Origin of the sequence: Salipaludibacillus keqinensis, assembly GCF_003226325.1 — a bacterium.
Classification (GTDB): domain Bacteria; phylum Bacillota; class Bacilli; order Bacillales; family Salisediminibacteriaceae; genus Salipaludibacillus; species Salipaludibacillus keqinensis.
In genome coordinates this window covers 865072-922742 of the sequence record NZ_PDOD01000001.1, presented here as the reverse complement: position 1 = coordinate 922742, position 57671 = coordinate 865072, and the positions used below count along the sequence as shown (strand labels likewise).

Annotated in this window: 53 protein-coding genes (1 of these 53 running past the window's edge); 21 read left to right on the top strand and 32 right to left on the bottom strand. The window is 42.6% G+C overall.

Annotated elements, in window-relative coordinates; translation table 11 throughout:
• Positions 1 to 6 precede the first annotated feature (6 nt).
• Positions 7 to 1530 carry a 5-carboxymethyl-2-hydroxymuconate semialdehyde dehydrogenase gene (gene hpaE, locus CR194_RS04740; protein ID WP_110608468.1) on the bottom strand — a complete coding sequence of 508 codons (1524 nt, stop codon included), beginning with the start codon at positions 1528 to 1530 and terminating at the stop codon, positions 7 to 9.
• Positions 1531 to 1737: 207 nt separating this feature from the next.
• Between hpaE and CR194_RS04735 the strand changes: the two genes are divergently transcribed.
• The 5 genes from CR194_RS04735 to CR194_RS04715 all read left to right on the top strand — a co-directional run bounded on the left by CR194_RS04735 (position 1738) and on the right by CR194_RS04715 (position 5686).
• Positions 1738 to 2640 carry a LysR family transcriptional regulator gene (locus CR194_RS04735; protein WP_199228119.1) on the top strand — a complete coding sequence of 301 codons (903 nt, stop codon included), beginning with the start codon at positions 1738 to 1740 and terminating at the stop codon, positions 2638 to 2640.
• Between the two features lie 55 nt (positions 2641 to 2695).
• Entirely contained in the window at positions 2696 to 3328 is a 633-nt protein-coding gene (locus CR194_RS04730) for a GntR family transcriptional regulator (protein WP_233254225.1), read from the top strand.
• A 388-nt stretch (positions 3329 to 3716) separates the two neighbouring features.
• Positions 3717 to 4526, top strand: coding sequence for a fumarylacetoacetate hydrolase family protein (locus CR194_RS04725; protein WP_110608465.1), 810 nt, complete (start codon positions 3717 to 3719; stop codon positions 4524 to 4526).
• Positions 4523 to 5296 (top strand): fumarylacetoacetate hydrolase family protein, encoded by a 774-nt coding sequence (locus tag CR194_RS04720; protein WP_110608464.1) that lies wholly within the window; start codon positions 4523 to 4525, stop codon positions 5294 to 5296. Before CR194_RS04725 ends, CR194_RS04720 begins: the two co-directional genes overlap by 4 nt.
• On the top strand, positions 5297 to 5686 hold the full coding sequence (locus CR194_RS04715) for a 5-carboxymethyl-2-hydroxymuconate Delta-isomerase (RefSeq protein WP_110608463.1): 390 nt from the start codon (positions 5297 to 5299) through the stop codon (positions 5684 to 5686).
• A gap of 84 nt (positions 5687 to 5770) precedes the next feature.
• Here CR194_RS04715 and CR194_RS04710 read toward each other — a convergent pair whose 3' ends face one another.
• From CR194_RS04710 to CR194_RS04685, 6 genes are all read right to left on the bottom strand, one after another.
• A complete protein-coding gene (locus CR194_RS04710; protein WP_199228118.1) occupies positions 5771 to 6838 on the bottom strand; it encodes an RCC1 domain-containing protein in 1068 nt (355 codons plus the stop codon).
• Positions 6839 to 7062: 224 nt separating this feature from the next.
• The gene (locus CR194_RS04705) at positions 7063 to 8127 is read right to left on the bottom strand and encodes an RCC1 domain-containing protein (protein ID WP_158282168.1); all 1065 of its coding nucleotides are present in this window, start codon (positions 8125 to 8127) and stop codon (positions 7063 to 7065) included.
• A 259-nt stretch (positions 8128 to 8386) separates the two neighbouring features.
• A complete protein-coding gene (locus CR194_RS04700) occupies positions 8387 to 9661 on the bottom strand; it encodes an MFS transporter (protein WP_110608461.1) in 1275 nt (424 codons plus the stop codon).
• A 256-nt stretch (positions 9662 to 9917) separates the two neighbouring features.
• On the bottom strand, positions 9918 to 11225 hold the full coding sequence (locus tag CR194_RS04695) for a TRAP transporter large permease (protein ID WP_110608460.1): 1308 nt from the start codon (positions 11223 to 11225) through the stop codon (positions 9918 to 9920).
• Positions 11215 to 11703: a TRAP transporter small permease gene (locus CR194_RS04690; RefSeq protein WP_110608459.1), complete on the bottom strand. Its 489-nt coding sequence runs from the start codon at positions 11701 to 11703 to the stop codon at positions 11215 to 11217. Before CR194_RS04690 ends, CR194_RS04695 begins: the two co-directional genes overlap by 11 nt.
• Before the next feature lie 23 nt (positions 11704 to 11726).
• Entirely contained in the window at positions 11727 to 12830 is a 1104-nt protein-coding gene (locus CR194_RS04685) for a TRAP transporter substrate-binding protein (protein ID WP_110608458.1), read from the bottom strand.
• A gap of 447 nt (positions 12831 to 13277) precedes the next feature.
• Here CR194_RS04685 and CR194_RS04680 point away from each other — a divergent pair, with 447 nt between their 5' ends.
• Together CR194_RS04680 and CR194_RS04675 are read left to right on the top strand one after the other, a co-directional pair.
• Complete coding sequence (locus CR194_RS04680) at positions 13278 to 13994, top strand: NAD(P)-binding oxidoreductase (protein ID WP_110608457.1); 717 nt, start codon at positions 13278 to 13280, stop codon at positions 13992 to 13994.
• A 258-nt stretch (positions 13995 to 14252) separates the two neighbouring features.
• Positions 14253 to 14843: an LPXTG cell wall anchor domain-containing protein gene (locus CR194_RS04675; RefSeq protein ID WP_110608979.1), complete on the top strand. Its 591-nt coding sequence runs from the start codon at positions 14253 to 14255 to the stop codon at positions 14841 to 14843.
• A gap of 103 nt (positions 14844 to 14946) precedes the next feature.
• Here CR194_RS04675 and CR194_RS04670 read toward each other — a convergent pair whose 3' ends face one another.
• Positions 14947 to 15618 (bottom strand): class D sortase, encoded by a 672-nt coding sequence (locus CR194_RS04670; protein ID WP_110608456.1) that lies wholly within the window; start codon positions 15616 to 15618, stop codon positions 14947 to 14949.
• Between the two features lie 545 nt (positions 15619 to 16163).
• On the opposite strand from CR194_RS04670, the gene CR194_RS04665 reads away from it, so the two are divergent.
• Positions 16164 to 17552 (top strand): MFS transporter, encoded by a 1389-nt coding sequence (locus CR194_RS04665; protein WP_110608455.1) that lies wholly within the window; start codon positions 16164 to 16166, stop codon positions 17550 to 17552.
• A gap of 74 nt (positions 17553 to 17626) precedes the next feature.
• Here CR194_RS04665 and CR194_RS04660 read toward each other — a convergent pair whose 3' ends face one another.
• On the bottom strand, positions 17627 to 18064 hold the full coding sequence (locus tag CR194_RS04660) for a VOC family protein (protein WP_110608454.1): 438 nt from the start codon (positions 18062 to 18064) through the stop codon (positions 17627 to 17629).
• A gap of 185 nt (positions 18065 to 18249) precedes the next feature.
• Positions 18250 to 18630, bottom strand: coding sequence for a VOC family protein (locus CR194_RS04655; RefSeq protein WP_110608453.1), 381 nt, complete (start codon positions 18628 to 18630; stop codon positions 18250 to 18252).
• A 209-nt stretch (positions 18631 to 18839) separates the two neighbouring features.
• Here CR194_RS04655 and CR194_RS04650 point away from each other — a divergent pair, with 209 nt between their 5' ends.
• Positions 18840 to 19838, top strand: a complete 999-nt coding sequence (locus CR194_RS04650; RefSeq protein ID WP_233254224.1) for a L,D-transpeptidase family protein — start codon at positions 18840 to 18842, stop codon at positions 19836 to 19838.
• 249 nt (positions 19839 to 20087) lie between these two features.
• On the opposite strand, the gene CR194_RS04645 is transcribed toward CR194_RS04650, so the two are convergent.
• Together CR194_RS04645 and CR194_RS04640 are read right to left on the bottom strand one after the other, a co-directional pair.
• Complete coding sequence (locus CR194_RS04645; protein WP_110608452.1) at positions 20088 to 21056, bottom strand: phosphotransferase family protein; 969 nt, start codon at positions 21054 to 21056, stop codon at positions 20088 to 20090.
• Positions 21057 to 21153: 97 nt separating this feature from the next.
• The gene (locus CR194_RS04640) at positions 21154 to 21864 is read right to left on the bottom strand and encodes a hypothetical protein (protein ID WP_110608451.1); all 711 of its coding nucleotides are present in this window, start codon (positions 21862 to 21864) and stop codon (positions 21154 to 21156) included.
• Between the two features lie 248 nt (positions 21865 to 22112).
• Between CR194_RS04640 and CR194_RS04635 the strand changes: the two genes are divergently transcribed.
• Positions 22113 to 22895, top strand: coding sequence for a formate/nitrite transporter family protein (locus tag CR194_RS04635; RefSeq protein WP_110608450.1), 783 nt, complete (start codon positions 22113 to 22115; stop codon positions 22893 to 22895).
• Positions 22896 to 23079: 184 nt separating this feature from the next.
• Here the strand turns inward: CR194_RS04635 and CR194_RS04630 are convergent, their stop codons facing one another.
• Positions 23080 to 23859: a toxin regulator gene (locus CR194_RS04630; protein ID WP_110608449.1), complete on the bottom strand. Its 780-nt coding sequence runs from the start codon at positions 23857 to 23859 to the stop codon at positions 23080 to 23082.
• Between the two features lie 579 nt (positions 23860 to 24438).
• On the opposite strand from CR194_RS04630, the gene CR194_RS04625 reads away from it, so the two are divergent.
• Positions 24439 to 25926 carry a S8 family serine peptidase gene (locus tag CR194_RS04625; protein ID WP_158282167.1) on the top strand — a complete coding sequence of 496 codons (1488 nt, stop codon included), beginning with the start codon at positions 24439 to 24441 and terminating at the stop codon, positions 25924 to 25926.
• Between the two features lie 159 nt (positions 25927 to 26085).
• On the opposite strand, the gene CR194_RS04620 is transcribed toward CR194_RS04625, so the two are convergent.
• The 17 genes from CR194_RS04620 to CR194_RS04545 form a co-directional block, all read right to left on the bottom strand.
• On the bottom strand, positions 26086 to 26562 hold the full coding sequence (locus CR194_RS04620; RefSeq protein ID WP_110608447.1) for a hydrogenase maturation protease: 477 nt from the start codon (positions 26560 to 26562) through the stop codon (positions 26086 to 26088).
• Positions 26562 to 27974, bottom strand: coding sequence for a nickel-dependent hydrogenase large subunit (locus tag CR194_RS04615; RefSeq protein WP_110608446.1), 1413 nt, complete (start codon positions 27972 to 27974; stop codon positions 26562 to 26564). The genes CR194_RS04620 and CR194_RS04615 overlap by 1 nt, the downstream gene beginning before the upstream one ends.
• Positions 27967 to 28872, bottom strand: a complete 906-nt coding sequence (locus CR194_RS04610; RefSeq protein WP_110608445.1) for a hydrogenase small subunit — start codon at positions 28870 to 28872, stop codon at positions 27967 to 27969. Before CR194_RS04610 ends, CR194_RS04615 begins: the two co-directional genes overlap by 8 nt.
• Entirely contained in the window at positions 28872 to 29402 is a 531-nt protein-coding gene (locus CR194_RS04605) for a cytochrome b5 domain-containing protein (RefSeq protein ID WP_110608444.1), read from the bottom strand. Before CR194_RS04605 ends, CR194_RS04610 begins: the two co-directional genes overlap by 1 nt.
• Before the next feature lie 37 nt (positions 29403 to 29439).
• Positions 29440 to 30444: a hydrogenase expression/formation protein HypE gene (hypE, locus tag CR194_RS04600; protein ID WP_110608977.1), complete on the bottom strand. Its 1005-nt coding sequence runs from the start codon at positions 30442 to 30444 to the stop codon at positions 29440 to 29442.
• Between the two features lie 2 nt (positions 30445 to 30446).
• Positions 30447 to 31556, bottom strand: coding sequence for a hydrogenase formation protein HypD (gene hypD / locus CR194_RS04595; RefSeq protein WP_110608443.1), 1110 nt, complete (start codon positions 31554 to 31556; stop codon positions 30447 to 30449).
• Positions 31531 to 31764 (bottom strand): HypC/HybG/HupF family hydrogenase formation chaperone, encoded by a 234-nt coding sequence (locus CR194_RS04590; protein WP_110608442.1) that lies wholly within the window; start codon positions 31762 to 31764, stop codon positions 31531 to 31533. Before CR194_RS04590 ends, hypD begins: the two co-directional genes overlap by 26 nt.
• A 119-nt stretch (positions 31765 to 31883) precedes the next feature.
• Positions 31884 to 34247: a carbamoyltransferase HypF gene (gene hypF, locus CR194_RS04585; RefSeq protein WP_332888656.1), complete on the bottom strand. Its 2364-nt coding sequence runs from the start codon at positions 34245 to 34247 to the stop codon at positions 31884 to 31886.
• Positions 34199 to 34858, bottom strand: coding sequence for a hydrogenase nickel incorporation protein HypB (gene hypB, locus CR194_RS04580; RefSeq protein ID WP_110608440.1), 660 nt, complete (start codon positions 34856 to 34858; stop codon positions 34199 to 34201). The genes hypF and hypB overlap by 49 nt, the downstream gene beginning before the upstream one ends.
• A complete protein-coding gene (locus tag CR194_RS04575; RefSeq protein ID WP_110608439.1) occupies positions 34855 to 35214 on the bottom strand; it encodes a hydrogenase maturation nickel metallochaperone HypA/HybF in 360 nt (119 codons plus the stop codon). Before CR194_RS04575 ends, hypB begins: the two co-directional genes overlap by 4 nt.
• Before the next feature lie 245 nt (positions 35215 to 35459).
• Positions 35460 to 36185: a helix-turn-helix domain-containing protein gene (locus CR194_RS04570; RefSeq protein ID WP_110608438.1), complete on the bottom strand. Its 726-nt coding sequence runs from the start codon at positions 36183 to 36185 to the stop codon at positions 35460 to 35462.
• Positions 36178 to 39963 carry a DEAD/DEAH box helicase gene (locus CR194_RS04565; protein WP_110608437.1) on the bottom strand — a complete coding sequence of 1262 codons (3786 nt, stop codon included), beginning with the start codon at positions 39961 to 39963 and terminating at the stop codon, positions 36178 to 36180. Before CR194_RS04565 ends, CR194_RS04570 begins: the two co-directional genes overlap by 8 nt.
• 115 nt (positions 39964 to 40078) lie before the next feature.
• Positions 40079 to 40228 (bottom strand): hypothetical protein, encoded by a 150-nt coding sequence (locus CR194_RS20180; RefSeq protein WP_158282166.1) that lies wholly within the window; start codon positions 40226 to 40228, stop codon positions 40079 to 40081.
• Positions 40225 to 40683: a hypothetical protein gene (locus CR194_RS04560; RefSeq protein WP_110608436.1), complete on the bottom strand. Its 459-nt coding sequence runs from the start codon at positions 40681 to 40683 to the stop codon at positions 40225 to 40227. The genes CR194_RS20180 and CR194_RS04560 overlap by 4 nt, the downstream gene beginning before the upstream one ends.
• An 18-nt stretch (positions 40684 to 40701) precedes the next feature.
• On the bottom strand, positions 40702 to 42888 hold the full coding sequence (locus tag CR194_RS04555) for an MMPL family transporter (protein WP_110608435.1): 2187 nt from the start codon (positions 42886 to 42888) through the stop codon (positions 40702 to 40704).
• Positions 42889 to 42961: 73 nt separating this feature from the next.
• The gene (locus tag CR194_RS04550; protein WP_110608434.1) at positions 42962 to 44359 is read right to left on the bottom strand and encodes a sensor histidine kinase; all 1398 of its coding nucleotides are present in this window, start codon (positions 44357 to 44359) and stop codon (positions 42962 to 42964) included.
• Positions 44346 to 45050, bottom strand: a complete 705-nt coding sequence (locus CR194_RS04545) for a response regulator transcription factor (protein ID WP_110608433.1) — start codon at positions 45048 to 45050, stop codon at positions 44346 to 44348. The genes CR194_RS04550 and CR194_RS04545 overlap by 14 nt, the downstream gene beginning before the upstream one ends.
• Positions 45051 to 45307: 257 nt before the next feature.
• Between CR194_RS04545 and CR194_RS04540 the strand changes: the two genes are divergently transcribed.
• The 5 genes from CR194_RS04540 to CR194_RS04520 all read left to right on the top strand — a co-directional run bounded on the left by CR194_RS04540 (position 45308) and on the right by CR194_RS04520 (position 48326).
• Positions 45308 to 45607: a hypothetical protein gene (locus CR194_RS04540; protein ID WP_110608432.1), complete on the top strand. Its 300-nt coding sequence runs from the start codon at positions 45308 to 45310 to the stop codon at positions 45605 to 45607.
• A gap of 98 nt (positions 45608 to 45705) precedes the next feature.
• Positions 45706 to 46626, top strand: a complete 921-nt coding sequence (locus tag CR194_RS04535; RefSeq protein ID WP_110608431.1) for an ABC transporter ATP-binding protein — start codon at positions 45706 to 45708, stop codon at positions 46624 to 46626.
• A complete protein-coding gene (locus CR194_RS04530) occupies positions 46623 to 47333 on the top strand; it encodes an ABC transporter permease (RefSeq protein WP_110608430.1) in 711 nt (236 codons plus the stop codon). Before CR194_RS04535 ends, CR194_RS04530 begins: the two co-directional genes overlap by 4 nt.
• The gene (locus CR194_RS04525; RefSeq protein ID WP_233254223.1) at positions 47330 to 48073 is read left to right on the top strand and encodes an ABC transporter permease; all 744 of its coding nucleotides are present in this window, start codon (positions 47330 to 47332) and stop codon (positions 48071 to 48073) included. Before CR194_RS04530 ends, CR194_RS04525 begins: the two co-directional genes overlap by 4 nt.
• Before the next feature lie 25 nt (positions 48074 to 48098).
• On the top strand, positions 48099 to 48326 hold the full coding sequence (locus tag CR194_RS04520) for a helix-turn-helix transcriptional regulator (protein WP_110608429.1): 228 nt from the start codon (positions 48099 to 48101) through the stop codon (positions 48324 to 48326).
• Between the two features lie 430 nt (positions 48327 to 48756).
• On the opposite strand, the gene CR194_RS04515 is transcribed toward CR194_RS04520, so the two are convergent.
• Entirely contained in the window at positions 48757 to 49026 is a 270-nt protein-coding gene (locus CR194_RS04515; protein ID WP_110608428.1) for a hypothetical protein, read from the bottom strand.
• Positions 49027 to 49862: 836 nt separating this feature from the next.
• Complete coding sequence (locus CR194_RS04505) at positions 49863 to 50498, bottom strand: TetR/AcrR family transcriptional regulator (RefSeq protein WP_110608426.1); 636 nt, start codon at positions 50496 to 50498, stop codon at positions 49863 to 49865.
• Between the two features lie 303 nt (positions 50499 to 50801).
• Between CR194_RS04505 and CR194_RS04500 the strand changes: the two genes are divergently transcribed.
• The 5 genes from CR194_RS04500 to cobA all read left to right on the top strand — a co-directional run.
• Complete coding sequence (locus tag CR194_RS04500) at positions 50802 to 52328, top strand: NarK family nitrate/nitrite MFS transporter (protein WP_110608425.1); 1527 nt, start codon at positions 50802 to 50804, stop codon at positions 52326 to 52328.
• Between the two features lie 57 nt (positions 52329 to 52385).
• On the top strand, positions 52386 to 54815 hold the full coding sequence (gene nirB / locus CR194_RS04495; RefSeq protein WP_110608424.1) for a nitrite reductase large subunit NirB: 2430 nt from the start codon (positions 52386 to 52388) through the stop codon (positions 54813 to 54815).
• 18 nt (positions 54816 to 54833) lie between these two features.
• Complete coding sequence (nirD, locus tag CR194_RS04490; protein WP_110608975.1) at positions 54834 to 55157, top strand: nitrite reductase small subunit NirD; 324 nt, start codon at positions 54834 to 54836, stop codon at positions 55155 to 55157.
• Between the two features lie 58 nt (positions 55158 to 55215).
• Entirely contained in the window at positions 55216 to 57387 is a 2172-nt protein-coding gene (gene nasC, locus CR194_RS04485; protein ID WP_110608423.1) for an assimilatory nitrate reductase catalytic subunit NasC, read from the top strand.
• A gap of 201 nt (positions 57388 to 57588) precedes the next feature.
• A protein-coding gene (cobA, locus tag CR194_RS04480; protein ID WP_110608422.1) for a uroporphyrinogen-III C-methyltransferase crosses the window boundary here: on the top strand, positions 57589 to 57671 show its beginning. Its footprint extends 706 nt past the window's final position; 83 of the gene's 789 nt are visible here — the first part of the coding sequence; its start codon is at positions 57589 to 57591; its stop codon lies beyond the right edge, outside the window.

Here is a 57671-nt window from a genome sequence, read left to right as displayed (position 1 = left end):
TGTCAGTTATTTTTTACCAAACTGTGGAATGTGATGGTCTCCCATCGCTACGTGGATGATTTTCGTTTCAGTGTAAAAATCAAACGCATAGTGCCCACCTTCTCTTCCGATGCCACTGTGTTTCGACCCGCCAAAAGGGGTACGTAAATCGCGAACGTTTTGTGAATTGACCCAAAGCATTCCAGAGTCAATGGCGTGTGCAACCCGATGTCCTCGCTGCAAGTCTTTCGTCCATACGTAACCAGCAAGTCCATAGCGAACGTCGTTAGCAAGGTCAACCACTTCTTCTTCATTTTTAAATGTCATCACTGCGATAACGGGACCGAAGATTTCTTCTTGAACAATACGCATGTTATTGTTGGCATTTAGTAAGATCGTAGGGGCAACATAGTTTCCAAGACTTAATTCTTCCGGTACATGTCCTCTTATCACTTCACAACCTTCTTCTTTTGCTAAGTCTAGATAACCTACGACATTGTTGTAGTGATCAGTGTGAATCAGTGGTCCTACTTGTGTATCCGCTTTCATCGGATCGCCTACTTTAATGTTCTCAACGCGATCTCTTAGCTTTTCAATGAAAGATTCAGCAATGTTTTCATGAAGATATAACCGGGAATTCGCAGTACAACGTTCTCCATTGAAAGAAAAAATTCCCCATGTACAAGCATCTAATGCACGGTCTAGGTCTGCATCATCAAACACAATAATGGGTGACTTGCCTCCAAGTTCCATTGAAAAGCGCTTTAACGAATCGGCACCATTTTTCATTATTTCTGACCCTGTCGTTGTTTCTCCCGTAAAGGAAATTAATTCAACATCAGGATGAGCGACAAGAGAAGCACCTGCTCGTTCGCCATATCCGTGTACAACATTGAATACTCCGTCTGGAAGTCCTGCTTTATCAATGATCTCAGCAAGTCGGTTAGCTGTAAGTGGTGACCACTCTGCAGGTTTAAGTACTACCGTATTACCTGTAGCTAAAGCCGGAGCGATCTTCCAAGTTTCCAGCATAAAGGGGGCATTCCACGGTGTAATCAAACCGGCAATTCCTACGGGTTTCTGAACCGTGTAGTTTAAAAAATCGTCGTCCACTTGATAAACTTCACCGACTAGTCGAGCTGACACCATTTCTGCATAAAAGCGAAAGTTGTTCGCTGCTCGTGCAACCATCTTTTTCGTTTGACTAATGGGGAGCCCCGTGTCAAAGGACTCTAAAGGGGCAATTTCATCAATGTGTTCATCAATCAAGTCAGCGATTTTGTAAATATAAGTAAGTCGATCTTTCATTTTCATGTTTCCCCATTCGCCTTTGTATGCTTTTCTCGCAGCCTTTACAGCCTTTGCAATATCTGCCTTATCGCCGGAAGCGACAGCATTGATCTTTTCATTCGTAAACGGACTGATATTATCGAATGTTTCTTTATTCTCTGCCTCCACAAAAGATCCATCAATGTAAAGGTTAATATCCGAAATCGAATGAATAGCCTTCTTACCTGCTTCACTCACATCTTTAAATCGGTCTAAACTCATCCTTCATACCTCCTTTTTCATGCAAACTTTTTGCGTTTTTGTCGAAAAAAACAGAAAGTTTATTGAATAATCTGAATAATATCAAAGCAACTATATCATGCTAGATTATAGTTTAAAAGTATTAAAAAGATTGTTTAAGCATATATTTTTCATATACAATTAACGTAATTACCTTAAATAACTCGTTAATAAGGAGAGAATATCATAATGGATATCAAACAACTGCATTATTTTTGCACAGTGGCTGAGGAAGGCCAAGTGACAAAAGCGGCAAATAAACTTCATATGGCTCAACCCCCTCTCAGTCAACAAATGAAAAAAATTCAAGAAGAACTGGACAGTAATCTATTTGAAAAAAGGGGTCGTTCCCTTGAATTAACACCGGCTGGGAAAATACTATATAAAAAAGCAAAAAAAATCCTTCATGATCTTGAAGAAACGAAGATCGAAGTGCGAGAAACGAAAGAAGAAATACGCGGAGTGTTATCTTTAGGTTCCAATAACTCGTGCTTTTCCTACTTACCTGAACAGCTCAAACAACTCCGTCTCACTTACCCTAAAATCTCGTTCCACCTTAGAGAAGGAGATACTTCTTTTCTCGCAGACAGTATCATTAACCGTGAAATTGAACTGGCTCTCGTCCGACTACCGATTGATCTTGACGATTTCTCCATCTTGCGTCTTCCATCTGAATCTTACGTTCTTGTATTACCTGATAAGTGGGTGAATTTCGGATCTGACGTTCAAAGCATACCGATGACTGAACTTAAAAATTTCCCTTTGATGTTGCTTCATCGGCTTCATGGAACGGGACAGTTCGAGGTCATTGTGAATGAATGCAGAAACCATGGTATCGAACCTAATATCATTTGTGAGTCTCCAGATGCTTCAATGCTTCTATCTTTAGCTGAAAATGGGGTTGGCGCAACGATTCTTCCAAAATCTCTTTTATCTAGTCATCCTTATCAAAATATCCGTGTTCTTGAACTTGAAGATACAGAAGTTAAAGCAGGTCTGGGCATCATCTGGAAAAGAGATCACTATTTAACAAAAAGTGCTCAGCATCTATTAAATTTATTTAAAAACGCTTACCCAAATACGCCTTCATGAGAAAGTTGAAATAATATATGTAATCATATATAATTTCTCTATGAAACCAAAAATAATGAATAAAAGTAAATATGCATACGATTTGTTACGTTCACGAATTCTTGATGGTACATACTCCCCCGGACAACGTATTATTTTAGACCAATTTGCTAAGGAGGTAGGATCTAGTCATATCCCTGTGAGGGAAGCCATGCGTAGACTTGAATCGGATCAATTAATTGAATACAAATCAAATGTAGGGGCTGTCGTGCTTTCTATTGATGAGAAAGTCTACAAAGAAACTCTTCAACTACTAGCTGTCCTCGAAGGATATGCAACAGCGTCAAGCGCTTCACACATGAAAGAGAAAGATATTCATAAACTTATTGAAATCAATGATGAAATGAATGAATGCTTACTTAAATATGACTTTAATACTTTTAGCGATTTAAACAAAAAGTTTCATTTTGCGATTTATTCTCATTGTCCTAATACACTACTCATTAGTAATATTGAGCAACTATGGGAGAGGTTAGATACAGTGAGAAATACAAACTTTTCATTCTTCCCGATGCGCGCTCCTCACTCAATAAAAGAGCACATTGAAATCATTGAATTGTTAAAGCATCAAGCGTCAATAATCGATTTGGAAACGACTGCACGTCAACATAAATTAAACACGCTCTCAGCATTTGAAAACCGCAACTAACTAGGTGTGACTGAATCAAGTGCATCAAGGAACCCCCCCCTGGTGCACAAACTAGGGGTTTTTCCCTTTCCGCAGACTCCTACGCGGAAAGGGAAGCCAATGGAAGCACCGTCCCATCCTTATTAAAATTCATCATCGTTTGCTTCCAAACATCTCAGCTGTTCAGCAGTCCTTACTATCTATGCTCTTAAATCCTCTCTTACTAAACTGCCATCTCCCAATCAATCGCTTTACCTTGGATAAAGATCGTCCTTTGGGGTCTTCATCCATTGCCTCTATGAGCTCCTATTCAACTATTTGAATTTATTGAAATTTCTGGATAAACCATATACAATAACATATATGATTTACTTCATATCTTATTCTTCCAAAGGAGTTGCATGAGATTATGGTCAAAGCAATATGTCAATTTAATGGCTTGCTTCAATCTTCTACAGTAGATATTAGACCCTCCACTAATGAATTCACTTTCAAAAACCAAATTTTCCAAGCAAACGATGGTCAATTACAGATCCCCGTATCCGGAACCATTTACGGAACAGCACTAAATTATAAAGGAGAGCTGGCGGCAATGGGTGACAATTTAAAAGAGGCCCCCTATAATGCCCCTCCAATTGCACCTGTGTTATACATTAAACCAATAAATACCCTATCTCCTCACTTGGCTCCTATACCTTTACCCAATGACGAAAAGGAATTACAAGTTGGGGCAGCATTAGGGATTGTTTTTAAAAAAACGGCGACTCAAGTTAAATTAGAGTCAGCGCTTGATTACGTGGCAGGCTTCACCATTGTAAATGATATGAGCCTTCCACATGAAAGTATCCATCGTCCGGCGATAAAACAAAAGGCGAGAGATGGATTCTGTCCAATCGGCCCTTGGATCGTCCATGCAGACGAAATATCTGAACCTGACAATCTAGACATTACAGTCTATGTGAATAATGAATTAGTTCAAAAAAACTCAACGAGAAATTTGATAAGAAATACCAAGCAGCTTATTGAAGATGTAACAGAGTTTATGACTCTATCTGAAGGAGATGTCCTTTTAGTCGGTACCCCAGAAAACCCTCCTCTTGTGAAAGAAGGAGACGAAATAAGAATCAACATTGAAGGCATGGGTGCACTGGTGAATACAGTCGTTTCAGAAAAAGAGGCATCTCTTCTTTCCGGAAAAACAAAGGAGGAAATGCAATGAAACGAGCACGTGTAGCAGTCGGCGGAGCAGTCCACAACGCATATGAGTATAATGGGAAAGTAAAATTAGTAGATGGACGCATATTTGCAGAAGATGAAGTGGAGTGGCTCCCTCCCGTTAAACCTCAGACTATTTTTGCATTGGGTTTAAATTATGCCGACCATGCAAAGGAATTGTCTTTTGACGCCCCAAAAGAACCGTTAACCTTTCTAAAAGGACCCAATACAATCATCGGACACAATGCTTCTACAAAACGACCTGAGGCAGTAACTTTTATGCATTACGAGTGCGAGTTAGCTGTTATCATTGGAAAGACTTCAAAACATGTTAAAAAAGAAGATGCCTATGACGTCGTAAAAGGTTATACTGTTGCAAATGATTATGCGATTCGTGACTATTTGGAAAATTATTACCGTCCTAATCTCCGTGTGAAAAACCGGGACACATGTACGCCAGTTGGCCCTTGGTTTGTCGATCGGGACGATATTGACGACCCTATGAATCTATCCTTGAGAACAATAGTAAATGGCCAGGTGACTCAAGAAGGCACAACGAAAGACATGATTTTTACCATTCCAGACCTAATCGAATATCTCAGTAGCTTTATGACCCTAAACGAGAACGACATCATTTTAACTGGGACTCCTAAAGGAACAACGGGGGTCAATGTCGGAGATGAAGTTATTACCGAGATTGAAGGCATGGGCTCCTTGAGAAACTATATAATCAGTGATCAAGATTTCCAGAAACCTTTCGAAGGAGGAGCTTAAATGCCTCATTTTATCCTAGAATACACTGATAATTTAAAAGCTGAAGGAGAAATCCGCTCCCTATTAAAAAAAGTAAATGACGTCATCATTGCACAAAATGGGACTTTTCCAACTGCTGGCATCCGTTCCCGGGCCATTGAGGTAACTGACTATGTTGTGGCAGATGGAACTGAAGATGATGCCTTTGTTCACGCACTATTGAAAATTGGCGGCGGTCGCAGCGATAAGGAAAAGAAAAAAGTTAGCGATGAGATTTTCGCCGCGATGACTGAACACTTTTCGAATTTTTTTGAAAAACGATATCTAGCCTTATCTTTTGAACTCCAAGAGTTTCAAAGCCAAACTCACAAAAAAAATAACATTCATAAACGTTATCACGCTAAGTCCTAATCTGATAAATTTATTTGATACAAAGGAAAACATGGGACAGAGGGACAGATTCACTGTGAACTGTCCCATTGTCTTTCAGCTACTTCATTTCATTTTTAGTGCCAGACTATGAAAACCTCCGGCAGCAACGGCAAATCCATCCGTTAATCCACTGACTGGCACTGGGGTATTTCTATCTATGTTAGTCCCATCTCCCAGCTGGCCAGTAAAGTTAGAACCCCAGGCTTTGATGGTTCTGTTTGAAAGAAGAGCCAGGCTATGAATTAATCCACCGCTAATGGCAGTGACATCTGCTAATCCATTGACAGGTACCGGAGTATTTCTACTCGTGGTGGTTCCATCTCCCAATTGGCCAAACGCGTTTTGACCCCAAGCTCGAATTGTTCCATTGGCTAGAATAGCCAAATTGTGAAATCCCCCACCAGCGATTGATATTACTTTCGTTAATTCTATGACCTGTACGGGTATATTTCTCTCGATGTTCGTCCCGTCTCCAAGCTGTCCAGAACCGTTACTTCCCCAGGCACGGACGGTTCCGTCGGTTAGAAGGGCCAAGCTGTGAATTTCACCACTAGCAACAGCTGCAACATTTGTTAATCCACTGACAGATACTGGTGTATTTCTGCTAATGTTGGTCCCGTCTCCCAATTGGCCAAAAACGTTATTACCCCAGGCATGGACGGTGCCATCAGATAAGAGGGCCAAGCTGTGAGAATCTCCTGCAGCAATAGCGATCACATCTGTTAATCCATTGACAGGTACTGGGGTATTTCTTCTGATGTTGGTCCCGTCTCCCAATTGGCCAGAGAGGTTATCTCCCCAGGCACGGACGGTTCCATCGGCCAGTAGCGCAAGGCTGTGATAACCCCCTGCAGCAATGGCAATGACATTCGTAATTCCACTAATAGAAACAGGTGTATTTCTATTGATGTTAGTTCCGTCTCCCAATTGACCGAAATTGTTATACCCCCATGAACGGACAGTTCCATCGATTAGAAGTGCCAGGCTGTGAAGCAATCCACTCGCAATTGCTGCTGTATTCTTTAATTCCATAACACGGACTGGTGTATTACTATCGGTGTTAGTCCCATTACCCAGTTGGCCATAAAAGTTACTCCCCCAGGCAAAAGCTTTAACTCTACGAATTCCCAATTTAAACACCTCCTTTCTGCAAAAATTGAAACACCCTTCTGGTACTAAGGAGAGTGCAGCATTATGACGTGGGATATTAATATGAAGAAAATGGTTTAATGGAGTAGACTAATATTTTAAATACAAAATGGAAGATTGGAGATATTTAAAAATGGAATTGGCTGATGAAAAATAAAATGTGTAAGTTTTCTGCCAGGCGAAATCTAGAGAAGTGATTAAAGACGTTATTTCAGTTCCAGTGCCAAACTATGAGCACCTCCCCCTGAAATGACATTAACATCTGTTAATCTACTGACCCGTACTGGTATGTTTCTGTTTGTGTTGGTTCCGTCTCCCAGTTGGCCAGAACTATTTAACCCCCACGCTCGAACGGTGCCATCGTATAAAATGGCCAAGCTATGAGCATCTCCACCTGCAATGGCTGTAATATCTGTTAATCTACTGACTGATACAGGTGTATTTCTGTTGATATTGGATTCGTCTCCCAGTTGGCCAAAAACGTTATTCCCCCAAGCCTGGACAGTGCCATCGGAAAGAAGGGCAAGGCTGTGAGCCCCTCCACCAGCAAGGGCTCTAACATTCGTTAATCCACTGACTGATACAGATGTATTTCTGCTGATGTTAGTCCCGTCACCCAGCTGTCCGGAACTATTATCCCCCCAAGCTCGGGCGGTATCATCGGACAGGAGGGCAAGGCTGTGAAATTCTCCACCAGCGATAGCTGTTACTTCCGTTAACCCACTAACTGATAGAGGTACATTGCTGTCAGTGTTGCTGCCATCTCCCAGTTGCCCGGAATTGTTTAATCCCCATGCCCGTACTGTTCCATTAGACAGAAGGGCGAGGCTGTGGTCCCGTCCAGCAGCAATAGCAATTACATTCGTTAATCCACTGACACTTACTGGTGTGTTTCTGTCGGTGTTGGTCTCGTCTCCCAATTGTCCGAAAAAGTTACTCCCCCAAGCTTGGACCGTGCCATCAGATAAGAGGGCTAGGCTATGAAATCCTCCTGCAGCAATGGCAATCACGTTCGATATTCCTCTGACACGCACAGGTGTATTGCTATCTGCGTTGCCCCCGTTTCCCAGTTGTCCTTCTAAGTTTCGTCCCCAAGCCCGGACTGTTCCATCAGAAAGTAGAGCCAGGGTATGACTGGCTCCTGCAGCAAGGGCTGTTACAGTCGTTACTATGACATGTACTGGTGTATTGCTATCGCTGTTGGTCCCGTCTCCCAGTTGTCCAAAAACGTTTTCTCCCCAGGCAAAAGCTTTAAATTTTCGTATTCCCAAATTCCCCAACTCCTTCCACCTTGATTTAAACCCATTTGTACTTAAAAATGTGTTAGCTCACTGGCTTATAATATTAATATGAAGAAAATATACTTCTGGATTGGACTAAAGGGACACAGGGACAGATCCACTGTCCCGTGGCACAAAAAAACGACAAGCACAAAGTGCCTATCGCAGATACTAAATTCTACTATATTAAACGTTCACTTCCTCAACAGTAAGCCCTGTCAATTCAGCAATGAATTAGTGATGAGTCCTTTTACTTTGCTGGGATTCCTTTCTCTGTTACTACATTATTTTTTAGTCTCATGTGTCGCCGATGAGCGTATATACAAACTAGACTTCCGGTATAACAAACAGCTGCCGATACATAGATTGCTACAGTATAACTATTAAATAAGTCAATTAAATAGCCTGTGACCATCGGAGAAACCCATTGCCCTATCCCAAAAAATAATGTAATAAATCCAATGGCAATGGAGGTTGTTTTCACTTCGGTATAGACAGTGATTGTCGCTATTATAACCGTTGGTACCCCCCAAAGAGTTAATGCATACAATACGGTCTCACCGTATAAAAGTGCGTGACTCGTCGTAAACGTAAAGGCTAGTAGTAGGCTTGCTTGAATAAAGCAAATAAAGAAAAGAGCTTTCATTCTACCCATTCGATCTGAGATACTTCCCCAAATAAAACCACTAAAAATACTGGCAACTCCTGCCGTTGCAAAGAATTGCCCAGCTATTTTTTTATCAATCAAAATCTCATTAATCAAATAGTCAACAAAAAACGTTGTGAAAATTAAATAACTAAAACCCCAAGCCAAATATATTCCACCTATAATCCAGATCATTTTATCAGTATAAATATTCTTAATCATATAACCACTAGATTCGTCCTTTTGTTTTTCGATGTTTACTTGAAGTGCCCCTTGTGAACCAATAGACTCTAATCCAATTTTTTCTGGCGATTCTACTAAGAAAAAGAAATTAATAAGAATGATAACTATTACAGCCACAGCGAGAAGCCCCCAGCTAATGCGCCATCCTTCTGTAGGATGAATAATCATTAAATACGGTACTAAAAAACCACTAATAACCATTCCAAATCCTATACCTGAATTAGCAATGCCCAATGCTTTACCTCTATATTTAGTTGAAAACCAACGACCTACTAAACTTAATGATGTTACATTCGCAGAACCTGACCCGAAACCAATGAGTAAACAAGCAAGGTAAGCAGACAAAAAATTATATACAACACTACTATAGAGCATTCCTCCAGCAAGCATTGTAAGTCCTGTAAGAATAACCGTTTTTACAGAGATCCATTTAAGTACGTATCCAACTGTTAAAGCACCTACTAAATAACCTAAAAACACTCCAGACGTCATCATACCCACTTCACTATACGTTAATTGTAAACCCTCTTTCATAAAGGGTATGATTGCTCCGAGAGAAAACCGACCAAAACCTAAACAAGCAAGTAGATTTAAAATCGATATCATTAAAATAAACCACCCTCTATGTATCTTCATAATGAAAATCTCCTTTTCCGCTCTATAAGAGACTTAACATAAGCAGTTTACGATTTTTACTAATCTTAACTTTAACAAGTTAACAGTATCGATCACTCTGTCCCAGACATTTGATTACTAGGGAAAAGGTTTAGTTCAGTATGTAGATCACTGTTTTTTTAGAAGGACCCAAAAAAATTAGATTTAAAAAAATAAACTCAAACAAAATGCCGTTATCAGGTTTAGGCGCTTTGTTTGAGTTGTTTAATTGACATCATTAGTTCCTCATTAAATCTGGCAAAAATGTGACTAGTTGAGGAAATATAATCAGAATGACTGTACAAACAATCATGGCTAATACCATTGGCGTTACGCCCCGAAAAATTGTTTGTAATGGAACATCTCTTGCCACACCTTTTATGATAAATATACTTACACCAAGAGGCGGTGTTAATAACCCTATATTTACGGCCATCACCATTATTACACCAAACCAAATCCCATCAAATCCTAATGATGTAACGATTGGATAAAGGATTGACAAGGTTAGAACAAAAATGGATAACCCATCAATAAATAATCCTAAAACAAATAAAACTAACAAAATAAAAAATAAAATGATGTACCTGTTTACGTCCAAACCACTGACAAAATTTGTGACTTCAACTGGAATTCGGCTAATTGATAAAAACTGACTGAACATATTTGCGCCCATTAAAATGAAGAAGATCATCGCAGATAGCCGTACCGTATCATCAAGGGAACTTCTAATGTTTTTAACATTCAATCGTTTTGTTATTAACGCAAACATAAACGCTCCAAATGCACCAATTCCCGCTGCTTCTGTTGGTGTAAATATTCCTGCGTAAATACCGCCAACACTTATGATAAATAAACCTAAAATTGGCCACACACCTTTTAATGTGCTAATTTTTTCAGCAAGAGGTGCTTTCACCTCTCTTACAGGGGCTAAGCTAGGATCACGCCGGATTAGAATTTGAATTGTAATCACGAATAAAATAACTTGTAAGATACCAGGTATAATTCCAGCTATAAGAAGGGCTCCAATATTTTCACCAGTTAATATTCCGTACAAAATTAAAATAACACTAGGAGGAATTAAAATCCCTAACGTCCCCCCTGCTGCTACACAAGCCGTTGATAAACTTGGTTTGTAATGATATTTCTTCATTTCTGGCAATGTTATCTTTGCTACTGTAGCGGTAGTCGCATTAACTGAACCTGAAATCGCAGAAAATATAGCCGCTGTACCAATCGTTGCCAAAGCTAATCCTCCACGCATATGACCGACCCAACTATCTACGGCACGGAAAAGGTCTTTTCCTAAACCACAATAAGATAAGACCATCCCCATCAATATAAATAAAGGTATAACACTTAAAGAATAAGAGAATGCCGTTTCAAATGGGGTTCTTCCAAGTTGTAGCAAAGCAATGTCCCATCCTCTTATCATCCCAGTGCCAGCCAATCCAACTATTATTAAGGCACCTGCTACTGGAACCTTCAAGATAAATAGAATTAGTAGCAGGACTACCCCTAATATTCCAATCATCTCAGGACTCATTTTTACTTACCACCTTTTGGGCATAGACTATTGCATTCATTACGGCTGTCAAAGCAAAAACAGTAGTACCAATAGTTGCCATAATAGCAAATATATATATAGGCAAGTTTAAATCTCCTGTTACTGTATTTGAATGGAATAAACGCTGAGAATTCCCCCACAATTGAAATGCTAATAAACCAATGATCCCTGCTATAAAAATATTGATAAAACTATTCATGATGTTTTGTACTTTTTCAGGAAACTTCTCTACTAAAAAATCAATTGAGATGTGTTCTTTTACGTTATGTGTATAGGCTAATCCAAGAAAAATCATCATAGAAAGTCCTGATTGGGTAAAGTCATAAGTTCCTTTAATCGGAAAGTTAAATATCCAGCGCCCCAATACATCCGCGGTAATCATCAGCATCATAGCCACTAAAATAAGTTGGGCTACATAATGTAGCCCTTTAGATAAACTATCAATGAATTTTTCCATCCTCTTCACTTCTTTTTAATAGATTAGTTATTGCTTATTTCTAAAGCTCGATCATACATTTCTTGAGCTGGAACACCTTCCCCTTCCATATTTGCAATCCAATCCGCGATAATAGGTTGGAAAGCTTCTTCCCAAGCTGTTAAATTATCACCAGATAGCTCGATAAATTCGACACCGTTCTCACTGCCTGCGTTATAGCCATTCTCTCCAGCTTCGTCAAAGACTTCTCCAGCGTGCATCGACATCTCTAATTGTGTTAAATCGTCAAGAGTAGCTCTATCAGAATCGGACAGGCTATTGTAAGCCTCTGTGTTCATTACTCCGAAAAATGGTGTTGCAGAAAAATTTCCAACTGTTACATAATCTACAACTTCGTAGAAACTGTAGTCAGCAAGTGTTGAGAATGGAGCCATAGCCGCGTCAATCGCTCCTCTTTCTAATGCCTCATAAACTTCTCCCATTGGCATTGATACTGGCGTTGCCCCTAATGCTTCAAGCATTTCAGCTCCTGCTGGTGAAGGAGTACGTACTCTTAACCCTCTTAAATCTTCTGGAGTTTCAATTTTAATGTCTGGACTTAGAATTTGAGCTGGTTCTGCAGAGAATAAAAATAATGGGGTTGTCTCGTCATGTTCTTCTTGTAGCACATCAAATTCTTCATATAGCGACCAGAAAATTTCTCCTCCTTTTTCAGCTGATTCTACCAAGAATGGTAAATCGATAATTGTTGTAGCAGGGAATCTTCCTGCTGAATATGCATGTACACTTAGACTAAAATCAGCTTCACCTGTAACTGCCATATCATAATGGGCACCAGGATCACCTAATTGATTGTTGTCATATATATCTGAAGTGATTCTTCCTTCTGACGCCCCTTCCAAATCTCCAGCTAACTGTTCGATTACTTCGGTATGAATAGGATGGCTAGCAGGTAAGAAATGTGAAAACATGAAATTGTGCTCTTCACCTTCACTCACCGCTTCAGAATTATTGTCTTCATTAACTACGTTAGAGTTATCTCCTTCATTTTCACCTTCACTAGCTACCTCAGAATCCTCATTGCATGCACTTGCCATAAAAAATAAAACAACTAATAGAAATAAAAGCGGTAACTTACTCGTTTTCATCAAGCCTTTCTCCCCCTTTTTTTATCATTACTTCTAAAACGTACCGACAACTAATCAAGTTGCAAATTTTAGTATGACACTATTTTAACGTCATACTAAAATTTCACACTACTAGATACAAGAATAATAACGCTTACAATAAAACATGTCAATATAATTTACAGAAAATTTAATTAATTAAATTTAAAGGAAGTTCGAGGGCGGTTCTCGGGTGACCAGAGGGACGGTTCTTGCGGTTAAACCCAGTTAATCTCTCTATTCTATCGTTGAATAATAGCTAACCCTTATTTTTTAAGGGAAAAGGCATTTAGATAGTTGTTATAGAATATAGTTAAAACGTGTTTGTGAATCTTTCTACCCAGCTCTCCTTAGGCAAATAATCAATCCTTTTTCAGCCAGAAGAACCGTCCCTCTGGTAAAAAAATCTAAATTAAAAGGAGTAAGAGAATGAGAGTATTAGTGGTTGGAGCAAGCGGGGCTACCGGTAAACTAGTCGTCAAACAGTTAATTAAAAATGAAATCAATTCTCGGATTCTCATTAGAAAAAGCGCGGTTCTTCCTGTAGAAATAGTAGAAAACTCATTAGTGGAAGTAGTTGTGGGAAGTATCTCGGAATTAAATGATTCTGAGATCAATAGCCTTATAAGCGACTGTCATGTGATTATCTGTTGTCTAGGTCACAATATTACGCTCAAAGGGATGTTTGGTAAACCTCGCAATTTAGTGTTTGGTGCCATAAAAAGAATTTGTGAGACAGTGAAAAATACGGAGAACAAAAAAGTAAAGTTAATTCTTATGGGTACCACAGGTTACACGAATACTTTCTTAGGAGAGAAAAATTCTTTGGTAGAAAAAATCATTTTTTCTTTACTGAAGCTTTTGCTCCCGCCTCATCGTGATAACGTAAAGACGGCAACTTATTTGATTACCGATATTGGGAAAAAGGACAAAAAGATAGATTGGGTGATTGTGCGACCCGATACTTTATTCAACCAAGAAGATGTAAGTCCATATGAAGTTTGCGAATCCCCTGTGCGAAGTCCACTATTCAATGCAGGTAAAACTAGCAGAATAAATGTAAGTCATTTTATGACTAAACTAGTGACAGATGATCAAACATGGAAGCAATGGCAGTTTAAAACTCCAGTAGTTTATAACAAATAACCATGGGGACGGTTCTTGAGAACCGTCCCTTTCGTTAGGTGCGCTATACTCTTCGGTTTCCGCGCTATATTTCGTAATCGCGCGCTATAAAATGTATTTCCTGCGCTATAGGAGCGAACTCGTGCGCTATAGGCCCTGTCAAACTTCTCCGGTCACCATTTTACAAAGTTTTCAGAATTTTTGTTGAACTGAACACTATTATGTGTAATACTGATTGTAAGAATTGGTACATATTTCTAAAAAAGGAGAGATGAGGGTATGCTTAGGAAATGGGTAATTGGAATAACTAGTTTGGCTTTTGTGAGTTTAGGGGGCATGTCCACCGTCATGGCTGACCATGAAGAAGGAACAGTAAATTGTGGTGATTTTGACACGGGAGAAGAAGTTTACGAGTTTTGGACTTCTCATGGGTATAACTCAGAAAATGATCCAGAAAGATTGGACGGAGACAGTGATGGTGTTCCATGTGAAAGTCTCACATCTAGTATGGAAAGCGAATTCTTAGCCTATGAATCTGGTGAAGACTCAGCTACAGAGGATGAGTCGAATTATGATGATTCTAATGAAGAAGACGTAACGGATGAAAATGCTACTGAGGAAGATGCTTCTGAAGAGGAAGCCACTGAAGATGATGCTGTTGAGGAAGACGCAACTGAAGAAGAAGCAACAGATGAGGAAACTCTTGAAGAAGATGCTGATGAAGCAGGGGCTGGATCAGAAGAGAGCTCAGACGAGGGTGATGCCCTTCCAGCTACGGCTACTTCCTATCCGATGATGATCTTGCTTGGTCTTTTGACTGCAGGGGCTGGTGCTTTCATGCTCATCCGCCGCAAAGTTGTTCAAGCTTAATGATTGTTTTTGCTAAAAAAGAAGTTTTCAAGCATTTAAAATGATCTCTATAAAAGCCGCATTGAATGAAAACGATTCAATGCGGCTTTTTGATGTCTTATGATCACTGTATAGTGTCTTTCACACCAATGAGCTCAGCTTGGATAATATAACGATCGGGCGCGGCTCCTAGGTATTCAAAAGGATAACAAGTAGTAAGAGTAAGTGTTGGGGTTTCCTTATCCACAATGACGGTTCGATCGTCTGCGTCTGTGATCCATGTTTTACGGATTTGGTATTCGTACTCTTTTTCTTCAAATTTCATATAGAAACGGTCTCCATCCTCCAGCTCACCAAGTTTTCGAAAAACGGTGTCTCTGTGGCCTGACAAAACCGTATGCCTCATTCCATCCGGCGGAGTTGTGAAATCACTGTCATGATAGCCCACTCCTTGATCTAGCGTATCATCATCTGTGCCCCAGTAGATTTCGTAAATCCGTTCCAGCTTTGGAATGACCAGCTCTCCTACCTGTTCACCCTTTTCATAGTCATATTCTTTTACCTCGTCCAGACTATTCTCCTCTGCGACAGTTTCATTTTCACTAGATTTTTGATCAACGCTAGTCGTTTCATTATAAACTTCACTATAGCGGGTATCATCCCAATTTTCACTAATCGCCTGAGCTCTGTCCTTATCTTGAATGACGCCGCCCGTGCCTGAAAACATTTGCCATGAACTCCACCCGGCCATAAGCAATCCACCGGCCATTATAAGAAATAGAAATCGGTTCACCATTGGATCATCTCCTTCCCGGGTAACCAGAGGGACGGTTTTTTTGGTCCACCTCAGTTACATAATAGTCATCTATCCCCTCCCACTGAAAAAGGTGTGAATAGGTGGGTGAAATCTAAAATAGTTGATGTCTGTGAGTATTTCTATCGATCTCGTGAAAGGAATGTTAAGTCCTTCTCGCTAGTCGAAATCTTTTTTACAGCCGCGAGAACCGTCCCTCTGTCTGTTCGTTACACCTATATTAACATAAATATCCAAATACATGTTGTATCCTATATAAATGAAGTAACGCGCCATAGTAAGTGACTTCTGCGCTATATTTAAGGGTTCGCGCGCTATAATGAACACCTTCTGAGCTATATTTTTGGATCCTCGCGCTATAGCTATTGTCCGCAAGAACCGTCCCTGCGGCCCCTCAATGAAAACCCTTACAATAATTGTATTGAATTTTCAAAATTTTTAACATATAATGTTAAGAGAGTACATACCAACTGGTCAGTACGTCACTTCCTGCAAGCGATTCATGATCTTAAAAAGGGGGAAATTGAATGTCGGCAAAAAGAGCACGAGATCTCACGGATTTACAGGTAGCGCAACAGGAGGTTCCTGGACATAAGGAAATGCTAAATTACGGGTTAGGGTTCTTTGGTATTGTATTAATTTGGACAATGGTTGGGACATTTTTGGCGTTTTACTATACAGATGTTGTGGGAATCTCCGCCGGAGTTGTCGGAACGCTCATGCTCGTCTCTCGCCTACTCGATGGCGTCACCGATATTGGGATGGGCTCGATCGTCGATAGGACGAAGACAAAACATGGACGAGCTCGGCCGTGGATTCTGTGGATGGGGATCCCATTTGCTGTCTCAGGCGTCTTGCTCTTCGCTGTCCCTGACATCAGTATGACTGGGAAAATTATTTATGCCTACGCGACATATATCTTGCTTATATTGACGTATACGGCCATCTCGATTCCCTATAAAACGTTGCTTGGACTGATGACGCAAGATCCGAAAGGCCGTTCCTTAGTGAATGTTTACACCGGTGTTTTTACGATGCTAAGCACCATTCTTGTCATGACGTTAGCCGAGCCGATTGCCAGTGCCATCGGAGGTGGATTTGGTTGGACTGCTATCGCGATTGCGATTGGTGTGATTATTGTTGTGACCTGCTATACGTCTTTTCGGTCGACCACCGAAAGAGTCGATGTGCAAACCATAGCCAAACCAAAAAAGGTCGTCCCGTTTAAAATTGAGTTCAAGGCGTTGTTAACAAACAAGTACTGGGTCATTATTACGATCTATTGCGTGTTCGCTTTTACTTTAAACGCCCTCCTAACAGGAGCTGGGATCTACTATGCGACCTATATTTTCGGAAATAGCAGTTATTTTTCGTTATTTGCGCTTACTCTGTTTTTACCAACGATCATTTGCTTCTTTTTCATTGGAAAACTAGCGGGAAGATTCGGCAAACGGAATGTTGCTTTGTTCGTTTCGGTGATTGCCATTTTCGGTTCACTAGTCAAATTGATTGACCCTTCCAGTTTAACGATCTATTTAATTGGCAATGTGATTCAGGGGTTCGGATTAATCCCAATCATCACCTTATTGTATGCAATGATCAATGATACGACAGAGTATGGTGAGTGGAAAACTGGGTTCAGGACCGCTGGACTCGTCAATAGTGCTGCTAGTTTTGGCATGAAGGTTGGAACGGGTATTGGCGGTGGATTGATCGGCTGGATGTTAGCCTTTGGCGGGTATCGGGGAGCCGTCGCGGAACAAACGGCCGCCGCTAGCCAGATGATCTTAGCATTGAATATTCACCTCCCTCTTCTCTTCACCGTGCTCCAAGCCATTCTATTATGGATGTATAAATTAGATAAACAGTACCCACGGATATTAGATGAGTTAGGAAAGAGAAAATTGGCGAAGTGACCGCGGGGACGGTTCTCCCGGTTCAGTATTTTCAATCTTTCTGGACCAAGAGAACCGTCCCCCTGGTACCTAATCTATTTGATTTTCTCCGCCAATTCTAAAATAATTCCTTCTGGTCCACGGCAATAGCATAATTTATAAGCGTTTTCGTAGTTTTGTATCTCACCAATCAATTCTGCACCTTTCTTCTTTAATTTGGTAACTAGAGCATCAATATCGTCAACAGCAAAGGCAATATGCCGGATACCCAGAGTATTTGCCAAAGGAAGGTGCAGTTCATTTTCATCTGATGGTGTGTGAAATTTTACTAGTTCTAAATTCGCGTCACCCTCTGGCGTTCGCAACATTACAACTTCCCCTTTAACGTTTTGAAGACCAATGATTCGCTCTACCCACTCTCCTTTCACTTCTCCTTCCCCCATTATTTCAAGGCCAAAGTCATGAAAAAACGATTTCGCGGCAGGAAGATCATGGACGATTATCCCCACATGATCTATTCTATGAATCTTCATATCTCATACCTCCTTATTGATGTCCAATTAACTTCCTTTATAGGCTTGTTAAACTAACGTTACCTTCTAGCTGAAAAGGCGGCCGACGATTGCAGTCAGCCGCCTAAAATGGATATTGGCTCAGTTCTTAATTCTACAAAAGATAAATTAGGCACTGGTTGATTATCATCCCATTGATTAGTAATTTATTTCTTTTCCATGATAGCAAAGTAATTTTCTTCTTTATCGGCAAAGTTAAATACTCTACCAGAAGGCATATTTACAATTTCCCCGACTTTGATATTTTTACTTTTTAAATCCTTGTATAACTTATCAAGATCTTCTGAAAAAAACATTAAAGATGGTGTGCGAAGATTTAATTCAGGATTCATTTTAGCAACAAACTCTTTATTATGGAGGATTATACACGTCTCAGCTTCTTTTTTTGGAGCTATTTCAATCCATCTCATTCCTTGATCGTTTTCATCTTCAGAAATGACACTAAACCCTAGTTTTTCTGTCCAAAAACTCACTGCCTCATCTTGGTTATTTACATACAACATAATTTGACCAACTTTATTAATCATCCATTCCCCTCCTAATAATTTGGTATATTGTTCCTTTCTATAACCATGATGAATAATCCTTCAAGCCAAGGGGACGGTTCTCGCGGTTGAACAGGAGTGACCAGGAGAACCGTCCCTGCGGTCCAAATTAATTTATTATTTCGACTATGGAAACAGGACAAGCTGTGCCTCATATCGTTTAGTAAGACTAACGAAATGGGGAATGACACTTGTTCAAAAAGATCATGGGCGTCATACTGATCGCGGTTATCTTTTTCGCATGGCAAATGCCATCGGCCTCCGCGTCCAGTAGTGCAAACCAACTTATCATTATCAACAAAACAGAAAACCAGCTCGCATTCTATGAAAACAACAAACACGTGAAGACATTCCATGTCGCCACCGGACGATCTGCCAGTCTCACCCCTGAAGGGTCATTTAAAATCGTAAACAAAATTACTAACCGTCCGTACTACAAAGACAACATTCCTGGCGGGCACAAGGACAATCCTCTTGGCAATCGCTGGCTGGGCCTGAATGCTAATGGAACCTGGGGTACAACTTACGCGATCCACGGTAACAACAACGCATCATCGATCGGCACTTACGCCAGTGCTGGCTGTGTGCGCATGCACAACGATGAAGTCAAATGGCTGTACGATAAAGTCAAAATCAACACACCGGTTGTGATCGTGTCATCAAACAAATCGTTTAACACAATTGCTAAAGACAACGGCTACACTCTTGACGGGAAAAAATCAGCTGTACCTGTTAACACAACTGCCACTCTCCGTCGGGGCAGTAAAGGCGCTTCTGTGACAGAGTTGCAAAAGCAACTCAATAAAGCTGGCTACAACACGAAAGGCGTAGACGGCAATTTCGGTCCTGCTACGGAAGCCGCTGTGAAGAAATTTCAAAAAGACAAGAAACTCACCTCTGACGGAATCGTCGGAACAAAAACAAGAAACGCTCTTTTTAACCAAAAATCTGTCTCACCTGCAAAGCCATCACCATCTTCCCCAGCCATCTCACAACCCACCCTTCGTCAAGGAAGTCGTGGAGCAGCTGTAACTGAACTACAAAAAAAATTGAAATCGAACGGCTACAAGATCACCTCCATAGACGGCGTATTCGGCCCTGAAACAAACAGTGCCATACGTAAATTCCAACGGGATAAAAAACTAACAGTAGATGGTGTCGTTGGACCGAAGACGTGGAAGGCATTGTAAAACCAGGGGTAAAACCAGGGGGACGGTTCTCGCGGTGAAAACCAAGGGGACGGTTCTGGCGGTCGCCCCGGGCATCTGAATCTTTCGTACCCCCTCCCTCTTATTCAGAGAGGGAGTTTTTCATTGCTTGGATGATGGCTATGAGTTGGGTATTAGTTTTTCTAGCGAGGTCTTATCAACAAGTCGAATTTTAAGCATTTCTAATGAACCGAAACAACTATTTTTAACCATAAGAACCGTCCCTCCGGTTCACAAAAATGCCAGCGCTCGGTTCGTATGAAACTTTGTAAGCCCCTTCGCGAAATCCTTGTCTGGAAAGCCTCTGTGCAAGAGCTTCAGTCCGCCGCCGATGAGGGCTAGATGGTGACAATAAAGGTAGAAGGCCATGCGCTCGGGATCGAGATCCGCTTTATCAAAATAGTGATAACATACCCCGAACCTGAATGATAAAAAGCTGTGTTCATGCTCCACATCGTAAAAACCGGATCCTTCAATGTCAATGAAGAAAGGTTCCAGGTTTTCATTCACCAACACATGATTAGGCCCCAGTTCCCCATGAATAAATCCGAAGTGGTCCCTTGGCTGGATTCGCTCCTCCAGTTTATGCAACTTACCAAAAAGAGCATCATAATGCTTCTCCACATCACAAATAAATTTTTTCGCATAAAAGAGTTGTTCGATGGCATTGTTCAGTTGATAACGATGGCATTTCTCTGACTGGGCTCTGTGGTCGTTTAGCTTGCCGCACGTCCCCCGAGCCTGGCTGTGCATAGAGGCTGTCATGTCACCGATTTGCTCGAAAACAGTGTGCTGAGTACGCGGATCAGTAGATTCTAAAAACGCATCAGCGGTTGGGCCGTCTACGTACTCCACCAAGGCGAAGTCGAACGGGTATTGTGCGCGGCTTTGGTTCAGGTCGTACAAGGCTGGGGTTCGAATGCTTTGCTCCGATAAATAACGGTTGTTCATCGCAAACAGGTCGCTGCCGTCGGATCTTTCATTAAGGTCCTGGCCTGTTTTCTCCTCTTCGAAGTAGTTGTGGGTCTCGTCCCAGACATACAGGCAGAATGCAAAACCGTTGGTACATGTGACTTTGTAGACGACTTTTTGGGCACCACCGTGCAGTTTCGATACTGAGGCAACGTCATGCCGGTTTCCGAATACCTTTTTGGCATAAAGCTCTAGGTGATGCTGTTTCAGATGGCAATCATATTCCACAGGATTCACGCTCCTACTTTTAGATGATATTGAAACGAATTTTGTGCATTATTCAAAAGATGAACGACCTTTTTGGCCAGGAGAACCGTCCCTCCGGTTACCACTCAAAGAAAAACTTCAGTGACATGGTGACGACTGTATAAGAGAGCACGCCGACCACGAATGTGGGATAATGAATCTCTTTGTCATTTGGCAACTCGTTTTTAAATACATTTAAGATCATCGCGCCTGAGACAAAAGCGAAGACGATGGCTTTAATCAAAGGATTAAGATCAATCGTCAGGGCAAAAATCCACCCTACAACAATGCCGCCGGCCAGGATATATCTTCCTTTATGACTATACTCATCCGGGAACTCGCGGTACATATCATGGGCAACAGCAATAATATGAAGCCCGATAGCGAAACTGTAGAAAATGGCCTGAACACCGGCCACATCAACGGAAAGCACTGTAAATGAAATTAATGCGTTATAAAAGGTATAAAAGGCCACAGCTACCCAAAACGACGACGTGTGAGACACAACATTCCGTCTTACGATTAACTGGATCCCAACGAAAATCACTACACCTAATAATCCAATAAAGTAGATTTCTGATTCCATGGCAAGGGCTCTGTATTTATCTTCAATATTTACCTGTTCCTGATGAAGAGTAGGCAACAGATAAACGAATACATACGAAACTGCCAAGCCACCTGAAAAAGAAAACCAAATCATTTGTTTTATTCGTTCTGTAGGCAAAAGGGAATTTGCCTGTAAGTGCAAAAATATAAAGACGATTCCAATAAAAAATGGAATGAGATTCAATCGTCATCCCTCCTCCAACGTTCCAATCACATTTCTTATGTATACTAACTTTCATCATACCTTCTGCTAGAACAGAAAGGCAACCGCGGGGACGGTTCTCTTGGTCAGTAAAGTCTGAATTATTGAACCGCGAGAACCGTCCCTTCGGTTGTTTTAAATTGGATGCGTTTGCATCAAAAATCATTGTTTTCTTTTGTGAAATAGAGGCGTATAGTGTAGTGAGCAGCTATTTGAAAGGAAGTAAACGTATGGAAATCAACTCACTTGAGCAAGTGGAAAAACTAGCGCTCAAAAAAGAAAAAATTTTTAATACAGGAAAAGTTCGTTACCTGATTAGGGCGATGCTTGCCAGCATGTTTATCGGGTTTGGCGTCATTGTCGCTTTCCGAACTGGGAGCTATTTTTACATGGAACAGTCCCCTTGGACGTACCCAATGGCGGGCTTAACCTTTAGTGTGGCCATCATATTAATTGCTTACGGGGGAGCGGACCTATTTACCGGTGATACTTTTTATCACACGTATGCCGCTATTCGGAAGAAAATGAAATGGGTCGTCGTTGGCAAACTATGGACTTACACTTACATTGGCAACATTCTTGGAGCGGTGACGTTCGCTTTTTTAATCTACACAACTGGGTTATTTAACGAACCGGAAGTCAATGCCTTTCTGCTAACGGTGACTGAACAGAAGATGACAGATCCAGTGATGGAGCTGTTCTTCCGAGCGATTCTATGTAACTGGCTTATCTGCCTTGCCTTTTTCCTACCTCTTTCTATTAAAGAAGATATTGCAAAAATGGCAGCGATGATTTTTTTCGTTTTCTGTTTTTTCATTTCCGGTTATGAACATAGCATCGCCAATATGTGTACGTTTGCGATCGCACTCGTCCTAGATAATCCCGATGCCGTCTCTGTCCAAGGAATGATCCGCAACCTCATTCCCGTTACGCTCGGCAATATGATCGGCGGAGCCATCTTTATGGCCGTTGTCTATCACTATATTAATCGGCCGTTTTTGGATAAGGCCTAACAAACTTCTATCATTAGAAAAATTTGATTGCAAACCAGAAAATGACCTCCACTAAGTGGGGGTCATTTTCTTATAAAAACAATTGGTGCTCCCAAAGGGACGGTTCTTGCGGTTTACCCTAGTTTCAGCACTATTTATTTTCAACCAGAGGAACCGTCCCTCTGGTCGTGAGCATTTATTTTACTTACCTTTCTATTTGTTCAATAGAAACGCCGGGGATAGAAATTTGTCCTCCCATTGTCGATTCATAAGTTATTAAGCCAGTGGAGAGGCCCATGATCGTAATCATATCGTCTTCTAAAATTCTAGAATCAACAATAGACGAATCAAATTCTGCAAAAAGCATGGTATCGTAATTATCATTTATAGCTAACCTTATTTGAGTTATACCATCACCTTCAATAACTTGGACAACTTTACCTTGGAATTTAACTTTTTCAAAAAAATAGTCATCGGGATTCCTGGCTAATTCGTCATAAGTAATTCCTGTGTCATACCCCTTCTTTTCTTCCTCTTCTGCTAATCTATCTGCCTCGGCTTGTGCCTTTTCTTCTTCTTCTGCCTTCGCCTTTTCTTCCTCTTCCTGCTTAGCTTTAGCTGCAGCTTCTTCCTCTTCCTTCTTAACTCTTTCTTCTTCTTCTTTTTTCTTCATTTCCTCTTCTTTTTTCTTAAGTTCATCTTCAATTTCTTGCTGCTCTGCTTCTTTTAATTGGAAAAAAGGTTCAGCCTCTGTTACTTTAGCGGCCAGCTCTTCGTTCTCTTCTTCTAGTGCTTTCATTTCTGCTTCAAGTTCTTTGACCTGTTTATTTTTATCTGATAGTTTGTCACTTAACGTAATTTTATCAAGATCCAGAGCATCTACCTGATCTTGAGAAGGGCCAAAGGTGCTTCCAATAATTAAAGCAATAAATGCAACTAAAATATACCTCCACCTAAGTTTCACAAATCCTAATACCTTTTTCATAATCAACTCTTCCTCTCAATAGTGTCTTTTTATTTAATAATAATCTAAAACCTTCCATTTTCATAGATATTTTTTCCGAAAAACAACCCTAAAGTTTCACGACTATAGTTTTAGTTATTAAAACAAGACGACGGTTTTCGTGGTTCAATTCAAATTTTCAGTCTCTACAACCGTTGATAGGTTAGCTCCGAGGTTTATCCAGCTTTCTTCAAGTGCTATATTTCTTAAATTAGATGAACCTAGTAATGTTTTGATATGGGTTTTAGTCTTCTTTAGGAGATCCTGTGAATGAAGCGAATTAAGTACGTTTTCAGCACCTTATAAATTAATTCTGAACCAGAACCGTCCCTCTGGTTGCTATGGACTATTTACCACATCTATTTCCAATACTTTGTACTTAAAACTAATTTTAACAATATGAATCTTTTATACTTTATTTTCATAATTTTCATAATTTTAGAGGTTTTATTTCTTAGTGTGGCGAAATACTCCTCGTCAAAAGCAGTTGAGCTAGATAGAAAGGAGGCTAATAGGAGGCTAATTAAAGCAGTTAACCAAAAAAAGAAAAGGGGTTATACGATGAAGAGAACGTTTTTATGTGGTTTAATGGTACTTCTTTTTATTTCCAGCTTTAACTTGAGCGTTTTAGCAAGCAGTGACGCTGAAGTGACTGAGAACGGCACTCCCCTGTTTATGGTTGTATTTAATTCACAAAACTTACCAGAGAATGTTGAGGAAATCGTCGAGAAAGCCGGGGGCGAGATTACATATCAAGTGCCTGAGGTTGGCGTGATTGAGGCTACTTCCGATACACCTGGTGAATTTATGAAAGCTATAATGAACCAAAAAGAAGTTTTGAGTATTGGTCCGTCTCTTGAGGAACAGCTTGACTTACCTGATTTTGAAGTTGCCGAAAGTGAACTTTTTAAAACTTCAAAAGAGGCTCCTGTTCAGAACATCTGGGAAGATGGCTGGCAATGGGATATTGAGCAAGTAACTAATAATGGAGCAAGTCATGATTTGGATCGCGAAGGCCGTGAAGATGTGGTTGTGGCTGTTATTGACTCCGGTTTTGATTTTGACCATCCTGACCTTGCTGACTTTGTTGATGAAGAAGGGTCACGCACGTTTGTTCCTGGAACGACTAATTCCTGGGATTTTAACAGCCATGGAACTCACGTAGCCGGAACCATTGGTGCTGAAGGACGAATGAAAGGCGTGGCACCTGGAGTTACCCTTAGGTCATACCGGGTATTCGGTGCAAGTGGCGGAGCTTCTCAAGTGTGGATCACTGACGCCATTATTTCAGCAGCTGATGATGGCGCCGATGTGATTAACATGAGCCTTGGTGGCACACGTTTACGTGGCCAGTGGTTCTTCACTGACCCCAATACTGGTGAACAAATCCGCGGCGGAAATTCCGCAGCTGATATTGTCGCTTATAACCGGGCGATTCGTTATGCGATTAACAAAGGCGTGACAGTTGTATCTTCTGCCGGTAACTCTGCACAGGATCTTAGCAACCCTTCCAAGGTCGCTGACTGGCAGAACTCCAGCCGGACTGACGGATGGGAAGCTAAAGGAGCTGTAGTCTTCGTTCCTGCTCAGATTCCTGGAGTTATCACAGTATCTGCCACAGGCGGCGGATTCGGTACAGATGACCGTCTTGCTTTTTATTCAAACTACGGCAATGGTGCCATTAATATCGGCGCACCTGGCGGAGACCTCGGCCCTGAAGACGGTGAATCTGCAAGTAAATACCTTGTCTTAAGTACTGTTCCCACTTATATGAACTTTACAACAGGACGCGGACCTGAAGCTAAAGCATTGTTTGGCTCAGGATACGGCTGGAAAGGCGGAACATCTATGGCCGCTCCTCAAGTCTCTGGTGCTGCTGCCGCGTACATTGCCCAGCAATATGAAAACACAGGCGTGAAACCTAACCCTATGCAAGTCCAGACCCATCTTCAGCAGACAGCTGTAGATACAGGTAAAAAAGGCTACGATGAACATTACGGACACGGCATTGTTAACTCTTACAATGCGCTCTCAGGTATTAAAAGATAATTACATTACCATCTAAGGGTTGAATTTTCATCATAACAAAAGTGTAAGCCCCTAGTGCTGTAAAGCACTAGGGGCTTACATCATCGAGTTGTCTTTCATTTCCTCTTGATTTTTTACGTTTCTGTCCTGATCCGTTTGGTAGTGCTGTGTAGGTAGCATTCAACCACAAGAACCGTCCCTCTGGTCACCTCCTCTTCGGTTAACCGTTGCTTGTACTTCATCTGTGATTGTATGGAGCTTTTCTTTTAGGGACTGGCTTAGTCCGAAATGAAAGGATATTTCGGAGGGTTCTATGCCGATGATGCATCCTTTTAGTCGCTGTCTCTGTTGGTATAGGACATTAAATAAGTGCAAGTTGTGCGGGGAAATGTTCAATGGTTGCCGCTCATGTAACTCAGAGAACTGATAGATGGTGATGTCCCCCGGATTTGTCCCGGAAAAAATAGCATCAATGATCATCACATAGGGCGTTCTTTCTATTTGTTCTAAGCAATAATCAATATCAGATTCTCCGATAACGTACTCAATATGTTCAGGGGTAGGCTGACGTTTCATGAGTTCTTCTACGACACAAATCCCAATGCCATCATCCATCATTAATTGATTGCCAATTCCTAGTACGAGTATTTTCTCCATCAAAATACCTTGATGGTTTTCACTTGTTTCCCTTTGCTAAATACATGCGTAGCACAGGACATACAAGGATCAAATGATCGCAGGATTCTGCCGATTTCGGCTGGGTTATTAGGATCTTCGATAGGTGTACCGATCAACGCCTGTTCTGCTACGCCTCTGAATCCTTGATCATCCCGTGGAGAGAAGTCCCATGTGGAGGGGGTGATAATTTGGTAGAACGATAGCTTCTGATCTTTTATTTTAAGCCAGTGACCAAGTCCACCTCTTGTTGTATCCACTAACCCTCTTCCTTCTGCCGATTCCGGGAGATCGTACTTTTTTTGCAGATCCACTCCTGGTAAAACTTCACGAAGCAACGTTTTCATAATTTGTGCGATTTTTTTTGCTTCAAGGGCCCTGGCAATGGTTCTGTCCATAGCTGAGATACCATGTTCATAGGCTCCGCTTAAGATTAATCTTGCCAAGGGACCTACTTCCATTGGCCTCCCGTTGTACCTTGGTGCTTTCACCCAGGAATACCCTTTCTGTTTCCTTCTATCTGGTTCCGGTACGGTTTCATCCGGCTGATACTCATTTTCTTCTCTTGTGAACCAAGAATAATCTATTTTTTCCGAGATGTTCGATTCATCAAATGGTTCAGGTTCAGTCATTTCGAGGGTGGATACTAGTGGGTCTACATATAACGTTCCCAACTCTTTATAGTCATTAAATGAACCATATGTTAATAGATTGCCGTATCCCCCACCAACGCCATAATAGTCTGGATAGTACTTAGCGATGTCATACACATCTGGAATCATTTTTTCATCAATAAAGGCTGTGATCGTTTGTAAGAGCGAGTCAAGCTGGACAATTTTCTCTGATGTGGCTTGAGTCGTGATCCCGCCGATAAATACTCCATGATTATGCGGAGCTTTCCCCCCTAATATAGCAAGCATTTGATGGGCTGATCTGCTAATCGGAAGAGAGTCAAAGTAGTGCTTGGAGATGCGATCATTAATCGCTTTAGGCAGCCTGAAATCGTTATGGTCTGTTTGAAATAACGCATTTTGCTCGATAAAAACAAAATCGGGCGCCGTATATTGGTAAAAGTGACGAATATGATTTTGCAAAAACTCACAGCAATGAATGATATCTCTTAAATACCTGCCTTGTTCTAAAGGTTCGACTTTCAAGGCATCTTCCAATGCTAACGATGAGGCCATCGAGTGCGCAGCGGAACAAATCCCACAAATTCTTTGTGTAAAGTACACCGCATCAAAGGGACTTCTGCCAACGAGCATTTGTTCAAAACCGCGAAACAAGTTTCCGGTCGTTCTTGCTTCGGTTACCACATGTTGATCTACCGTCACTTCAATTTCCAAAAACCCACTAATCCGTGTTAATGGATTAATTACAATTCGTTTACTCATCTTTCACCACCCTCGTCGTATCAAAGCTGATAAACGGAGCCATAGCATCAGGAAAGCCGAACTGTGAACAGCCGATGCATGGGGTGTCATCCCCAATTGGCCAGTTTACACTCCCATTCCACTGTCTTGTTGGACAATCCGTCCGTGTCACGGGTCCACGGCATCCTAATTTAAATAAGCACGTTTTGTCTCCTAGTTTCTCGGCAAAAATTCCCCGATCAAAAAACGGTCTTCTTGGGCAACGGTCGTGAATAAGTGTACTGTAAAACATCAACGGTCGCCCTAAGTTATCCGTTTCCGGCTCTCCATAGAGTAAAAGGTGAGCTAACGTGCCTAAAAACCAATCTGGATGAACGGGACAGCCTGGCAACTTAATCATGTTCCGATCTGGTAACACGTCTTGTAGGCTGACGGATTCCGATGGATTAGGTTTCGCCGCTGACACGCCTCCGTGGGTGGCACAAGCACCTACAGCTAAAATATGAGATGCTCGTTCACCAAGCATTTGGGCTGCTTGCAAACCTGTAAGTGGCTGGTCGTTCCAGCTACCGATCACATTGTACAGACCCTCGTCTTTTAAAGCGACTGCACCTTCAACTGCCAAAATAAAATCTTCATCTAAAACGTCGATTAGTTTTTCTGTCGCCTGCTCTCCTTCTGAAGCCATTAAACTGTTACTATAACGAAGATTTACCAGGGAATGAAGCGTATACTCAAAGGTAGGATTTTGCCCATTCAGTAACGAGATAATATTTCCTGAACATCCATTTAACTCTAGGTAGACGAGATTTCTTTTTTTAATCAGGCCTTCTCTTTGTTTTTTATCAGCAGTGGTTGTCAACCTCGCTGCGATCGCTTCATTTGTAAGAGATTCCGGCGGTAAAATGGGTTGCTCCATTACGTTAGGCTCCCTTCAATTGGCAGTGTTGCTAAAATGGACTGTTGTCCGGCATGGCAAGATTGGAATTCTGCCGTATAGTCTTTTCCGGCGGTTAAACCGAAATGGGTTGCGGCAGCCCATGCCCGGTTATTTGTCACGTCATAAACAACTCCATCAACAGCCACATAGGCAGGCCTACCATTTTTCCCATCATAAGTTGCAAGTTCCTCTATGGTGAATTGGCGTTGATTTGGTGGTGGAAGAGTTTGGTTCGGCAGAGGTGTGATAGGTGGGATACTTGTTTGATTTGTTGTCCCATTCTGCTGAGGAAGAAGGGTTGGCGCTGGTAAAACATAATACCCTGGCATTGACGCTTGATTTGCAAGCATCTCACTAATGAAATGCATAGTTGAAACTGTATCCCATAATCGCTGAAGAATTTGCGATTGATCAGATTGGTCATTCATTACTGAAAGGGAATGAAGATCTTGGCGAGCTTGAGTGACAAGGTGGTTCATCTGAAGTCTGAGCAAGGCAATGTTATGCATCGTTTTCACTCCTTATCGAGGATTGCGTGTTCCACCATTAACAAATCCTTGGTAACACCATTCCGGAGAGACGAGAAAGACGCCTTGTTGTGTTGACTGGTGTCTTCAATTTCAACTTCCCTGTCTGTTCAGTGACAGCCGTCACATGACCGATAAGACAAGCATCAGCACCGTATTCATCCTTGTGTAATATGTCGAGTACCAGGTCTGCTTCATTTGCGTCAACGATGATCACCGTTTTCCCTTCGTTTGCAAGATAAACAGGATCAAAACCTAAAATTTCACAAGCTCCTTTCACCTCATCACGTATGGGTAAAGCCGCTTCCTCTATCTCCATTGTACTGTTGAAATCTTCACAAAGTTCCACAAGACCTGTCGCTAACCCTCCACGTGTAAGGTCTCGCATCGCACGGATCCCTTTTGTTCGTCTCAATATATTTTGGATAAGCTGATTTAACGATGCGCAATCACTCGTTACATTTGTCATTAGACCAAGCTGCTTCCTGGCACTTAAAATCGCAATGCCGTGATCACCAATCGTTCCGTTGATAATCACAGCGTCTCCTTTTTTCATACTTTCTGGGTTTAGATAACTTTGCTCGATGGCACCTATCCCGGTTGTCGTAATAAAGATCCCGTCAACACTTCCCCGTTCAACGACCTTCGTATCCCCAGCAATGATTTTAACCTCGGCCTTCTCCGCTTCCTGCGCCATGCTTTTAACTATATGTTTTAAATCGCGGATCGGGAAACCTTCCTCGATCATAAAGGCTGCGGTGATGACTTTTGGCACGGCTCCTGTTACGGCCAAGTCATTGACTGTCCCTGTAATTGCCAGCTTTCCAATATCTCCTCCTGGGAAAAAAATAGGGTCAACTACGTAACTATCTGTTGAAACGGCGATCTGCTCCGAACTAGAAGAAATAATTGCAGCATCCAATCGCGCTTGTTCGCCGTGGTCAAATGACCTGATAAACACATCGTGGATCAGTTGGTGTGTTAACTCTCCACCTTCGCCATGTCCTAAACTGATTCGCTCCATCGTCATTTGTCCTCCCTCATAAAGTGAAAGTGCGCTGCACAGGTGCCTTCTGAAGAAACCATACACGGACCAATTGGATGAGTCGGAGTGCACCCTTTATTAAACAGCACACACTCTTCAGGGGTGAGCACCCCTCTAATCATTTCTCCGCAGCGACATTTTGTTTTTTTGGGTGGCGTTTGTGAGACGTTAAATTTCTTTTTTGCATCAAACCGAGCATACTTTTCTTTTAAAATAAGACCACTTTCAGGGATCATCCCCATTCCGCGCCATTCTTCATCGTGACAGGTTAGATACTTTTCCATGAAATGTTGGGCAACAGGATTCCCTTCCTCTTTAACTACGTATGTATAGTCATTGAGGATTTCGCTTCTTCCTTCGTGAAGTTGGATTAATAATTTTCGGATACTGCTTAGGAGCTGAACAGGTTCGAACCCAGTGATGACACCAGGCATTTGAAATTCTTCGCTTAAAAAACGGTAGCTTTGTTTTCCGGTTACGATGGATACTTGCCCCGGTAACAAAAAACCATCTAATTGCACCTCTCCTGATAAAAGTAAAGCTCTTAAAACTGGGGCGACTAATTTTGTCGACATCCAAATAGAAAAGTTAGTCAATCCTCTTGTCTCAGCCTCGCGAACGGCGATCACTAACGCCGGAATCGTCGTTTCAAAACCGATACCTAAAAAAATAATTTCTTTATCTGGATGATCTTCAGCCATTTTTATGCTGTCAAAAGGAGAGTAAACCACTTTAATATCGCTGCCATTTGTTTTTGCTTTTAACAAGGAAGAATGAGAACCGGGAACCCGGACCATATCGCCGAATGTGCAAAGAATGACGTTGGATTTTTCTGATAATTGGATCATGGCGTCTATCGCCTTTTGATCTGTGACACAGACGGGACAACCAGGTCCTGCAATTAATCTCACATGCTCCTTCAATTTCCCTTTGATCCCTGATTTAGCTAACGCCATTGTATGAGAGCCACACACTTCCATCAAAATTGGCAATCTACCTTTCTTTTCTCTGAATAATTTAGCTGATTCAATGACTTCCTCTGCTAAGTGGTGCGTGATTTTAGGATTAGAGTAAATCTCTATCAATGACATCTAGCAAGTCCCTCCACTCTTTCATGCTCTCATTGGCATCTTCTTCATCAATTATCGCCATCGCTTGCCCTGCATGAATAAGAACATATTGATTCAAGGTGACGTCAGGAACGAACAAAATCCCCACGATCATTTTTGCGCCCATCACGTCCACTAAAGCTCTTTCCTCTTCTATGTTAATTACTTTCGCCGGCACTCCTACACACACGTTTTTCACCTCTTTTTATGATACTGATCTTTTTTGAATGACTGTTTCAGCAGACGATGGTGTTCTGTGGAGCTGGAGCCGCGGCGGTAGCACCTACCTAGCATGGTCCGTCGTGACCCCTAGCTTTTCTTCTTAATTTCTCGTGTTTTCGCCCTTGAGCGTTGTTGACGTGCAGCCGAGGCAATGATCATTTGTCCTAGGGCTAATCCGCCATCATGACATGGCACTTGTTTGTGTGTATACACTTGAAAGTCTCGTTTTTCCAGGTGCCTCTGCAGATGTTTTCTTAAGTAATTATTTTGGAATGAGCCTCCCGAGAGCACGACCGATCTATTTAGTTCTGGTCTTTTAGCCGCGATAGCTAAAGTCATGTGGACACAGCATGAAACAACCGTCTGATGAAATCGGCGACTGATTTCCTGTATCGATCTTCCTTGACATTTTTCCTGAATAATGGCCAAGATCATCGCAGAAACATCCAGCTCATAGCCATGGTCATTCGAAGTAATACGGTACGGATACGTCTTTTCATCATCATCAGGAAAATCTGTCCCGCCTAGCCCATCCGCTAACTTCATTGCTGCTTCCCCTTCATACGTCGACACAGAACAGATTCCTAATATGGCACTGACCGCATCAAACAACCTGCCGCACGTACCAGCCAAAGGAGAGTTTATGTCGTTTACCACCATCTGGCTGATTACATTAATCTCTTTTCTTCTGTCTGGGAACAGTTCAGCCGCTATTCTTTCTCCTTCTTCAGGCCAGTAATGAAGGAGCATTCCCACAGCCGTTCGCCAAGGTTGTTTCACAGCTCGATCCCCACCAGGAAGTGGCGTATATGTCAAATGACCAAGACGTGTGACAGAGCGAGCATTTCCGTAAAGAAACTCGAAACCCCAGACATGACCGTCTTCACCGAACCCTGTTCCATCGAGAATAATCCCTAAACAATCCTCCTCGAGAGCATTATCTTCCATACAAGACACATGATGAGCATGGTGGTGCTGGACAGAGATCTTCTCGCCAAGCATGGTTTGAGCTATTTTAGCTGTTTCATAGAGGGGATGCTTATCAAAAGCAACACAAGTGGACTCACTGTGGAGCCACTCCTGCTCATGACGAATGTGATCTTCTAAGAAATGAATCATTTCTTCATTTTCCACATCCCCCACGTGGGGACTCAAATATATATGCTGATGTTTTCCAATGGCATACGCACTTTTTTGATCCCCCCCTAATGCGATGATCTGATCGACGTTACCCGTTGTTTTTAATGGCTCCGGCATATATCCCCTGCCCCGTCTAACAAAAAACGTCTCGTCCCCGTCGCATTGCACAACGGAATCATCAACAGGTCTGTGAATCGGGCGATTATGAGTTAGGACGTAATCGGCCAGATTTTTCAAGTCATCTAAAACGGGGTCATCCTTATAGCAGATCGGAAGGCCCGACGTATTGGCACTTGTCATCACAAGACACGGTAATTCTGCATCTAAAAGGAGATGATGGAGCGGAGTGTACGGAAGCATCACACCTAAAGTGGTTAATCCCGGAGAGATCACGTCGGGTATTGCGACACCTTCTTTTTTTTGAAGAATGACGATCGGCATTTCCGGACTTAATAGCCGTTCTTCTTCCTGTTTCGTTATCCAACAATATTGTTTAGCGCAATCGATGGATGTCATCATGACAGCCAATGGCCGTGTTGGTCGTCTCTTTAATTGTCTTAGTCGTGCGACTGTCTGAGGTTGGAAAGGATCACAAGCAAGGTGATAGCCCCCAATCCCTTTAAGTGCCACGATCTTTCCTTTTTTCAAAAAATCGAGAGTCATTTTTTTTGCTTGAGTGTTGATATTTAAGCATGATCCATTGTGGTCATAGAGGGCGAGTACGGGACCACATGCCGGGCAACAAGTGGGCTGCGCGTGATGTCGACGGTTCTTCGGATCTCCATACTCTTCATAGCAACGGGGACACATCGTAAATTCCTTCATCGTCGTATACGGTCGGTCATATGGGACATCGCGAATAATTGTGTAGCGTGGTCCGCACTGGGTACAGTTAATAAACGGAAACTGATATCGATGATTCGACGGATCGTCCATTTCCGTTTTACAATCATGGCAAATAGCCGCATCAGCTGGCATCCATGGGATACCATTCCCTTTATTATCGCTTGAAATGATGGTGAAATCTGTATAACCTTTTCTGGCTGTCTCCCGAACAGTGATCTGATTTATTTTTGCAAGACGGGGCGGTGATTGTTGCATTTCTTCTATCATATTTTTTAATTGGCCGGAGTCTCCTTCAGCGTGGATGATCACGCCGTCCAGATTATTTTGAGCCGTCCCTTTCAGATGGTATTTATCTGCGAGAGCAAAAATAAATGGACGGAAGCCTACTCCTTGAACTCTCCCAGTAACTGTGATGTTCAACGCGCCACACACGTTTGATAACCCTCTCTGATCCAGCGAATCCACTCTTCCATTCCTTCTCCAGTGAGAGCGGAAACGGTTTTAAATAGTGCGTCCGGATTAATCGTTTTCAAATCATCTTCAGCTTCTTTTAAATTAAAAGAAACGTAAGGGAGCAGGTCAATTTTATTAATCACGGTCATATCTGTTCGCCGAAACATGATGGGATATTTCGGTATTTTATCATTCCCTTCAGGTACGCTTAAGACGACGACCTTGTAATCCTGTCCTAAATCGTAGCCAGATGGACAAACTAAATTACCGATATTTTCCAGAAAGAGAATGTCGACCTTTTCCAAATCAAACTCCGGAAGTTTTTTGGCAATCATTCTTGCATCAAGATGACATCCACCGACCGTATTAATCTGTACCGTATCCACACCAAGTTCGCGCAGCCGGTCAGCATCTCGTTCAGTAGCTAAGTCCCCTTCAATCACAGCGATCTTAAACTCATCTCTCAGCGCCTTGACTGTAGATTCGAGTAACGTCGTTTTTCCGGCGCCTGGCGAACTCATTAAGTTAATAACAAAGGTTTGAGTTTTTTGAAAGAGCTCTCTATTAAACGCTGCCGCTTTGTTTTGATTCTTTAGCACATCTTCTTTTAGTTTAATTTTCATTTTGCGTCACACCCCTCATACGACTCAACTCTGAATGTTTCACCTGAAATAAGTTCGCTTTGCGGCAACTGGCAGACTGGGCAGAGGGCAATCCGATAGTCGGGAACAAACTCCTGCGCGCAAGCATGGCATTTCGCTTTGGCTTCTTCTCGAATAAGATGTAACTCCGTTTGTTTATCCACGACTCCCCTGCTTTGTTTACGTAGATAGAAGAATGCCATCTCGAACGCTTCAGGTAAAACATTGGACAAATCGCCTACGATGACAACAAGACTAGTCACCTTCACAATGCCTCTCTCGTTAGCATCTTCAGAAACAAGTTTTATCACTTCAGCCACCAACGACATTTCATGCATTTATAACACCTCAGTACTGTTTTATGTGTACCGAAATGTCATTAGACCTGTTTAACCTAAAAAAGCAACCAGGGGGACGGTTCTTCTGGTTGCTTTGGTCGCTTATGAATGCTTTCATTTCCTCTTGGTTGCTTATGTTTTCGTCCTGATCCATTGGGGCGTGCTGCGTAGGCGCTACTCCGGTAGCACCTGCTTAGCATGACCAGTCCTGCTAGGCTTATTAGCCACAAGAACCGTCCCTATGGTTACTCCCGGTTGGTCCAGATTTGTTGCTCGAGCTGGTCGTCCCAGCGTTGGAGCCAGGTATTCCAAACGCGAGCGTAATGTAGATCCTGTTCTTTATTGTAAAGTTGGAATTCGAGGCATGGAACGTGTTCGACCGCCTGCTTCTCGAATTGTTGGACTTCTGACACGACCGTTTGATAGCCATCTTCGTCTAAGCGATTTTCTTGTTCGGAGAGGGCCTCCAAGATGCGTCCGTCCTCCTCTACAAGTTCGCTAGCCTGCTCATACCGATAAACAGACAATTCATCTTCCTTATTCGGCAACGTACCGCCTGATCTCTCCGGCCAAAATTCGCCATGGGTGGCGCTATAAAAAAGCTCGGTCCACTCTTCATCCATGTCTTCTTCAATAATGCCCGACTCTAACTGCTCTCGGCCTTTCAGCGTTAACCTAAAAACAGATTTCTCCAGCCGGATCAAGCCCCGACGTTGCATTTTCCCCATCAAATCTTCAATGAACAACTCATCGACTAACAAAAATTCCGTTAAATTAGCCGCCCTGCGGATGTCAGTTTCCTCAAATGCCATTAACATCATTTTCATTAAAATATCCATCTTCGAGCGCTTCACTCGAGTAAAGGATACGTCATAGATAGTCACCGGGATCGCCCAAACCGCTGTATCCTTGATGTCGACTGCCGGATTTTCGAGCAATTGAGCCCGCAACTGATTCATGAGTTTATCCATACTGAACCACCCCTTCAAGCGTCCGCAGTCCGTCTTGTTTTTTGACGGTGTCTAACACGTGCTTGTACATTCGTCTCGTGTCAGCTTGTTTCGCCTTTTCGGTAAACAAGCGTGTACTGCCGATTAACACGAGCATTTCTTTTGCTCTTGAGAGAGCCACATTTAACCGGCGATAGTCATTGGCAAAACCGATGTCCGCCTGTTTTTGATCGTGGTTTCGGACCATACTTAGTAGAATGACATCCATTTCCATGCCTTGAAAACGGTCGACGGTTCCGGTGCGAATCATTAAGTGATTCAAACGAAGTTCTTGGTGAATGAGCCGATCGATTTTTTTGACTTGCTCCCCGTAAAAACTAATGACGCCAATGCTTTTCATCTCATCAGCCTTCATTCGTCCCGCTTCCTTCGCCTCGGCGGTTGCTTCATCCAATTCCGTCAGCAACTTCTCAATCCTTTTTAATTCCGCAGCGTTATACAGACTTTTTCCACCTTTCATTCGCTCTTCGAAAAATCCAGCTTCGTTGGGGATATCAAGCCATAATAAATGATTGTCTCGGTTAAAAAGCTGTGATTCAAGCAAATGGTCGCGCGCTGAATCTGAATCGGGAAGACCACACTGCAAACGGTCGTTTTCCTGTTCGTAAAACGGCGCAATGGCTTCCATAATGTTTTCGTGCATGCGGTATTGAATGGCTAGCATCGTTTTGTTCGTATTCGGCAAACTTTTAAACAATCGTTCAAAAAGCGACTCTTTCAGCAACTTCTTCAATTCGACCTTGCCTTCGAAATTGTCATCATCGTCCGCCATTTCCTGCAGCGTCTCTTCAAGCGTATCGTTCCCTAAAAGAGGCGGTAGCTGATGATGGTCGCCGACTAAAATGATTTTCTTTCCTTTTAGCATCGGCAACAGGAGTTCCGGTGGCGTCGCTTTCGATACTTCATCGATGATCACCACATCAAATTCGGGATAGCTGTCGATGAAATCTTTTCGGGCCGACGCCACACACGTCGTTCCGATCACGTTCGCATGTTTCACATAGAGCTTGCGAATTTCCTCAAGATCGTGTTCATTTGCTTCTTCAAGTAACGACAGCCATTGCCCTTGAATCGATTGAAAAACTGGCAGTCTCTCTTTCTCTCTTTTTAAAGAATCCCATCTAAATGAAAGGCTGGCCCACTGTTTTAATCGTTCTTCATGTTCCTTCTCAGGCTCGGTCTCCATAATTTCCGCCAACGAAGTCTGTTCTTGTTCCTTTTCCTTGATGATACTGCGCCAAGGTTCCAGTTGGGTCTGGATTTCATCGAGCTTCTTCTTCTCTAACTGAAGTCGGGATCTCTGTTCTTCTTCTTTCTCCCGATTCGTTTCAATCTGCTGTTGAACGCGCTTATACTGCTCGATCTTCCCCTTCAGTTCAAGCACTTTTTCTTCAATTTGTGGAACTTGCTCTTTGGCGTCTGGCATGCGATCCGCCGTTTGCAACATCTGTTCGAGCTTTTCTTGTAAGGACTGAAGCTCAGCGTTCTCGGCGTTCATCTTCTGCTTGGATTCTTCATGAGAGGAGTGGTTTCCTCGCTGTTTGTATTGGACTTGATTTAGCATTTTTTGCTTGATTTTTCCAAAGAGATCGATGGCCGTCTGTTTATTTGTCTCGAAGGGCGTTAATCGTTCCCCTTTTTGACGGACATAGTGGCGCCGGCGATATAATCCTTCCAAGTCAGCTGCAAGCATTTGGGCGGTAAGATGTTGCTCCTTCAGCTTGCTTCTTAATGTCTCTAAAAATTGATCGATGTCCTCTGCCGTATAAGCGGTTAAAGCGTTCTTTGCCCGTTGTTGGATAGGAGCAACAGGGATACGGTGCTCGGTCAATCGTTTTTCCAAAAACGAAATGGCCCGGTTCAAGGTATCATGATAGTCTTTTAATTTCTGAAACTGGCTCATTTCTTCGCGAATATCCTTGATGTCTTGGAATAACTGCTGGAGCTCCATTGATCGTTCTAGCTTCTGTTCGAGGATCATCCATCTTAGGGAATCCACCTGTTTAGCGTCGGTGACTTTTGCGATGAGTTCGTCTGTTTCACGGATCGCCTCGCCCAACCTTTCAGCTTCAGCCTTTGCTTCTTCCAAAGTAATTTTTCGTTCATGAATCTTATCGTCAAGCTCTTGAATGGCAAGGCTTTTACGTAGCACTTCCATCTGATTTTGATGATCGGCGATTTCCTTTTCGATCGTACTAGGTTCTGATTCATCGCGAAGAAAGGCGGCGTCTTTTTCAATCGCTTCCGTCAAACCAAGGAGCGTTTGTTCGATCTCATCGATTTCAAGTTTAGACTTTTGCTCTTCTTTCACAGCCTGAGCTACGCTCGTTCGATATTCTTTTATGACCGAATCTAAATCATTCCACTGTTCTTTCGCTTTCTTTTTCGCTTCGATCTCCTGTTCCAACCGCGCAAGGATGGGCTTTAGCTGCTCTTGTTCTCGTTCATTTTCTGCCCATTCTTTTTCTAACTCGTCTGCACGCTTTTGCCGTTCGGAAAATTGAGTAGAAACCTCTTTTAACGTATGATCCTTCCAATACTGACCGACGTTTTCTTCGATAAACTTCTTGCCTTCTTCTTCAATGCTTTCCGTTCGTCCCACTCGAAGAATGCGAATATCTTTGTTTTGCAATAAGCGACCGAGTGCATTGTCGACCGCCAAATTGGACTGGGAGGCGACAAGTGTGCGCAAGCCTGCTCTTGCGTTTTGCAGGCAGATTTCAGAGATGACCGTCGTTTTTCCCGTTCCAGGTGGGCCTTGAATCGTGTACAAATCTTCGGCTGCAATCGCCCCCTCAACAGCCTCTCGCTGAAACTGATTCAATCGATTATGAAACGTCACTGGCGCAATTTTTTTCAACGGTTGAACGGGTGGTTTGTTCTCAAATAATAGTTGTTCCAGCTCGGGGTTGGCTGCCAGGCCCTGTTCTAAATGTCTGAAGCCTTGACGTAACCGTTTCACTTGGCTTAATGCCGCGAAGTTACTAAAGACGATTTCCTTTTGAGGGAGGTCCAATCGTTGCTCCCTAGCTCGTTGTTCCATAAATTTATTCAGTTCCACTTCCACTGTGCCAGCAGAGCGTTTTGCTTTTAAAACTTTGCCTAAGTCCTGGTCGAGACCCTTCAGTTTGACGCTTAACCCTTTAAGAGATTTCCATTCCTTCTCTGCTAACTGGCAGCCCGTAATCGTTACGCGGCTGAAGTCCCCATTGAAAGCAAGGCTTGAGTACCGCGTGACCATATCAGGAATATCCGCGGCACGCTCTTGAATGTTCAAATAGCCTTCCCAACTTGCGATCCGCTTCTTTACGTAGGTGGAACTTTCCTCGGCTACCGGCATGTCATGCAGCATGCTCAGTAAGTCAAGGGGAACCGATTCCCCACGCTGTGCAGTTAAATCGAATGTGAGATCGGCCGGTTGACGCCAATTGGTTCGGATCGATGCACGGGCCGATTTCGTCGTCACATTCGTCACGATAAACCGATCCTTCTCCACCACACAATGAAGAATGACCACAAGCCCCTCGTACGATTCGGCCACATGCTTGTTCTCCCCATGATCAACATACAAGGCGACAGAAAGAGGGCGATCTTCTGTCAGAGGATATTTTTCTATGTAAATACGAAAGGATTTCTCCAACGAAAAAAAGGAACGCTCGATCGCGAGCATGTCCATTTTGTCCTTCGCCTTATTGGTTAAAGCCAATGGACAGCGAAATATTTGATTACGAGTCTTCATTATACGTCACCTGCTTGCTACGAGAATGCCTCATAAGAATATGCTCTATTAAATAAACGATCTATTTCTTCCAATACTAGATTATAGCATAGGTTTGAAGAGAGTTTTCGAGATTCTAGTTTTTCTTCCCTGCCTCTGAGGACCGATCTGCTTCTTCAAACTCAAATCCGACTGATTCCCCGTGCATTAAAAAACGAGACTCCGGTACCTTTACTAAAACAGTAAAAAGCGCGCTCCCCTCAAGGAACACGCGCTTCACGATCAAGTCATTCTCATCCCGACTACTACAAGGACGAGTAACACGAGCGTTGCTGATGCAAAAAGATAATTCGTATACATAAGGCTGATAGATTTCAGCGTTTTATCTTTCTTTAGTGTTTCGCCATTAAGTTTTTTCTTCATCTTGCGACTATAGAGAGAAATCATGATCACCGTTAAAAGGACAACCATGGAGCCAGCCTGTTCCATGAAAATCATATAAAAAGGCAGGGCCTCCCGGTTAAACTGGAGGATCATATAAACACCTGTCAGCATAACAATCACCGCTCCCGGCAGGACGCCGACATTGATCCATAACCGGATTTTATTCATAACAGGAGTGTAAGTTTCCTCCGTCTCCTCTCCCTTCACTAATGATCTGATCAGAAATCCAAATGCGGCAAACGAGCCGAACCAAAGGGCTATGCCTGCAATATGCAGGATATAAGAGATTGCATACATGGTTATCTACTTCCTTTTCTACACATTTTTTTTCGTCCCAGTTCCAATCCCAGGCCACCAATTCCATTTCCCAAGTAACGTGACAATGGCTGGTACAAGCATTCCCCGAACGAGGAACGCATCTAGCAGAATACCGAGACCGACAATGAAACCGAACATATACAGTTCCATGAGCGGCTGCGTCATTAACACACCGAAAGTGGCAGCGAGAATCATCCCTGCGGAGGAGATGACTCCCCCCGTCAACGCCACACCGCGCTGAACGGAATCAAGAATGCTGTGATCCCGGTTTTCCTCACGAATTCTCGAAATGAGCATGATATTGTAATCAACCCCTAAGGCCACTAGGAACACAAACGCATAAAGCGGTATTCTGTAGCTCATCGCCTCAAAGCCTAGCAAGTTATGAAAGATAAACCAGCTCAACCCGAGGGCGGACAAGTAGGATAAGAGAATGGTAGACATCATATAAAGGGGCGCCACAAGCGACCGCGTCTGCCAGATCAGCATCAGCGTGATCACGACTGTCACGGCAAGTGCCACAACGATCGTATCCCTGTCATTCAACGCACGGACATCTGCCTGTTTTGCCGCCTCACCGGAAAAAAACAAGTTGTAACTAGCTCCATCAAGGCCACTTTCTTCTAATAGGCTAGGCCTGTTCTCATTTAGACGATCTATCGTATTAAGCGAATCATGATCGTAAGGATTCTGTTCCAAAATCAGTTCCCCACTCAAGGCACGCCCGGACTCATCGATATTGTCTCCATCCTCAGCGTCTTCAAGATCAGGTAGCATTACGTCGTATACACCTTCGTCCTCTAACAGAATATTTCCAAGTAGCTCTACAATCTCCCACTCTTCCTCATTTACCTCAAATCCGTTTTCACTTTCAACGATGACTGTGACGGGGGCAAGCTCTCCAGGAGGATAGCTCTCTTCCATCACCTCAAAGCCGATGCGACTCTTCATATCTTCAGGAAACGAGTTGATTAAGTTAAAGGAATGCTGAATCGTCGGAACATTCAACGCATTGATGATCAAAAATACAAGCACGATTCCGCCGGTCAGGATCGGTTTTTTCGTAACGAATGTCCCTACGCTGCCCCAAAAACGGTTGTTTTTCAGCGTTTCCTCACCCACTTTCGGTATAACAGGCCAGAACGCACGTCTTCCTGCAGCCGCAAACAGTGCCGGGATGAGTGTAAGTCCTGCAAGGAGTACAATGAAAATGGTAATAGCAAAGGTTAGTGCAAAATTATTGTAGGGACCATACAGCGCTAGAAGAAGCACAAGCATGGCTGCGAACACCGTGCCTCCGCTGAAAAAGATCGGTTGAGCCACTCCTCGTAAAGCTGTACTCATGGCATCATATTTATTCTCCTGCTTCCTCAGTTCCTCTCTGAAACGGGAGAAGATAAACAGGCTGTAGTCCGTCGTCGCCCCGAACAGAAGGATCATCACAATGGATAGGGACTGCGTTTCGATTGTAAAGACGCCGTTCGCTGCGAATAGGCCAAGGACCCTGTCTGTAATTTGATACACAAAGCTTGCCGCAAGGAGTGGAATAATCGCAAGCAGTGGGGAACGATAGATGACGATTAGCAAGACAAGGACAAGACCGATCGTTGAAAAAAGCAAGGTCAGATCGGCATTGGAGAAAATGGCGATCGTATCAGAGGCGATCCCAGCAGGACCTGTAACATAGAGTTCCCCCTGGCTGATGGCTTCATTTCCGTACTCGTCTATCATCGTGACTGTGTCATTAATCTCGTCCATTTCCAAGCCCGTCTCAAGGATGACTGGAATGACCATTGTTGATCCGTCTTCAGACCGGAATTCTTCGCGGACTTGCTCTGGAAAATGATGAAAAGGTACGACAGCGTCGATCGTTCTCATGCCCGAGTCATCTGCAAGCCATTCCGTAAAGGATGCGATCTCGCTCCAACCGGACTCTTCGTTCCATTCATCTTCTTGTGTAAAGACGAGCAGGGCGAGCTGGCCCTCATCATCTGGAAAATATGACTGTACTTTCTCTTCGGCAATTACCGACTCTGCGTCTTTAGGGAGATCGTTTTCTCCCGTGTTCATTGTGTGGTCGTTCGCAGTGGGAGCCATACTGAGCCCTCCCGCTATGAGTACCCAGATAAGAATCGTGATCCAAACTCTTTTTCTATTTGAAGCCAGCTTTGATACAAATGTCATGGAACATCCCCAACTTTCTGTATGGTGGTTATCTTGTATTAGTGCGCAACTGAACCACGTTATCCCCCCTGGCTCACTGATTCAAAGGTAAGGTGAATGTAAACACGGTCCCTTTTCCTGGCTCACTTTTGACTTTAATCTCTAATTTATGAAGGTCCATTATGGACTTGACGATGGACAAACCAATTCCAGCTCCCCCTTTATTTGTTCTAGACTTCTCCACTTTATAGAACCGTTCCCATATGCGGTCAAGCTGATCCTCAGGGATCCCTTTCCCCTCGTCCAGCACAGACACGGCCACTTCGTCATTCATTTTTTGGAGCTTAACGCGAACAGTCCCTCTTTTCGGAGAAACTTGGATCGCATTCTGAAGCAGATTGACAAAGACCTGGTCCATTCGGTCGCGGTCTGCGGTCACAAAAATGGCCTCTGCATCAGGTTCAATATCCAAGATCATGCCTTTTCTTTCCAGCTGAGGTTCGAGAATGACCTGAATCCGATGCAACTGATCCGTCAAATTGTAAGGTTCCGGTGAAATCTCAACCTGCCCTGCTTCAAGCCTGCTCATATCCAGCGTGTCATTAACGAGTTTAATGACACGTTCTGTTTCTTCTTTCATGAGCCAATAATAATGATCTCGTTTATGTTCCGGGATAGTCCCATCTAAGAGAGCCACGAGAAAACCTTTAATTGACGTTAGGGGGGATCTCAAATCGTGGGATACATTTGCAAGAAAGTCTCTACGCATTTCTTCAAGACTATTCAGCTCTTCTGCCATGTAATTGAACGTCTCACCTAGTTGACCCACTTCATCTTCAGAGGCCACTTTCACTTTCCTAGAAAAGTCCCCTGTGGCCAGCTTCAGAGCTATGTCATTCATATCTCTTAGAGGAGCTGTGATTTTTCTCGACATAAAATATAAAATAACTCCGGCAAAGGCAATGGTTACGATGAACGGAAAAAGGATCATGAGTCCCATTTGGCGGTACTGGTGATCCAAATCGTGAAAGATCATCACCGCCACATAGGACTCCTCTCCTTCTGAAGCTTGGAGCCTATTGGCAATGATGTAACTCAAACTGCCGTTGAACCTTCCACCTTCAGAAACCATTTCACCAGAGGCCGCAGTATGAATGATCTCCCGTTCAGGATCGCGCCCATCGGTCCGGTTGTCTTGCGGGCTGAACACTCTTTCTCCGTCAGGGTGATAAACAAGGATGCTGTAATCCCGGTGTCTTAGCGCCGGCTGCAACGCGGACTCCGTTTCCTGTTCTGTCCAACCTGCCTCGGCACTATAGCCCAGTTGGTCCTCAAGCTGTCCTTGTTGATAGACGAAGAGATCCTCGTAATCATCGTAAAGGTTGAGATGGAAAAGATAGATGAACACAAGACCGAACAGAACGAAAGACAGGAAGATGATGAGAGAGTAACTAACCAATAATTTTCTGAATATCGTCTTAGTTTTCATCATATGGTTTCTCCTCAAATCTGTATCCGACCCCTCTGATCGTTTTCACTGACCAACGTGCCCCGTGGTGATGGAGCTTGTCCCGTATTCGCTTAATATGTACATCTATTGTGCGAGGATCTCCATCAAACTCATAACCCCAAACGTTATCAAGCAGCTGCTGACGGGAGAGAACTTGGTTCGGATGAGAGGCAAAGTAATAGAGCAGTTCCGTCTCCCTGGGTGCCATCAGCACTTCCTGGTCGTCCACCAGGATCCGAAATTCACTCATGTTCATCATCAAATTAGAAAACTTCAATTGTTCCTTCTGCTGAACCGCGTGTCCTGATCTTCTAAGAGCAGCTTTTACTCTTGCACTCAGTTCGTTTGGGTCAAAAGGTTTAACGATATAATCATCAGCTCCCATTTCCAGCCCTTTGACAATATCGTAACTCTCTCCTTTTCCGGTGAGCATTAAAATGGGGATGTGAGGATCATCGAGACGGATCATGCGGCATACTTCCCAACCGTCAATTTCCGGTAGCATCAAGTCCAAGATGATGCAATCAGGCGACAGATCGTAATACATCTCCAGACCTTCGGATCCGTCAGCCGCATGAAAGGGCTCAAATCCCATTTTCTCTACATACATCCCTATTAGGTCAGTAATATTTGGATCATCCTCAATCGTTAGTATTTTTACGGGACGGTTCATGGCGTACAGCTCCTCTTTCTGGTACATTCAGCTTTTAGCATAAGCATACTGCAACATCATTCATTTTTACACAGCAATATGAACGGAGCGTTAACAACGGGAACAGTTCTGCTTAGCAGCAAGAGGATTTCCGAAGAGGTGGGGGTATTGGAGGAATTGAAAAAGAAACCATCAATTTGTAAAACAAACTTGACAATAAGTAAAGTTTGTTTTACATTTACCATATAAAGTTAAATATTAGAAGGAGTTGGATCAACATGTTGGAGACGCTAGTGCACTGGGGAAATTATATTGGCGGCGTTGTGATGTTAGTATGTCTTGTAGTCATGCTAATCATTAATAAGAGGATGGGGTCGGACGAACGCGCGAAATCACTATCATCTCGAACCTTCTCTGTGATGTTCTTCCTCCTGGGAGCTATGATTGTGGTTGCTGTCATGTTCAGCGTTGATGAGTCGCTAACTAGTACAGGGTATCAGAATCTGACATTGGTGATGTTTGCCTTGACCTTTTTAATCGGAACTGCCTACATGGTCGTCCTTCAATTTAGAAACTAGCCGTTAGGGATGGCATCTGCTGAATCACATTGCCCTTCTTTAAAAAGTTTCTTTCACTTGGTTTAGTACCAGACTAATCAAACAAGGAGTGCCGGCCAATGGGTAATCAAACGTATCTTCTAGAGACAAATGGTTTAACGAAAACGTATAAAGGAGCGAAGGTCGTCAATGGTCTCTCTCTCCAACTTGAAGAAGGAGAAATTTACGGATTCCTCGGCCCTAACGGAGCAGGGAAAACGACGACGATCCGGATGCTGTTAGGTCTCATCAAGCCAGCAAAAGGAAGGGTGACCGTCTTCGGAAAGGACTTATCGAAAGAACGAATCACCATTCTTAAGCAGATCGGTTCCCTGGTTGAATCTCCCTCTTACTATCCACACCTGACAGGTAAAGATAACTTGGAAACACTCCGTAAAATCCTGCAGGTGCCGAAGTCGCGAATAGCTGAAGTACTTGAGATGGTCAGGCTGACAAAAATGGCTGACCGGAAAGTGAAAGAATATTCATTAGGCATGAAACAACGCCTGGGGCTGGCAGCTTCATTGCTCGGAAGTCCGAAACTGCTCATATTGGACGAACCAACAAATGGGCTTGACCCGGCAGGCATGATTTATATTCGGGAATTAATTAAACAACTGCCCGTAAAATACGGAATGACGGTCCTCCTATCAAGCCATTTGCTTTCAGAAATCGACCAAGTTGCCACAAAAGTAGGGATCATCGCAAAAGGGGAAATGATTTTCCAAGATCAGATTGACGTCCTCCGTGAAAAAGCAAGCCGGAAATTACACGTTCAAATGAATGACTGGGAAACAGGTCAAAAAGTCCTTTCTAGGCATGGCATCGAGACGGCCCGTCACGATAACTGGCTGACAATGCCGAATCAGCCCGACGGAAAAATTGCTGAAATCGTAAAAGAGTTAGTCTATTCTGGCCTTGATATTTACAGAGTGTCTGAGGAGATCGCTTCCCTCGAAGACATTTTCCTCAACCTTACGAAAGGTGAGGAAACATTATGATGAGAGCGCTGATCCAGTCCGATCTTATGAAAGTGAAAAAGATGGTTTGGGTGATGATGATCGCTTTCCCCGCAGGACTCGTCGGTTTGCAGGCAGTGAATTATTCGCTGCGCCTTGACCACCTGCTGGGATTACATGATGATTACTGGTATTTCCTACTTGAAAATGTCCATATTTTTTGGCCAACGATCCTCGTGTTAACACTTACGCTGATCATTTCATTGTTTGCAAGTGTCGAACACGAAACTCATACGTGGACGAAGCTGTTTTCACTGCCGGTTAACAACGGGAAAATTTACCTTTCCAAATTGGCGATTATATTAACGGTGCTCATCGTATCATCAGTCCTTTTTGTCATCTTTTCAATGATACTAGGCCTCTCACTTGGATTCGGCAGCGACCTGCCTCTCATGGCCGCTTCACAGATGAGTCTTTACACATTTATAGCTGTACTTCCGTTTGTTTTTATACAGTTCTGGCTCTCGATGGGGTTTACAAATCAAGGTATTGCTTTAACGACAGGGATTGCGAACGCCGTGTTCATTATGTATGCAGTTGACATGCCGACATGGCTGCCGTGGCGCTGGCCACTTCTTTTGGAAGGTATTACGACAATTGCGCCGGATATCTTCTACGGGCTCGGAACAGGTGTAGTCCTGACGGTGATCTCCCTGATTCATCTGACACGAAAGGATGTGACCGCATGATGTTTTCAAACGTGTTAAAATCTGAATGGTTAAAGCTAAAACATTCCAAAGTTGTTTTTATCGTTCTTGCGAGTCCTGTGCTGGCGACGATTATCGGATTGTTCTCAACGATGCACGTGCCCGAACACCAGTGGCTCGGGACGATCACGACGATGATTCTCGCACATAGCGCTATTTTCCTGCCCCTTCTCACGGGTGTCTTTGCAGCACTTATTTGCCGTCATGAGCATTCAGGGGGCAGCTGGAAGCAAGTATTAACGCTTCCTGTTTCAAGGCTGCAAATCTATTTTGCCAAATTTATCGTCATCCTTTTTCTATTGACGTTAACCCAGACCGCATTTCTGATCGCTACGTGGGTCGCAGGGACATTAAAAGGATTCTCGGACCCCTTTCCATTTGTAAATGTGTTGATGAGTGTTGGAGTAGGCTGGCTTGCCTGTTTACCGTTAATTGCGCTGCAACTGTGGCTAGCCACCATGCTTACGTCGTTCGCAGGACCAAGTGTCGTCAACGTGATGTTGACATTTCCAGCCGTCATTATCGCCAATTCTCCTCTGTTCGGCCCCTTGTATCCTTGGGCTCATCCATTGTTAGGGATGACCCAGGCCCTTTCCTACTCATTAGGAGGAGATGCGGGATTTTTGGACTCGGCAGTGACGTTTTACGTGGTCATGATCTCTAGCTTAGCCTTATTTACGGTAGTCGGAAGCGTCCATTTTCAGCGACGGGAATGGGTTTAAGTTCATCATGAATGGAGGGAACCCCATGGGAAAAAATACATCGGGGAAACTGGACAATCACATACAAATGTGGCGGTCAAAATATAAAATGACACAAGCGGATCTAGGAAAAAAAGTCGGTGTCAGCCGGCAAACGATCATCTCCATCGAAAAAAATAAATATACACCATCTCTCACCTTAGCCTTTGAACTGGCCCTCGCTTTCGACTGTTCCATTGACGACCTGTTTGATTACGAAACGGGTGAAGAATAATCATGCAAAGCGAACATGGTCCAAGCAGAATGCTACATTCACAGGTTCTGATAGCGACGTTGAATCTCAAGACCTATACATTCCTTAACAGCTCCACTATTGTTCCTGTGACATAATACCTTCTCTCTTTCTAATTTTCATTATAAAAAACATGAAATACCTTCACCTTGTCTATTAAAATGGATTACCGTTTCATTGATCATACTTTAGCAAAAGATCCTGCTTCCGCTTGAACGAATCCTGTTTCAGATACTGAAAATCAAAGTTGGAATTTAGAACTTCACCCAAAAAAGCGATAGCTTATGTACGCCACCGCCGGAAAAAACTTATTTTTTTCTTTAATAAAAACATGACTACTAGATGACTTTTCTGCTCGTTTGCTGCAATTCCAGATAGGAAGAGGTTAAAATAAACCCTTTAGTAAATATATTCAGGCTGTTTTTCTAATCACTTCATCATTCCTCCTTGCCACTAATACAATTGTCGGTGGTTTATAAGAAAGACTGCTTATTACTTTTAAGATTGATAAACACTGTTCACTTAAAAGGATCACGTTCACTCTTTGATCCTGAATTATCTGTTGTACATTAATTTCTGTGATTTTCTCACTGTAAATAAATAAATTTTTCTGATCAAAAATGCGCGTCAATTTATCTTTCTCAATTTCATCTTGTGAAATCAATAAGATTCTTGGCTTCATACAAAGCCCCCTTCATAAAATAATTTTCTGAACACGTTTTTCCAATGATTGCTCCTCTGAACAATTCGAGGTGTATATCATTGCCTTTACCATAGGATTTACAATAACTAGAATGGTAGTGGGAGGTCGACGCAAGTCACATCACAATTGTCGACAAGTCTGATAGCGGTTACAACTGAACTTAATTATGAGGTGCGAGGTACTTTAATTTAGGGAGTGACGTGGTTTATTCTGAGGTTAAAACGTTTTAAAGCCTAACTGTTTTAATCAGTTATTTGAATAGTCCTTTCAGAAGCAATAGTTAATACATAACAGTAGGTAATTTTTGTGTTGTTTTGTTAAGAGAAACTGCGGGTCACTCTCCGTTCTTGCAAATCTATATCACCCGTGTCAGCTTTTATTGATGAATTTCCATAGACTTTTTAATCTTTACAGCTTTAATACAACAAAAAACGCTAATACTTATAGAAACAGGTAATAGAAACATTGCCAATTGAAAGCCAGACTGCTCTCTGAAAAGATGGATCCATGAATCTAAACCAAATATGATTCCTATTGGTGTGGAAACTGACATTATAGCTATGAAACTAGCATAAGAGTTCCTTGAATCTTTCATTCTTAATCTCTCCACTTGGCTAAGTATCTTCTCCTCTAGTCTAACATCTATTTCAAATAACTGTTTATCTACAGGAAAATTATCTCAAACTTCAACATTATTTTCTCTCATCGTTCCTCTTATGTGAAACCGGTGGGTGCCTGATTCTTATACACATAATCGTTTTCTCACTGATTAATAAAACACGCAAATAGCTTTAGGTTCTCTTAACCTATTAAACCTATTTCTTCCCTTTACCTTCCTTAAACATTTTCTCAGAAACGGACTCGATGATGAACGTTAAGCTTTCCTCAAACACTTCTTCTCCTACATCTTGATGATGCAGCGACAGTTGAAAGACTAATTTAATGACCCCATTCAAGACCTCAACGGACAAGGATTTATCCATCTGTCCCTGAAGTTTCCAATGATTCATTAACGAAGTAAAATTAAACGGGTCCACTTCGTCATATTCTGTCAGTATGTCTGAGGGTAGCTTTCGAACGAGCAAATCGAATTCTTCTGTTCTCATTACGCGTGCCAGAACAGGCATTTGCTCTATAATAAGTAAAGCCTTCGAAAGTATTCGCGCAAATTGGCGAGGTGTAATTTTTGCTACAGACTGAAAATCAGTGAACAGCATTTCTCTGACAGCCTCTTCTTCTTGTTTTAATAGGGTGAAGTAAAGCAGTTCCTTCGAGTCAAAAAACTTATAAAACGTGCCTTGAGCAATGCCGGCAGCTTTCGTCAGATCGTTAATACTTGTTTTTTTCAATCCTGTTTTTGCAAACCTTTCTCTGCCTGAATGAATCAATGCTTCTTTTATTCTTGCTTCCTCAGTTTCATTAAATCCTCTTGGTGGCATAATCCCTCTCATTTTATGAATAAAAAATAAAAATATTCACACATTCATTTAACCTCTAACCTAAAAAGTTGTCAACGGTTTTAAATAAGCGAGGAAACATAAGTCGTTATAAAGCTTTTGCCATTTTATGAGACTTTTTAATCTCATTTTTATTGTTACATTCTCTGACAAAAATCCTTTCAGGTTCACTAAACCAAGTCATACTATGTCACATACTTCAAAAGTTGCTGGTTACTCCGTTTTTATTTTTCAGAAAATACTGAATAGAAGAAAAAATAATCTGTTAAAAAATGACTAAAAAGGAGAGACGTGATTTTGAAGGTAAGAGACATTTTTAAGTTTAAGAATGAACAAATGAAGGTGCTACATTTAACGTGGATTGCTTTTTTTGTTTCCTTTTTCACCTGGTTTAACATGGCCCCTTTGGCCACCACCATGCTCGAATCAAGCAGCTGGTTGACAAGTGAACATCTGGCTGCACTGGCTATTGTGAATGTAGCTTTGACGATCCCTGCACGAATAGTCATCGGGATGCTTCTGGATAGGTTTGGTCCCAGAATCGTTTATTCTGGACTGTTAATCCTCATGTCTATTCCTACGTTTATGTTCGCATTTGGTGATTCCTGGACACAATTAATGGTTTCAAGACTGTTGTTAAGCAGTATCGGAGCAAGCTTTGTGGTAGGGATCCGAATGGTCTCTGAATGGTTCCCTCCAAAAGATGTAGGATTCGCTGAAGGCATTTATGGAGGCTGGGGAAACTTCGGTTCTGCTGCAGGTGCTATGCTGTTACCTTGGTTCGCTCTTACCATGTTCGGTGGAGATGACGGGTGGCGGTATGCAGTGGCGTTAACAGGTGTTGTATGTATCATTTACGGAATTATTTACTACCTTGCCGTCAAAGATACACCTGAAGGAAAAGTATTTATTAAACCTAAGAAATCAGGAGCTTTGGAAGTCAGTTCCTGGAAAGACTTTATTCTACTTATCATTTGGACCGTCCCTCTCGGTGGCGCTTTAGCTGTGTTAGCGTGGAGACTTGCCGGAATGGGCTTTATCTCAGACACCGTACTCCATGTTTCGTATGCAGTCATCAGTTTAACGATCATCTATCAAATTTACAAGATTTTTCAGGTTAATGTCCCGATTCTCAGAAAAGGGGTGCCAGAGGATGATAAATATGAATTTAAAAATGTGGCAGCTCTAAACAGTACTTACTTTGCAAATTTTGGTGCAGAGCTGGCGATCGTCTCCATGTTGCCAATGTTCTTCCAGTTAACTTTTTCATTAACACCCACTTCGGCTGGGATTATCGCTGCCTCTTTTGCAGTGATTAATCTAGTAGCAAGGCCATTGGGCGGTATACTATCAGACCGGATGGGCAACCGAAAAAATACAATGCTCATTTATATGATCGGGATCACTGCCGGTTTGGGATTAATGGGATTCATCGATTCAAGTTGGCCTCTAGTTCTTGCAATTGCAGTCACCATTATCACATCCGTATTTGTGCAGGGTGCTGAAGGTGCAACCTTTGCTATCATTCCAATGATCAAAAAGCGGCTGACGGGACAAGTAGCAGGCATGGCAGGTGCATATGGGAACGTGGGCTCCACCCTTTATTTAACACTTTATACGTTCGTAACGCCTCAAACGTTTTTCTTCGTTCTCGCAGGTGGTGCTTTCATTAGTTTTGTCATGTGTTATCTCTGGCTTGAAGAACCTGAAAATGCGTTTGCAGAAGACTATTATGAATCCTCAGTAGATATAGCCAATGCTGTGGCAACTGAACCAGATTTTGAATTAAAACGCACCGCTTCGGGAGATCATTATCGTCTGTAAGGGTCATTCTGATTTTCACATTTTTAAATCATTTACTATATTTAAGGAGGACTACTCATGTCTAAACGAAAGCTTATATTAATAGGAAATGGGATGGCAGGTGTCAGATGCCTCGAAGAAATATTGAAGGAAGATCCAGAAAAGTTTGAGATCACCGTTTTCGGACGTGAATCTCACCCTAATTACAACAGGCTCATGCTTTCTTCCGTGCTTCAAGGTGACACCTCCATAGACGACATCGTCCTCAACTCGTATGAATGGTACGAAAGAAATAACATCACGCTCTGTACTGGCGAAACTGTCACTGTCATTCAAACTGAAAAGAAAACCATTCAAACGGACAAAGGCAAATCCATGGCGTACGACGACTTAATCATAGCAACGGGTTCAAACCCGTTCATGCTTCCCCTCCCCGGCGCTGATAAAGAAGGCGTTATTGCTTTTAGAGACATTAAAGACTGTGAAACGATGATTCAGTCATCCGAAAAATATAAGAAGGCCGTTGTCATTGGAGGTGGCCTTCTCGGGCTAGAAGCTGCACGAGGTCTATTGAATCTCGGTATGGACGTGGACGTGGTTCATATTATGGATCATCTAATGGAAAGACAACTGGATGTGACTGCCTCTACCATGTTGCAAGCAGAACTAGAGAATCAAGGGATGAATTTTCTAATGAACCATCATACGGAGGCTATTATAGGTTCTGGAAGAGTGAAAAAAGTAACGTTCAGAAATGGTAAACCTGTTAAAGCCGATCTGGTCGTCATGGCTGTTGGTATCAAGCCGAATGTAGGCATGGCGGCTGACTCCGGTATTGAAACGAACCGGGGCATCGTTGTTAATGACTATATGGAAACCAGTGCACCTGATGTGTATGCAGTAGGAGAATGTGCTGAGCACAGAGAAATGGTATACGGACTGGTGGCGCCACTTTACGAACAAGGTAAAGTTCTTGCTAAAAGAATCTGTGAAAAAGAAACTGGCAAAGGCTATGAAGGTTCCATTCTATCCACAAAACTAAAGGTAAGCGGCGTCGACGTCTTCTCTGCAGGAGAATTTGTTGACGATCCCACTGTCCGTGCTGTTCGAATCCAGGATGACTTTGAAAAGATTTACAAGAAAATTGTCATTCGGGACAACAAAATTGTGGGGGCTGTCTTATTTGGAGATACTTCTGAAAGCCGAAACTTGTTAAATTTGATTCATAACGAGATAGATGTGTCTGATATGAGTCAAGTTAATATCCTCCAGACCAATGACGATAACACTCCCAATACAGTAGCTGAAATGAGCGACAGTGAAACAATTTGCGGATGTAACGGTGTCTCCAAAGGCGATATTGTCTCAGCTATACAAAACGATAAGCTTACGTCAGTGACACAAGTAAGAGATTGTACGAATGCCTCCAGATCATGCGGTACGTGTAAAGGTTTAGTTGGTGAAATTCTTGAATATACACTTGGCGATGATTACGATTCCGCCTCTGAAAAAGAATCTGTATGCTCCTGCACAACGTTGACCCATGAAGAAGTTGTCTATGAAATACGTGCAAAAGGCCTCTCCCATACTCGGGAAGTTATGAACGTGCTCGACTGGCAGGAAGAAGAAGGATGCTCTAAATGTCGTCCAGCCATCAACTACTATCTCGGCATGGTCAATCCTATTGATTATGAAGACGAAAAAGAATCCCGTTTTGTTAACGAACGGATGCATGCCAATATTCAAAAAGATGGCACTTATTCCGTTGTTCCACGCATGTATGGTGGTGTCACAAATGCAAAAGACTTGCGAAGAATTGCTGATGTGGCTGATAAGTATGAAGTGCCTCTCCTCAAAATAACAGGAGGGCAACGAATTGATCTCCTCGGTATCAAGAAGGAAGACGTTCCAAACGTATGGAAAGATCTTGATATGCCATCAGGATATGCTTACGGAAAAGCTATCCGAACAGTTAAGACGTGTGTAGGAGAAGATTTTTGCCGATTTGGTACTCAGGATTCCATCGGTCTTGGAATTGCCATTGAAAAAAAATTCGAAAAGCTGAATACACCTCACAAAGTTAAAATGGGCGTCTCAGCTTGTCCAAGAAACTGCGCTGAATCCAGCATTAAAGATGTTGGCGTTATCGGGGTTGAAGGAGCATGGGAAATCTATGTAGGCGGTAATGGCGGATCCTCCCTTAGAGCAGCCGAACTTCTCTGCTCGGTGTCATCAGACGAGAAAGTCTTGGAAACAATTGCAGCTTATTTGCAGTATTATCGTGAAACAGCACAGTATCTTGAAAGAACCTCTCATTGGATTGAAAGAGTGGGTCTAGAGAACGTAAAGGCCGTTATCCTTGAAAACACACAAGAAAGAACTGAGCTTATCGAAAGAATGGAGATTGCCCTGACAAACTTAAAGGAACCATGGCAGGACATTATAAGTGACTATAAAAAGAAACATGATCTTTTTGAAGAAAAAGCTCTTACAATGATTGACAACTAAGGAGGAGGCGACACAATGATGAAACAAACACTTTCCAAACAGCAGGTTAAAATATGTCCATTGGATGAGTTACCTCTTCAAGTAGGGAAAAAAATAGTGATTAACGAACAAGAAATTGCTCTATTCAGATTACAAAATGATACCGTTAAAGCTGTAGAAAATAAATGCCCCCATAAGCAGGGGCCCCTTTCAGAAGGGATGGTCAGCGGGGACAATGTTTTTTGCCCACTACACGACTGGAAAATTAATTTAGACACCGGAGAGGTTCAAAAACCAGATGATGGCTGTGTCAAAACCTACCTTGCTGAAGTGGTTGACAATGACGTCTACATCTCGTTGTAATCCTGTTCCCGCCCTATAACTCATTTGCACATTACGTCTTCAAAGGTTGTGACAACAAATGGATGAATTCCTAAAACATTTCCGTACGAAACAGCTTGAAGAAAGCACGGAGAAAGTCATGTCTACTCAATGCCCTTATTGCAGTGTTCAATGTACGATGGATTTAATAGAAGATACAGTGCTGACAAATAAACGTTTTAAATCAAAGCCAAACAAAAATAGCCCCACTTCCGGTGGCCGAATGTGTATTAAAGGAGCCAATGCTCATCAGCATGTGTATAACGATGAACGCATTACACGCCCATTATTGAAAATTGATGGAGAATTCGTCCCAGTGCCATGGGAACTTGCAAGTGAATATATCGCTAAGCAGTTTCAGTCTATTCAGCACTCGTATGGCAATGATGCAGTTGGTGTTTACGGAGGCGGTTCCCTTACCAATGAAGTGACGTATTTATTAGGGAAGTTTGCAAGAGTGGCATTGAAAACGAAACACATCGATTATAATGGCCGGTTCTGTATGAGTGCCGCTGCCGCTGCTTCAAATGCCGCCTTTGGAATTGACCGGGGATTGTCGAACAGTCTGCAGGATATCCCTGATACAAATTGCCTCATCTTGGCCGGTACAAATATTGGCGACTGTCAGCCTACAATTGTCCCTTACTTTCGCCAAGCCAAAAAGAACGGTGCCTATATTATCGTGATTGACCCAAGAGAGACAGCCACAACCAAGCTTGCCGATTTGCATTTAAAACCAAAACCCGGTACAGATGCCTCGTTGGCACAAGGGTTGCTCAAGATTTTGATAGATGAAGGTTTCATAGACAGTGAGTTTATTGCTTCACGAACTAACGGCTATAAAGAATTAGCAGAAGACCTTTCTTCTGTAAACTTACTACGTGTATCTGAAGTCACAGGGGTGTCCGCTGAAGACATCATCACCGCAGCCAGAAAATATGGTGAAGCTCAAAATGGATTTATCCTAACAGCAAGAGGTGTGGAACAGCACGCAAATGGTTCTTACACAGTAGGCCAATTTATTAACATGGCTCTTGCTACTGGAAAAATAGGCAGGTACGGAAGTGGCTTTGGATCCATTACAGGACAAGGAAATGGTCAAGGCGGAAGAGAACACGGACAAAAAGCCGATCAACTTCCCGGTTACCGCTCCATTGAAGATGATGAGGACAGAAAAATCATAGCTGATTTATGGGAAATCAATGAGTCGGATTTGCCTCGTAAAGGTGTCTCAGCTTACGAAATGATAGAAAAAATGGCCGAGGGTGAGATTAAAGGACTGTTTGTCATGGGATCAAACCCGGCCGTATCTAATCCTAATGGTGTTTACACAGAACATGCCCTTAAGCAGCTGGATTACTTAGTGGTAGCTGATATGTTTCTTTCCGAAACAGCTCGTATGGCAGATTTGGTGCTTCCTGTCTCCTCCTATTTAGAAAATGAAGGCACACTAACAAACCTTGAAGGACGGGTCACGTTAAGAAAAGCCGAAAAACCTATGCCAAAGACTATCAAGCATGATTGGGAAATTTTATGTGACCTTGCCGGTTACCTAGGAGCCGGTGAAGCATTCGACTTCTCTTCTGCACAAGCTATTTTTGAAGAATTAAGACTAGCTACAAAAGGTGCGACGGCTGACTATTACGGCATTTCTTACGAACGTTTATCGCACGAAACGATTTGCTGGCCTTGCCCTGACGAACAGCACCCAGGTACGGAGAGATTATTCGATTCTGACTTTGCTCATGCAGATGGAAAAGCGATCTTCACTCCCCTGGACTTAAAAAATGAAGTAGATGACACGATGATAAATGACGAGTATCCCCTCTTACTCACAACAGGCAGACTTATGTCTCATTATTTAACAGGCGTCCAGACTCGTAGAAGTGCTGATTTGTTAAAACGAGAAAAGGAACCGTTATTAGATATACATCCGGACACAGCTGAGTGTTACGGGATTCAGGATAAGGAACTGGTAGAGCTTAAATCCTCCAAAGGAACAGTCATTATTAGGGCCAATTTCACAAAATCAATTAGGAAAGATACACTTTTTGCTCCGTTTCATTGGGGAGATTCCCAGTCCGTTAACCGGGTCACACAGCCACGTCTTGACCCCGTTTGTAAAATGCCGGAGTTTAAACGAACAGAAGTTTCAGTGGTTCCATTAGTAGAAAAAGCTCCAATCCTTCAAGTCCCGGAAGGAAAAACCTAAGAAGCCATGCAGTAAAGAAAATACAAACGGGCGGGAATGGGCTCTTTTAGTAAGCTGTATTGACTTGAACCTTTCTCACCAGAAAAACGGCATAGGTCTTGATCATTTAAATAAGTGCCGGAAGTTTTTTCATAAAGTCTATGTTAAACCTCGTTGATCATTCGGAAGAGAATAATTAAACCCTACAAGGAGTGATTCGCTATGTCACGTAAAGGTAAAGTAATATTTCTAGGCGCTGGTCCAGGAGATCCGGAATTAATGACTATTAAGGGCGCCAATGCTCT

Coding starts and splice junctions, on each gene's coding strand:
- CR194_RS04670 (WP_110608456.1), bottom strand. CDS start 15,618: ATGGTGAACCGATTTCTATTTCTTATAATGGCCGGTGGATTGCTTATG.
- nirD (WP_110608975.1), top strand. CDS start 54,834: ATGAAACAAACACTTTCCAAACAGCAGGTTAAAATATGTCCATTGGAT.
- CR194_RS04570 (WP_110608438.1), bottom strand. CDS start 36,185: ATGGATAAACTCATGAATCAGTTGCGGGCTCAATTGCTCGAAAATCCG.
- CR194_RS04720 (WP_110608464.1), top strand. CDS start 4,523: ATGAAACGAGCACGTGTAGCAGTCGGCGGAGCAGTCCACAACGCATAT.
- CR194_RS04575 (WP_110608439.1), bottom strand. CDS start 35,214: ATGCATGAAATGTCGTTGGTGGCTGAAGTGATAAAACTTGTTTCTGAA.
- CR194_RS04695 (WP_110608460.1), bottom strand. CDS start 11,225: ATGAGTCCTGAGATGATTGGAATATTAGGGGTAGTCCTGCTACTAATT.
- CR194_RS04675 (WP_110608979.1), top strand. CDS start 14,253: ATGCTTAGGAAATGGGTAATTGGAATAACTAGTTTGGCTTTTGTGAGT.
- CR194_RS04620 (WP_110608447.1), bottom strand. CDS start 26,562: ATGGAGAAAATACTCGTACTAGGAATTGGCAATCAATTAATGATGGAT.
- CR194_RS04655 (WP_110608453.1), bottom strand. CDS start 18,630: ATGATTAATAAAGTTGGTCAAATTATGTTGTATGTAAATAACCAAGAT.
- CR194_RS04550 (WP_110608434.1), bottom strand. CDS start 44,359: ATGATGAAAACTAAGACGATATTCAGAAAATTATTGGTTAGTTACTCT.
- CR194_RS04515 (WP_110608428.1), bottom strand. CDS start 49,026: ATGAAGCCAAGAATCTTATTGATTTCACAAGATGAAATTGAGAAAGAT.
- CR194_RS04615 (WP_110608446.1), bottom strand. CDS start 27,974: ATGAGTAAACGAATTGTAATTAATCCATTAACACGGATTAGTGGGTTT.
- CR194_RS04725 (WP_110608465.1), top strand. CDS start 3,717: ATGGTCAAAGCAATATGTCAATTTAATGGCTTGCTTCAATCTTCTACA.
- CR194_RS04560 (WP_110608436.1), bottom strand. CDS start 40,683: ATGTATGCAATCTCTTATATCCTGCATATTGCAGGCATAGCCCTTTGG.
- CR194_RS04605 (WP_110608444.1), bottom strand. CDS start 29,402: ATGCATAACATTGCCTTGCTCAGACTTCAGATGAACCACCTTGTCACT.
- CR194_RS04680 (WP_110608457.1), top strand. CDS start 13,278: ATGAGAGTATTAGTGGTTGGAGCAAGCGGGGCTACCGGTAAACTAGTC.
- CR194_RS04630 (WP_110608449.1), bottom strand. CDS start 23,859: ATGAAAAAGGTATTAGGATTTGTGAAACTTAGGTGGAGGTATATTTTA.
- CR194_RS04715 (WP_110608463.1), top strand. CDS start 5,297: ATGCCTCATTTTATCCTAGAATACACTGATAATTTAAAAGCTGAAGGA.
- CR194_RS04685 (WP_110608458.1), bottom strand. CDS start 12,830: ATGAAAACGAGTAAGTTACCGCTTTTATTTCTATTAGTTGTTTTATTT.
- nirB (WP_110608424.1), top strand. CDS start 52,386: ATGTCTAAACGAAAGCTTATATTAATAGGAAATGGGATGGCAGGTGTC.
- CR194_RS04535 (WP_110608431.1), top strand. CDS start 45,706: ATGGGTAATCAAACGTATCTTCTAGAGACAAATGGTTTAACGAAAACG.
- CR194_RS04730 (WP_233254225.1), top strand. CDS start 2,696: ATGAATAAAAGTAAATATGCATACGATTTGTTACGTTCACGAATTCTT.
- CR194_RS04565 (WP_110608437.1), bottom strand. CDS start 39,963: ATGAAGACTCGTAATCAAATATTTCGCTGTCCATTGGCTTTAACCAAT.
- hypB (WP_110608440.1), bottom strand. CDS start 34,858: ATGAAAATTAAACTAAAAGAAGATGTGCTAAAGAATCAAAACAAAGCG.
- CR194_RS04610 (WP_110608445.1), bottom strand. CDS start 28,872: ATGGAGCAACCCATTTTACCGCCGGAATCTCTTACAAATGAAGCGATC.
- nasC (WP_110608423.1), top strand. CDS start 55,216: ATGGATGAATTCCTAAAACATTTCCGTACGAAACAGCTTGAAGAAAGC.
- CR194_RS04660 (WP_110608454.1), bottom strand. CDS start 18,064: ATGAAGATTCATAGAATAGATCATGTGGGGATAATCGTCCATGATCTT.
- CR194_RS04520 (WP_110608429.1), top strand. CDS start 48,099: ATGGGAAAAAATACATCGGGGAAACTGGACAATCACATACAAATGTGG.
- CR194_RS04525 (WP_233254223.1), top strand. CDS start 47,330: ATGATGTTTTCAAACGTGTTAAAATCTGAATGGTTAAAGCTAAAACAT.
- CR194_RS04665 (WP_110608455.1), top strand. CDS start 16,164: ATGTCGGCAAAAAGAGCACGAGATCTCACGGATTTACAGGTAGCGCAA.
- hypE (WP_110608977.1), bottom strand. CDS start 30,444: ATGGAGCGAATCAGTTTAGGACATGGCGAAGGTGGAGAGTTAACACAC.
- CR194_RS04735 (WP_199228119.1), top strand. CDS start 1,738: ATGGATATCAAACAACTGCATTATTTTTGCACAGTGGCTGAGGAAGGC.
- CR194_RS04635 (WP_110608450.1), top strand. CDS start 22,113: ATGGAAATCAACTCACTTGAGCAAGTGGAAAAACTAGCGCTCAAAAAA.
- CR194_RS04700 (WP_110608461.1), bottom strand. CDS start 9,661: ATGAAGATACATAGAGGGTGGTTTATTTTAATGATATCGATTTTAAAT.
- CR194_RS04625 (WP_158282167.1), top strand. CDS start 24,439: ATGAAGAGAACGTTTTTATGTGGTTTAATGGTACTTCTTTTTATTTCC.
- CR194_RS04540 (WP_110608432.1), top strand. CDS start 45,308: ATGTTGGAGACGCTAGTGCACTGGGGAAATTATATTGGCGGCGTTGTG.
- hpaE (WP_110608468.1), bottom strand. CDS start 1,530: ATGAGTTTAGACCGATTTAAAGATGTGAGTGAAGCAGGTAAGAAGGCT.
- CR194_RS04690 (WP_110608459.1), bottom strand. CDS start 11,703: ATGGAAAAATTCATTGATAGTTTATCTAAAGGGCTACATTATGTAGCC.
- CR194_RS04555 (WP_110608435.1), bottom strand. CDS start 42,888: ATGACATTTGTATCAAAGCTGGCTTCAAATAGAAAAAGAGTTTGGATC.
- CR194_RS04505 (WP_110608426.1), bottom strand. CDS start 50,498: ATGAGAGGGATTATGCCACCAAGAGGATTTAATGAAACTGAGGAAGCA.
- hypD (WP_110608443.1), bottom strand. CDS start 31,556: ATGTCATTGATAGAGATTTACTCTAATCCTAAAATCACGCACCACTTA.
- CR194_RS04545 (WP_110608433.1), bottom strand. CDS start 45,050: ATGAACCGTCCCGTAAAAATACTAACGATTGAGGATGATCCAAATATT.
- CR194_RS04530 (WP_110608430.1), top strand. CDS start 46,623: ATGATGAGAGCGCTGATCCAGTCCGATCTTATGAAAGTGAAAAAGATG.